Below are 54,161 nucleotides of genomic sequence, written 5' to 3'. Positions count from 1 at the left end.
TCGCGCGCGCGCTGGTCCAGAATCCGGAAATCATCTTGGCCGATGAGCCGATCGCCTCGCTCGATCCGCGCAACACCAAGATCGTCATGGACGCGCTGCTGCGCATCAACAAGCATTTCGGCATCACCGTGATCTGCAATCTGCACTCGCTCGATCTGGCGCGCAGCTATTGCGACCGATTGATCGGAATGGCGAATGGTCGGGTCGTGTTCGACGATCTGCCGGCGGCGCTCACCGGCCAGATCGCGCGCGAGCTGTACGATCTGGAGGCCGACGAGGTGATGCCGCCGGCAATGCCCAAAGCTCCCGAATCCGTTCCGGCTGTCGGCAAAGTTGCCGTCGCCTGATTGCCTGCGTGCTGCGGGCGCATCTGTCGTGTCAATCCTGACATCGTCCCCTGAAACTTGAAGGACGTTCCATGATCAATCGTCGTCTCATTCTGGCCGGTTTGGCCGCTCTGTCGTTCGCTTCGTCCGCCTCGGCCGAGGACTGGCGAACCAAATATCCGGAGATCACCTTTGCCGCGATCCCGGCCGAAAACGGCTCGGGTGTCGTCGAGCGTTACACGCCGTTCGTGAACTATCTTTCCAAGGAGCTCGGCGTCAAGGTGACGCTGCGCGTCGCCAATGACTACGCCGCGGTCATCGAGGGCCAGCGCGCCGGCAACATTCACATCGGCTATTACGGTCCGGCCTCCTTCGCCCGCGCGCGCGTGACGGGCGTCAAGACGGACGCTTTCGTGATCGACGTCAACTCGGACGGGTCGAAGGGCTATTATTCCGTGTTCTACGTGCTCGCCAAGAGCCCGTACCAAAAGCTCGAGGATCTGAAGGGCAAGAATCTCGGCCTGGTGGACCCGAACTCGACCTCTGGCAACAACATGCCGCGCTTCAAGATGAGCCAGATGGGCATCGACCCCGACACCTATTTCTCCCAGGTCATCTTTACGGGCAGCCACGAGAACGCCGTGCTGGCCCTGGCGCAGGGAACCGTCGACGTCGCCGCAAACTGGTGGAACAACGGAGATGACTCCAACCTGACCCGCATGCTCACCAAGAACATGGTGAAGTCGGCCGACGGCACGCCGCTGAAGAAGGAAGATTTCCGCATCATCGGCAAGTCGGACATGATCATCAACTCGCCGTACGCCTATCTCAGCGACCTGCCCACCGACATGAAGGCCGCAATCAAGCAGGCCTTCCTCGACGCGGCGAAGAAGGATCCGGAAGCCTTCGCCAAGCTGTCCGACGGCAAGAACAAGCCGTGGGAGGCGATCTCGACGGAGGACTACAACAAGACTGTCGAGCTGATCAAATTCGTTGACTCTCTCCGCAAGAAGGGCTCGTAAGCGTTGCACCGGGCCGGCGGGGGACCGCGTCATCGAAGCCCCGCCGGCCTATTTGCGCTTTGCACCGACAAACATGTCGTCAGCCGTCGCCATCCTGCCTGAACAGCAGCTCGAACCTTTGCAGCGCGCCTACCGCAAAGCGGTGGCGCGCAAGCGTCTGCGTGCCGTCGTCGTGCTGGTTGCGTCCGGCCTCGTGCTGTTCGTTTCAGCCATCGGTTCGGAGGTCAATCTCCGAACGCTCGTCACCTATCTCGGCAACTTCCTCAGCTATTTCGACCGGCTCTTCACGCTCGACGACGGACACCGCGTGTGGACCAACCTGCCGGAATGGCTCTGGGGCCTGCGCAAATGGACGCGGCTTCTCGGTGAGACGATCCTGATCAGCTATGTCGGAACCATGCTCGGCGCCGTCCTGGCGTTTGCATTGAATTTCCTCGCGGCCGAGAACACCTCTCCTGCATCCTGGCTGCGCTTCGCGGTCCGGCGCCTGCTCGAGTTTGCCCGCACGGTGCCGGGCATCGTGTTCGCTCTGATTTTTGTCATGGCCTTCGGATTGGGGCCAATGGCCGGCGTATTCGCCATCGCGATCCACTCCTGCGGTGCGCTCGGCAAGCTGTTTTCGGAGGTCGTCGAAAACGTCGACATGAAGCCGGTCGAGGGAGTCCGCGCGACCGGTGCCGGCTGGCTGTCCTGCATGCGCTTTGCCGTCCTGCCACAGGTCGTCGCAGGCTACACGAGCTACACGTTGCTGCGGTTCGAGATCAACGTCCGCGAGGCGTCGGTGATGGGCTTCGTCGGTGCGGGTGGCATCGGCCAGGAGCTCGTCGTCGCGATCCGCAAGTTCTACTATTCCGACGTCAGCGCGATCCTCGTTCTGATCATCTTGACGGTGTTTGTCATCGACATTGGCACGGGGCTGCTGCGCAGCCGTCTCTTCGGCAGCGAAGGCCGGGCATGATGCGAAAGCTGGACGAGATCGATACCGCCGCGCTGCGATCGCGATACCCAGGCGTGTTCGAGCGGCCAGCGTCCGCCCGTCTGGCGACGCCGCTGGTGGCGGTTGCCGCGATGGGGATCTTCGTGTTCGGCCTCGTCGAGCTCGGCTTCTCGCCGACGAGGCTGTTGACGGGCATCAGTCAACTCGGTTGGATCACCCTGATGATGCTGCCGCCGGATCCCGGCGCGTCGCTTCCGACCTATCTGAAATCGATGGGAGAGACGCTGTCGATTGCCATGCTCGGCACGATGCTCGCGGCCGTGCTCGCGCTGCCCGTCAGCCTGCTCGCGGCGCGCAATATCGTCCCGTCCGCAATCTTCCGCTTTCCGGTACGGCGGCTGTTCGACAGCATCCGCGGCGTCGATACGCTGATCTGGGCGCTGGTCTGGATCAACGTCGTTGGACTCGGTCCATTCGCCGGTGTGCTCGCGATTGCCGTGTCCGACTTCGGCGCGTTGGGCAAGCTGTTCTCGGAGGCGATCGAGGGGGCCGACCGGCGCCAGGTCGAGGGCGTTCGTGCAGCCGGCGGCAGCGCGCTGCATGAGATCCGCTTCGGCCTCCTGCCGCAGGTTCTTCCCGTGATTGCCGGCCAGGTGCTCTACTTCATCGAATCCAACACGCGCTCGGCGACGATCATCGGCATCGTCGGCGCCGGCGGGATCGGGCTGCAACTCGCCGAGCAGATCCGCGTGCTGGAATGGCAGAAGGTGTCGTTCCTGATCCTGATGATCCTTGTGGCGGTGGCTGCGATCGACTGGATCTCGGGCAAGCTGCGGTTTGCGATCATCGGCCGCCGCGCCATCGCTTGAAGGGCGTGGCATCCGAAGGTTGCGATCGTTTGCCTACGAACGATCAGGGTGCGGCGTCCGCTGTGTGTGCTGCACCCGGTGTCGCAAATCCTTCATGTGCCGCCTTTAGGGGAAGCTCCGGAACTGGCCGTGATGCCAGGAATACGGAGTCTATCTTCATGAAGCTCACCCGCCTCGTTCTCGCGCTGCTCGCGCTGTGCGTCGCCGCATCGTGGCAGCCGGCCAAGGCTGCGGACGTCATCTGCTACAACTGCCCGCCGGAATGGGCCGACTGGGCCTCGATGCTCAAGGCGATCAAGACCGATCTCGGCTACGACATTCCGCACGACAACAAGAACTCCGGCCAGGCGCTGGCGCAGATCCTTGCCGAGAAGAGCAACCCAGTCGGCGACATCGGCTATTTCGGAGTCACCTTCGGAATGAAGGCGAAGACGCAGGACGCGCTCGAGGCCTACAAGCCGGCGAACTGGGATCAGGTCCCCGCCGGCTTGAAGGATGCGGATGGCTACTGGACCACGATCCACTCCGGTACGCTCGGCCTGTTCGTGAACAAGGATGCGCTTGGCGGCAAGCCGGTCCCGGCCTGCTGGAAGGATCTGCTCAAGCCGGACTACAAGGGCATGGTCGGCTATCTCGACCCGAGCTCGGCTGCCGTCGGCTATGTCGGCGCCGTCGCCGTCAATCTCGCGCTCGGCGGTTCGCAAGCGAATTTCGAACCTGCCGTCACGTTCTTCAAGGACCTGCGCAAGAACGATCCGATCGTGCCAAAGCAGACGTCCTACGCGCGTGTCGTCTCGGGCGAGATCCCGATCCTGTTCGACTACGATTTCAACGCCTACCGCGCGAAATATACCGAGAAGGGCAATTTCGAGTTCGTGATTCCCTGCGAAGGCTCGGTGGTCTTCCCCTACGTCGTCGGCCTGGTGAAGAACGCACCCGACAAGGACAAGGCGAAGAAGGTGATCGACTATCTGCTCTCCGACAAGGGCCAGGCGATCTGGACCAATGCCTATCTGCGCCCGGCGCGCCCGATCGAGCTGCCGGACGCGGTGAAGAACAAGTTCCTGCCGGACAGCGACTACGCCCGCGCCAAGAGCGTGAACTGGGGCGATATGGAAGCCGCGCAAAAGGGCTTCGTCGATCGCTATCTGTCCGAAGTCCGCTGAAGGAGCACCGCGCCTCCGCCGGAGAGGATCCGGCGGAGGCGCACTTGATCACATGTCGCACAGTTCATTCGTCCGGCTCTGCCTGCTGCCATTGGCAGCCGTCACCGCGGCCTTCTTCCTGCTTCCGATGGCGAGGCTGCTCGTCACCGGCGCCGAGGGACCGCACGGTCTGGCCGAATATCTCGCGATCATCATCGAGCCGCGCTACCGCACGACACTTCTCAACACGCTGGCGCTGGCGGCGGCCACCACGATCGCGACCCTGGTCATCGCGACGATCGCCGGCCTGTTCCTGCAGCGTCACCGGTTTCCGGGCCGCGCGCTCCTGGTCGCGATCCTGACGTTTCCGCTCGCGTTCCCGGGCGTCGTGGTGGGCTTCATGATCATCCTTCTGGCTGGCCGCCAGGGGCTGATCGGCGAGATCTCGTCCCGGCTCACCGGCGACAGGCTCGTATTCGCCTATTCGATCTACGGGCTGTTCCTCGGCTATCTCTATTTCTCGATTCCGCGGGTGATCCTCACGATCATGGCTGCCGCGCAGAAATTGGATCCGGGGCTGGAGGAGGCCGCGCGCTCGCTCGGCGCCGGCCCCTGGGCCGTGCTGCGCGACGTGATCCTGCCGGCCCTGACGCCGGCGCTGATCGCGTCCGGCGCGATCGCATTCGCGACGGCGATGGGCGCGTTCGGAACGGCATTCACCTTGGCCACGAACATCGACGTGTTGCCGATGCTGATCTACACGGAGTTCACGCTGGCCGGAAACCTTGCCACCTCGGCGGCGCTCTCGGTCGGGCTTGGCCTGATGACCTGGCTGATGCTGGCACTGGCGCGCTCCTTCGCCGGCAGCTCCGTGGCAGCGGCAGGGTAGGCACGTGCGCGACAGAGCCATCTTCATCCTTCAACTGCTGTTCACATTGCTGGTCGCTGCCTTCCTGGCCGTGCCGGCCGGCCTTTCGATCGTGGCGGGCGTGACCGTCAACTACTTCCGCGGCATTCAGTCCGGCGTGACCTTGCAGTGGGTGGCCCAGGTCTGGGAGCTCTACGCGGGCACGATCATGGCGTCGATCCTGATCGCGGTGGGCACGCTGGCGGTCACGCTCGTGGTCGGTGTTCCCGCGGCCTACGCGCTGTACGTTCGCGGCGGACGGCTGGCGCGGCTGGTCGAGGAGATCATCACCTTGCCGCTCGCGATTCCCGGGCTCGCCATCGCGCTGGCGCTGTTGCTCACCTATGGCGGGGCCGGAAGCTTCCGTCGCTCATGGCTGTTCATCCTCGTCGGCCATGTGATCTTCACGATGCCGTTCATGGTGCGGTCCGTCATGGCGGTGTTCTCGACGATCGACGTGACATCGCTCGACGAAGGCGCCGCATCGGTCGGAGCCGCGCCATGGCGCCGCTTCATCGACGTCATCGTTCCCAACGCCGCGCCCGGCATCCTGGCGGGTAGCCTCATGGTGGTGACGCTATCTCTTGGAGAGTTCAACCTGACCTGGATGTTGCATACGCCGTTGACCAAGACACTGCCGGTCGGTCTCGCCGACAGCTATGCGTCGATGCGTCTCGAGGTCGCGTCCGCCTACACGCTGATCTTCTTCGTCATGATCATCCCGCTGCTGGTGGCCATGCAATGGGTCGGCGAGAGAGGAAGCCTGCGGTGAGCACGATGACCCGGCATGGAGCCGCCCTCAAGGTGGAGAATTGCGGCAAGACCTTTGCCGACGGGACGTGCGCACTCGCGCCGGCCACGCTCGACATCGCACAGAGCGAGACGCTGGTGCTGCTGGGGCCGTCCGGTTGCGGCAAGACCACGCTGCTGCGGATCGTGGCCGGGCTCGAAACGCCCGATGCGGGGGGGCGCGTGCTGTTCGACGGCAAGGATCTGACGCGACAGCCGATCGAGAAGCGCAATGTCGGCATGGTGTTCCAGTCCTACGCGCTGTTCCCCAACATGACGGTTGCGGACAATATCGGCTACGGGCTCAAGATCCGCCGCGTGGCCAAGCCGGAGCGCGCCGCGCGCGTCGCCGAGCTGGTCGCGCTGACCAATCTGGGCGGTCTTGAAGACCGGCGCATCGATCAGCTCTCGGGCGGTCAGCGTCAGCGCGTCGCGCTGGCGCGCGCAGTCGCCATCCGCCCGAGCGTGCTGCTGCTCGACGAGCCGCTCACCGCACTCGATGCCGCCTTGCGGGAGCGCCTGCGCGGCGAGCTCAACGGCCTGTTGCGCACGCTCGGCATCACGGCGATCTACGTCACGCATGATCAGGCTGAAGCCATGGAGCTCGGCGACCGCATCGTCGTGATGCGCAAGGGCGCGATCGCCCAGATCGGGACGCCGCAAGAGGTCTATTTTGCGCCGGCCGATCGTTTCGTCGCGGAGTTCGTCGGCGCGGCCAACATCATCGAGGCGCCGCTCGACGGCGGCCAGCTCGTTCTGCCGGGAGGCCGGCAGCCGATCGCCGATCCCGGTCCGCGCAGCCAAGCGGTGGCGATGGTTCGGCCGGAAACGATCGCGATCGTCGACCCCGCGGCATCGAGCCTGAGCGGCGTCGTCGACAGCGTCCGCTTTGCCGGCGACCGGCAGCGGATCATCGTCCGCGATGCCGCCTCGATCGCACTGACCGTGGACGCGCCGAATACGATCAGGGTCGCTGCGGGCGAGCGGATCGGCCTGCGGATTGCGCCCGAGTCCATTCGTCTGCTGCCGGAGAAGGGTTGATCAGCCGATGACCAAGAGCCCCGTCACCATTGCCCAGATCTCCGACCTGCACATCAAGGCGCCCGGCCGGCTCGCCTACCGCCGCGTCGATACGGCGCGTGCGCTGGCCCGTTGCATCATGGAGCTCAACCGGTTCGCGCCGAAGCTCGATCTGGTGGTGATCTCGGGCGATCTCGCCGATACGCCGTCGCCGGCCGAGTACGATCATCTGAAAGATCTTCTTGCCGGCCTCGAGATTCCATTCGCCGCCGTACCAGGCAATCACGATTCCCGCGAACTGATGCGCGCGGCGTTTCCCGGCGCTGCTCATGAGCAGTCGGCGCCACTGAACCAGCATGTGGAACTGGCCGGTCTCGATCTGCTTCTGCTCGATTCCAGCGTGCCCGGCCATCCGCATGGCGAATTGGACGAGGCGAGTCTACAATGGCTCGATGCCAGGCTGTCCACCTCCAGCGAAAGGCCGGCCCTGCTGTTCCTGCACCACCCGCCATTCACCACCGGCATCTGGCACATGGACCGGCAGAACCTGCGCAATGCCGACGATCTCGCGGCGATCCTCGCGCGCCATCCGCGGGTGCAACTGATCGGATGCGGTCACGTTCATCGCGCGACGCTGACCCGGTTTGCAGGCATTCCCTGCACGATCTGTCCAGCGCCGAACCATGCCGTCGCGCTCGATCTGGCCGAGCTGCGCCCGCCATCCTTCCGGGTCGAGCCGCCGGCCTTTCACCTTCATGCCTGGTTTCCAGGACCGGGATTCGGAACGGTCGTCACCCATCAGGTGCCGATCGGCGATTTCGACGGGCCGCATCCGTTCTTCAATCAGGACGGCTCGCTCATCGACTGAGCGCGCACGGGGGAGTAGCGGACGTCTGGTCTAGCTCTCCACCTCGAACGTCACGCGCTCCGCGGCGAAACGCGAGCGCTTGCTGACGAGCGGCGTCCCGTCGGCATCGACATCGGTGCTGTCGACCACCAGCACCGGACGGCCCAGCGCGAGGTCGAGCCGCGCGGCGTCGCTCGCGTCGGCGATTGCCGCCGTGATCCTGGTCGCGCCGCGGCGATAGTCGCGAATGCCGTAATGGGCGAGCAAGGCGGTCATCGAGCGCACCGACGCGAAGATGTGGCCGGCCTCGGGGAAACGCTCGGCCGACAGCCAGGATGTGCTCGCGCAGATCGGCGTCTTGTCGGCGAGACGCAGCGCCTCGATCCGCACCAATGGTGCGCCCGTCTTCAATCGCAGCTCGCGCGCGAGCTCGCGCGTCGCGGGCTCTTCGGACGCTGCGATCAGCTGTCCACGCGGCTCGCGCCCGCCGGCCCCCACGATCTCGGAGAACCTGGTGCGCGATCTCAGAGGATATGACAGACGAGGCGCTTCGACATAGGTGCCGCTGCCGCGCTCGGCGCGCACGAGGCCGCGCTCCGCCAAGGTCGCGAGCGCGCGACGCACCGTATGACGGTTGACGCGATAGGTTTCGGCGATTTCGGTCTCGCCGGGCAGGCGCGTTCCGGCCGCGAAGCGGCCGTCGGCGATGTCGCGCTCGATGCCGTCGGCCACCCGCCGCCACAGCGCCACGCCCGAATCGGCGCCTTGCATGCTCATCCACGGCTCTCCGCTGTCTGGCCTGAAATCACGCCCATGTCATCAAACAGTCATGGCGCTTCGCTACGAAGTTGTCTATTAACATAGACAACTTCGAGACGGCAAGATCGGGATGACGATGGACGGCGAGACCACGATTCAGGACCGGCGCAGGGCGGCGATGCGGGTATTGGCGCATGCCTCGCATGCGGACATCCGCGCCAGGCTGAATGACCTCGCGGTGCCTGAGTATCGCGATCTTCGTCCGGCGGAGAATGGCCTGGTGATGCTGCGGGGACGGATCGGCGGCGACGGTGCGCCGTTCAATGTCGGCGAGGCGACGGTGTCGCGCGCCGCGGTGCGGCTCGAGAGCGGCGAGGTCGGGTTCGGCTATGTGCTGGGACGCGACGCCGGCAAGGCGCGCCTGATCGCGCTGTGTGACGCGATGATCCAGTCATCAAGCCATGTGCGATCGATCGAGACGCAGGTGGTCGCACCGCTGCAGGCGCAGATGCGTGCATCGCGGGCCCACCGCGCGGAGCAGGCTGCGGCCACGCGTGTCGATTTCTATACGATGGTGCGAGGAGAAGGCTGATGGGTGCCGCCGCTTCCGATCTGCAGCCCGGCTTCGCCGACAATGTGCTGTCCGCGCAATCCACCTTCCGTATCGTCATGGAGGCCATGGCGCGTCCGGGAAGTCTGCGACAGGTCGAGGGCAATGTAGGCCGGCCGTCGTCGTTGATGCCAGGTGCCGCCGCGATCGCGTTGACCCTGTTCGATCACGATACGCCGATCTGGCTTGATGCGCCGCTCGCCGGCACGTCCGAGGTCGGCGCCTGGCTCAAGTTTCATACGGGGGCGCCGATCGTCGCCGACGCGGCGCTCGCCTGCTTTGCGGTCGCGGCGGACCCGGAAACGCTTCCCGATCTGACTTCATTCGCGCTCGGCAGTGCCGAATATCCCGATCGCTCGACGACGCTGGTCCTGCAGGTGCCGAGCTTGTCCAGAGGTCCGGCGTTCGAGCTGCGTGGTCCGGGCATCGACCGGACGACATCGTTCCGTGCGACGGTCGCGCCGACTGACCTGTTCGAGCGGCTGTCGATCAATGAGAGGCTGTTTCCGCGTGGTGTCGACGTCGTGCTGGTCGATGGCTCGTCCATCGTCGCCATCCCGCGAACGACCCGGCTCGTTTCCGCAGGAGAGTGAGGCATGTATGTTGCCGTCAAGGGTGGCGAGCGCGCCATCGAGAACGCGCACCGGCTGCTGGCGCATGAGCGCCGGGGTGATCGCGATGTGCCGGAGCTGTCGCTGGCGCAGGTCTCCGAGCAGTTGGGGCTCGCCGTCGATCGCGTGATGAGCGAAGGCTCGCTGTACGATCGCGAGCTCGCGGCGCTGGCGATCAAGCAGGCGCGCGGTGATCTGATCGAGGCGATCTTTCTGGTGCGCGCCTTTCGCGCAACGCTGCCGCGCTTCGGCGCGAGCGAGCCGGTCGATACCGGCGCAATGCGGGTGCAGCGGCGTGTCTCGTCGACCTTCAAGGACATTCCCGGCGGCCAGGTGCTCGGGCCGACCTTCGACTATACGCATCGGCTGCTCGATCCGCAGTTGGCGGCCGGCGTCGAGCCGGAGCTGCCGGCCCGCGCCGAGGCGCCGAATGCGCCGACGCCGCGCGTCACCGACATTCTCGGACAGGACGGGCTGATCGAGCCGTCGCCGCAAGCCGAGGTTGGCGCGCCGGTCGGCGATCTCACCCGTGATCCCCTGAGCTTTCCCGCCGACCGCGATCTGCGGCTGCAGAACCTGGCCCGTGGCGATGAGGGCTTTCTGCTCGCGCTCGGCTACTCGACCCAGCGCGGCTATGGCCGCAACCATCCCTTTGCCGGCGAGATCCGCTTCGGCGAAGTCGAGGTCGAGTTCTTGGCCGAGGAGGTCGGCTTCGCGGTGCCGCTCGGATCGGTCGAGCTGACCGAATGTCAGATGGTGAACCAGTTCAAGGGCTCGGCGACCGAGCCGCCGTGCTTCACCCGCGGTTATGGCCTCGCCTTCGGGCAGAGCGAGCGCAAGACGATGTCGATGGCCCTGGTCGACCGTGCCCTGCGCGCGCGCGAGCTCGGCGAAGACATGGTTGCACCGGCGCAGGACGAGGAGTTCGTGATGTCGCACTCCGACAATGTGCAGGCGACCGGGTTCGTCGAGCATCTGAAGCTGCCGCATTATGTCGACTTCCAGTCCGAGCTCGGCCTGCTGCGCAAGCTGCGCCAGGAGTTCGCCGAGGCCGATGCCGCTCCCGAATTGAAGGAAGCTGCGGAATGAACGCACCGACCTACAACTTCGCCTATCTCGACGAGCAGACCAAGCGGATGATCCGCCGCGCCATCCTGAAGGCGATCGCGATTCCCGGCTATCAGGTGCCGTTCGCGAGCCGCGAGATGCCGATGCCCTATGGCTGGGGCACCGGCGGCGTGCAGGTCACTGCGGCCATTCTCGGTCCCGACGACGTACTCAAGGTCATCGACCAGGGCTCGGACGATACAACCAATGCGATCTCGATCCGCAAATTCTTCGCCAAGACCGCGGGTGTCGCCACCACGACCTCGACGGAAGCGGCGAGCGTCATCCAGACCCGGCATCGCATTCCCGAGGCGCCGCTTCACGAGGGGCAGGTGCTGGTCTATCAGGTGCCGATCCCGGAGCCGCTGCGCTTTCTCGAGCCGCGCGAGACCGAGACCCGCCGCATGCATGCGCTGGCCGAGTATGGCCTGATGCACGTCAAGCTCTATGAGGACATCGCGCGCTTCGGTCACATCGCGACCTCCTACGCCTATCCGGTCAAGGTCAATGCGCGCTACGTGATGGATCCGTCGCCGACGCCGAAGTTCGACAATCCCAAGATGGACAATTGCCCGGCGCTGCAATTGTTCGGCGCGGGACGCGAGAAGCGAATCTATGCCATTCCGCCGTATACGTCGGTCGTCTCGCTGGATTTCGAGGACCATCCGTTCACGCGTTACAAGTTCGACGCGCCCTGCGCGCTGTGCGGCGCGGAGGAGTCCTATCTGGACGAGATCGTGACCGACGACAAGGGCAGCCGCATGTTCGTTTGCTCCGACACCGACTATTGCGAGGGCCGCCAGGCATCCGGACATCGTGGCGCGCAGAGCGTCCCCCCGCACAAGGAGAGCGCCCATGGCTGAGATGATCAGCGCATCCGATCAGCCGCTGCTCGTCGCGGAAGGGCTTGCGAAGAGCTACGGCCGGCTGGCAGCCTGCCGCGATGTCTCCTTCGTGCTCTATCCCGGCGAGGTGCTCGCCATCGTCGGCGAGTCCGGCTCGGGCAAATCGACACTCTTGCAGATGCTGTCGGCGCAAATGGCGCCGACGTTGGGCCGCGTGTCCTACCGCATGCGCGACGGCGTGCTGCGCGATCTTGCCGGGCTTGGCGAGGCGGAGCGCCGCTTTCTGTTCCGAACCGATTGGGGCTATGTCCATCAGGACCCGGCGCAGGGCCTGCGCATGGCGGTCTCCGCCGGCGCCAACGTCGGTGAGCGGCTGATGGCGGTCGGCTGGAACAACTATGGTCGGATCAGGCAGACCGCCTCGTCCTGGCTCGAGCGCGTGGAAATCGATGTCGCCCGCATCGACGATGCGCCGCGGACCTATTCCGGCGGCATGCGGCAGCGGCTGCAGATCGCGCGCAATCTGGTGACCGAGCCCCGGCTCGTGTTCATGGATGAGCCGACCGGAGGGCTCGATGTCTCGGTGCAGGCGCGTCTGCTCGACCTGATGCGCAGCCTCGTCAATGAGCTCGGCCTCGCCGCCATCGTCGTGACCCACGATCTGGCCGTGGCGCGGTTGCTGTCTCATCGTGTGATGGTCATGAAGGAGGGGCGGGTGATCGAGACCGGCCTCACCGACCAGGTGCTCGACGATCCGCGCGAGCCGTACACACAGCTCCTCGTGTCCTCGATCCTGCCGCCATGATGCAAGAGCCCAATGCGATGACCGTGATGATCGATGTCGAGAATGCAGAGAAGACCTTCACCATGCATCTGCAGGGCGGCATCTCGCTGCCCGTGGTGCGCGGCGTGTCGTTCCAGGTCAAGGCCGGCGAATGCGTCGTGTTGTCGGGACCGTCGGGCGCTGGCAAGTCGTCGATCCTGAAGATGATCTTCGGCAATTACCGCTGCGATGGCGGACGCATCGGCGTCCGGCACGTGGGCGCGATGACCGATCTCGCCGGCGCCGAGCCGCGCCTGGTCCTGAATGCGAGGCGGCAGACCATCGGCTATGTCAGCCAATTCCTGCGCGCGCTGCCGCGGGTCCCTGCACTCGATGTCGTCGCCGAGCCGCTGCTCGCGGCCGGCGTGCCGCGCGAAGACGCCCGGGGGCGGGCAGGCGCGCTGCTGCGGCGGTTGAACATTCCCGAGCGGCTGTGGTCGCTGCCGCCATCGACCTTCTCGGGCGGCGAGCAGCAGCGGGTCAATATCGCCCGCGGCTTCATCTCCGACCTTCCGGTGCTGCTGCTGGACGAGCCGACCGCGTCGCTCGACGCGGCCAACCGTGCGGTCGTGGTCGACCTGATCGCGGCAAAGAAGAAGGATGGAGTGGCCATGCTCGCGATCGTCCATGATGACGAGATCCGCGCGCAGATTGCGGATCGCACGGTCGACGTCACGACATTCGCCGCGGCGGCATAGAGGTAGACATTGCAGATGAGCGCGAACATGTCCGATATCGTGATAGGCAATGCCAGGCTGGTCCTCGCCGACCGCGTCGTCGAGCAGGGCTGGGTGGCGATCGCCGGAGGCCGGATCGCGGAATTGGGCGAAGGGGCCGCGCCGGCCGGCAGCCTGGATGCCGGCGGCGACCTGCTGATGCCCGGACTGGTCGAACTGCATACCGATCACCTCGAAGCGCATTTCGTGCCGCGCCCGAAGGTCTATTGGGACCCCGTCGCTGCGGTCATTTCCTATGACGGGCAGCTTGCGACCGCGGGCATCACGACGGTGCTGGATTCGCTGCGCGTGTGGAGCGAGGAAGGCGCCGAGGGCGTCGACGGTCAAGCCAATGTGCTCGCGGAGGCGATCGCGACGGCGCGCGACGGCGGCCTGCTGCGGTCCGATCACTTCCTGCATCTGCGCTGCGAAGTGCCGATGCCGACCGTGGTCGAGGAGGCGCGGCAACTGGCGGGGCGTCCGGATGTGCGGCTGATGTCGCTGATGGATCATACGCCCGGGCAGCGCCAGTTTCGCGACGAAGGCAAGCTGCGCGACTACTATCGCGGCAAGAGCGGCGGCAAGACCGATGCCGAGCTCGACGTGATGTTCGCGCGCCGCTTCGCCTATCAGCAGGCCTACGCGGCGCCGAACATGCGCGACATCATTGCGCTGGCAAAGACCCATGACGTGCCGCTGGCCAGCCACGATGACACGACGGAGGAGAACGTCGCCGACGCAATCAAGGACGGCATCGCGGTCGCGGAGTTTCCGACCACGATGGAGGCCGCGCGGGGCCTTCACCAGGCGGGCATCAGCATCCTGATGGGCGCGCCGAACGTCGTGCGCGGCGGGTCTCACTCCGGCAATATCGCAGCCGTGGACCTCGCGCGCGAGGGCCTGCTCGACATTCTGTCGTCGGACTATGTGCCGTCGAGTCTGCTGATGGGCGCGTTGCAATTGCCGCAGCGGGTGCCGTCCATCGAGCTTGCCGCCGCCGTCCGCACCGTCACCAAGGCGCCTGCGGACGCCGTCGGCCTGCATGATCGCGGCGAGATCGCCGTGGGCAAGCGTGCGGACCTGATCCGCGTTCATGTCGCGGGCCAGTTGTCGGTCGTGCGCAGCGTCTGGCGGGAAGGATTGCGGGTGGCATGAGCGGAATCGAGCCTGCCTCAGCGACGACATCCGAGAAGCTTGGTCCGGGACGCCTGATCCTGGTGGTCGGGCCGAGCGGCGCGGGCAAGGACACCTTGCTCAACGTGGCGCGTCGCGAATGCGCCGGCGATGACCGGGTCGTCTTTCCGCGGCGGATCGTCACGCGCGAAGCCTCGGCCTTCGAGGACAATCTCGAGATGAGCGTGTCCGCCTTTCGTCAGGCGCTCAGTGCTGGAGAGTTCGCGCTGCATTGGGAGGCCCATGGTCATGACTACGGCGTGCCGCGCGCGATCAAGGATGACATCCTGGCCGGCTGCACCGTCGTCGTGAACGTCTCGCGAACGATCATTCCCGCCGCGCGCCGGGATTATGCCAACGTCATCGTCGTCGCCATCACCGCGCCCGCCGATGTTCTCGCCGCACGGCTCGGCAAGCGGCACCGTCCGAGTGACGGCGACATCGGCGAGCGTCTCCACCGCGCGGTGACCGAAGACGCCGTAGCGGATGTCACGATCGTCAATGTCGGAGACCCCGAGCCGCACGGTCACCGGCTTGCGGACATCATCAAGCGGCCGATTGACGCAGAACCGATCGGATCAAACGGAGGCAGCGGCCATGTCGATCGTCACCACGATTGAACAGCTCGAGGCGATCTATGGCGAGACGGGGCTGGCCTCGACGGCGAAGGTGGCCGATCGCGTGACGCCGCACTACCGGATCATGATCGAGCAGTCGCCGTTCGTGGCGCTCGCGACATGTGGTCCCGAAGGTCTCGATTGCTCGCCGCGCGGCGATCTCCCCGGATTCATCCGCATCCACGACGACAAGACGCTGATGATGCCGGACCGCCGCGGCAACAATCGCGTGGATTCGTTGCGCAACATCGTGCGCGACCCGCGGATCGCTCTGCTGTTCCTGATTCCGGGATCAGGCAACACGCTGCGTGTGAACGGGCACGGTCAGCTGTCGACGGCCCCCGATCTGTTGGAGTCGTTCCGGATGGAAGGCAAGCTGCCGCGCTCCGTCCTCATCATGACGGTGGAAGAGATCTACTTCCAATGTGCCCGCGCGATCGTTCGTGCCGATCTCTGGAACCCGGATAGACGTGTCGATCCGCAGCAACTGCCGACGCCGGGGCAGATTCTCGCGGCGATGACGGCCAACGACATCGACGGCGCGGCGTACGATCGCGAGTGGCCCGAGCGTGCGCGGAAATCCATGTGGTGAGTTCGGCGCGCAGCGCTTCGAAGGGCGGGCCGCGCTCCGAAACATCAGGCTGCGACATCGAGCAGGCGTGAGGATCCCCTGACGAGCACCTTGCGGCCGGCCATCGTGAGTGTCGCCGCGCCATTGTCCATAGAGACGAGTCCAAATGCAGTGAGCTCGTCGACAATCATGCCGTTCAGCCTGCGGCGTTCACGCGCGGGAATGCGAAGCGCCTTCAGCGTCTCCCATTGGTCCGGCGTGAGCTCGTGTTCGAATTCCGCGTTCATGCTGCCTCGAATGTTGGCGTCCCGCACCCGTCTTAGAAAGTCCGCGTGACGAAGATGCGACCTTCATGCATCCGTACTGATACGGTCCACGTCATTACGCTCGAACCCGTCCGCGATTAATTCAAATTTGAATGATCGCAAATGTGGTGCTGCATTGCAGCTCGCCGTGTTGGTAGCGGTGAACGATCGTCCGTCGTTAACAAATAATTAAGGCACGTGGGCAGCGCACAATGGTAACGCCGCTGTCACATCGGTGTGTCACACGGCGCCATCGTCCTGCTCGAATCGGCCGACGCGGGCTTGAAGCGAAAACACGTTGAATGGCTGACCTGATCGACGTTCCGCCGCTGCCGTCGAACCGCAGAATCTGGTGGCGCAGCCTGGGCGGACTGGCCTTGAGCCTGTCGATCGCGGCTGTGGCCGTGTACGTCCTCACACGCGCCGTCAAGAAGCTCGACTTTGCCCATGTCCTGTCGATCGTCGAGGCCACCGACCGTCATCTGATCGCGGCGGCGCTGGCATTCGTCCTCCTCTCCTACGCCAGCCTCACGCTCTACGACCTGTTCGCATTGCGGACGATCGGCCGCCGCGACATTCCCTATCGCGCGGCCGCGCTTGGCAGCTTCACGAGCTATCCGATCGCGCACGGCATCGGCGCGGTCGCGTTGATCTCGCCGCTGGTTCGATACCGGATCTACACGCCGTACCGGCTCGGGGCGATCGACATCGCCAATATCAGCTTCCTGACCGGGCTGACCTTCTGGCTCGGCAATCTCACCGCCCTCGGCCTGAGCTTGATGATCGATCCGGACGCCTTCGGCTGGGTGGAGTATTGGCCGCCGGCACTCAACCGGGTCGTTGCGGCCGCGCTGCTCTGCGCCGTCACCGCCTTCGTGGTGTGGAGCTGGCCGGGGCGGCGAAGCAGACGATGGCCGGTGCGGCTGCCGTCCGGGCCCGCCGTGCTGCTGCAGATCGCGGTCGGGCTGTTCGAGCTCAGCACCGCGGCGCTGGCAATGTATGTGCTCATGCCGGCCGAGCTCGGCATCGACCTCGCGCGGCTGATGGCGGTCTTCATCGCCGCGACCTTGCTTGGATTCGCCAGCCATGCCCCGGCCGGCATCGGTTTGTTCGATGCAACGATCCTGCTGGGTCTGGGCGGCGTTGATCAGGAGCGGCTGCTCGCGGCGCTGCTGATCTTCCGTGCGCTCTATCACCTGGTGCCGTTCGTGATCGCCCTCATCGTATTCGGCAGCGTCGAGCTGTCACGATCCTGCCGGAGGCCGTCGACGGTGTCAGACCGGCGAGTTCAGCTTCAGCCCGATCATGCCGGTGATGATCAGCGTGAGGCAGAACAGCCGCGTCGGATCCGCCGGCTCGCTGTAGAGGACCATGCCGGCGAGGATGCTCCCGGCCGCGCCGATCCCGGTCCATACCGCATAGGCGGTGCCAAACGGCAGTGAGCGCAGCGCAAGCGACATCATCGCGAAGCTGAGCAGGATCGCGGTCACGGTCGCGACGCTGGGCCAGAAGCGTGTCAAGCCGTCGGAATGCTTCAGGCCGAGCGCCCAGATGATCTCGAGCATTCCAGCCGCAAACAGAGCAAGCCAGCCGTTCATGACGGCCGTGCGTTCAGGCGCGCGACAACGCCCGCGGCTCCGAAGCCTGCTTCGCGAAGCCGCGGATCGCTTGCACCGATCAGTCCGGCCATCTGGTCGTCTCCGCGCCGGTCGAACCTGATCTCCATCTGCATGGTTTGCGCGACGCGCTGATGACATTGCGGGCGCCCATGCAGCCATCGGCGCGCGGCTTTCTATCTCTCCTCCATCATCGTGAACACGAAGCCCGTCATCGTCGCGCCGACGGCAAATGACAGCGTCAACACACCGACGAAGATCACGAACGTCACGTGCGGATCGACACTGTGGGCGATCAGGGTCGCGATGCCGAACGCATCCAGTTGGGTCAGCCCGAAGGCGAAGCCGAGCCCCATGGCGACGCCCATCAAGGTGTGGCAGGCCAGCTCGATCAGGAGGGCCGGATTGACTACTGCGCTGCGTCGCTTGGGCGGCATGGGCTCGGACTCCACGCTATGGCCGATGAACGCTGGAACGGTGATCGTTGTTCCTGTGCCGGCTGGCAAAGCCGATTGCCAAACCCAGCCGACTGCGGCTACGGAAGACCGAGGTTCGGTCGCGGAGAAGCACAGGCTCGAACGGCCCGCAAGGGGCCGGCGCGCGACCGGGCGGCGCGGCGTCGCGCAATCCGAACAGGGAGGATGACAACCCATGACAAACGCCATTCGTTTCCACAAGACCGGCGGTCCCGAGGTTCTCACCTGGGAGCAGATCGAGGTCGGCAAGCCCGGCCCCGGCGAGGCGCGCATCCGCCACACGGCGGTCGGGCTCAACTTCATCGACATCTACAATCGCTCCGGGCTCTATCCGGTCCAGCTTCCGAGCGGGCTTGGCAGCGAGGGCGCCGGTGTGATCGAGGAACTGGGCGAAGGGGTGACGGACCTGAAGGTGGGCGACCGCGTCGCCTACGGCTCGTCGCCGCTCGGCGCCTATTCCGAGGCGCGGCTGATGCCGGCCGCGCTGCTGTTGAAGCTGCCCGACGAGATCGACGACAAGACCGCCGCCGCGATGATGCTCAAGGGCCTGACCGCCCAGTACCTGATCCGGCAGACCTACCGCGTCAAGGCGGGCGAGACCATCCTGCTGCATGCCGCGGCCGGCGGCGTGGGCCTCATCCTCAGCCAGTGGGCCAAGCATCTCGGCGTTCACGTCATCGGCACCGTATCCAGCGACGACAAGGCGCAACTCGCCAAGGCCCACGGCTGCGAGCACACCATCATCTATACGCGCGAGGACTTCGTCGCACGCGTCGGCGAGATCACCGGCGGCAAGAAGGTGCCGGTGGTCTATGATTCCGTCGGCAAGGACACGTTCCTCAAGTCGCTCGATTGCCTCGCGCCGCTCGGCTACGCCGTGCTGTTCGGCCAGTCCTCCGGCACGGTCGATCCGCTCAATCTCGGGCTGCTCGCCCAGAAGGGATCGCTGTTCGTGACCCGGCCGACGCTGTTCACCTACGCCGCCAGGCGCGAGAGCCTGGTCGCGATGGCCAACGAGCTGTTCGACGTGGTCAAATCGGGCGCGGTGAAGATCGAGGTCAACCAGACCTATCCGCTCAAGGAGGCGGCCCGGGCCCACGCCGATCTCGCGGCACGCAAGACGACCGGTTCGACCGTCTTTCTGGTCTGATCTGGCGCAGCCGGATCAAACCTGCTCGTGCTTGCGCAGGTCGTGGAGGTGATCGAACCGGACGGCCTGCAGGTCGGCGTCCCGCCCATCGATCTCGGGCAGGGCGGCTTCGGACATGATGTCGGCGGTGACGTCGGCAACCGATCGGTCGACGATCTCGTGGATGAAGCTGACGTTCGAATATTCGCCCGACGCGATGCGCGCCACGACGTCGCGCCGGGTCATCTCAGGATCGACCACGGCCTCGCGTCCGCGCCGGCCGTAGTCGATCATCACGACGAAATACTGCATGGAGCGCCGGTTCGCCTTCGGCTGACTGTGATGCTCCATTATTTCTTTAAATCAGAATTTTGTCAAGACTGATTCGGTCCACCCTCGCCTCACCGACTCCATCCCAGCCTGCGCGGCCATCACCAAACCGGCATCAGCCGCGGAAATAGTCCAGGCGATGTAGCGTGGCGTCCGGAAGCATGTTCCCGCACGCCATGAAGACCGCGTCATCGCCCGTTACTGCACGTTGAACGTCGCGCCGGGACATTCGGTGGTCACGCTGATCGGGATCGCCTGCGCCGCCGCCGCGGTCGGCTTCGGCTTCGCAACCACCTTCCAGCGGCCGGGCTTGTTCAGCCAATATCTGTGCCTCGATGTCGCAATGCGGCGCTCGGTATAGGTCGTGCCCTTCCAGATCAAGGGGCCCTTCGGCTTCGGTGCCGCGACCTCATGCCATGGTCCGAACTCGCCGAAGTCCATGAACCACAGATGCCATTCGAGCTTCTGATATTCATGGTGGGACGCGACCACCTCGACGATGGGGCGGCCGTTCAGCCACGACACCTCGTCCTCGAGCGGCTTGATCTGCTGGCAACGGGTATGCAACGGCTCCTGAACGCGAAGCAGATCGTCTCGCTGGCTTTGCGTGAGCATCGCCGAGGTGACGGGCAGTCCCACGTTCGGATCATCGGCCGGATATGAGCAGATCGGCACCGTTGGCGGCCCCTGGCCCGTCCAGGGATTGTTGCTGCAGTAGACTCGCCTCGTCACCGACGAAATGCCGGTGGTCGCCGTTTCCTCCGCCTTTCCGGTTTCCCGGTCCCAGACACCGCTGAACGTCGTCTTTTGATTCGGCGGACAGGCCACGGTCTTGTGGGCCGTCCACCAGTGCGAAACCTCGAATTCATAGTACGAGTAGCGCGGCTCCGGATACAGCACGGCTCTGACGCTGGTCAGCGCGTGATGCGCTTCGCACGCCGTTCCATAGGTATCCAGCCAGCACACGAGGTGGAAGTTTTCGTTCGGCCAGCATCCCGCACGCGCCGACGACGTGAAGCCGAGTGCGGCGATCACCAAGCCAAAGGCAAGAAGATATCTCCGCATGGCGTTTCCCATGATGGCGTTTCCCCATGTCCTGCCTGTGCAGCCACAGGTTAATGGTGAGTTTGCTCTGGCGCGGCGTCTGGTCCTTGATCGGGATCAATCCGCTTGCGCGACGTCGTCGACCTCGGCCGGATATCGGCGATGACGCGACGGCGCAGCAGGTCCGGCTCGCTGTCGGGCGCGTGTATCGTCGGGGCGGGCCACCGCTTGGAGCCGAGATAGCGCAAGACCAGCCTGTCCCACCAGTCGCTCTGCCTCGTATCGAGGATTGCAGCGTTCAGGCGCTTTCGAATTGGGCTGCCTTCCGCGAGAGATGGCGAGGAGCTGCGGGTCGAGGACTGATCCGGGCGCCAGGCGCGGCTGGTGGCAAGGCGTCACGCCCGTCGGGCGAATCAGGGGCGATGCGCCCGCACGATGGTCCGTTTCATGGCCTTCGATCGCCTGCAGACGACGTGTGCGGAAACGCTTGTTTTGGGCGAGGCTTCAACGCATTGCCCCGATCCGGCCCGCCGGGCCGAAAAATTCTTCTTTCTCTTTTTCAGAATTCGTGATTGTCTAGGCGCATCCCGCCTCATGGAGAGGGCGTATCGCGGTCGTCACGACACGTGGAGGCGGGGAGTGATGGGCGGGCCGGTTTGCAGCGTGGTCATTCGCGCGGACGAACAACATCGGCCCGCACGGTCAAGTCGCGTGGTCCTGATACTCCGATGCCAGTATCAAGCCTGCGCTGGCGCCAATGGCGCGGCGCGGGTGACGGTGACCAGACAGCCCGGCGCACCGGGGAGAACGCGAAGCAGCCGTGAAAACCATCGCGCAGGGAGGGTCGGATCGTTCCGGCTGGACCTGTGGTACCTGCCGCCTGCATTTTTTGAGCAGGCGGGCCACGGGCCTCAGTCGAGGTCCGGCCTTCCCTGCACCCTCTCGTTTGAAGAGGGTGAGACCACTGTATCACTCGGACGCCTGGGGCGCCGCGAGACCATGGACGCACATCCCCATATGTCGCTCAGAATTGTCGATCACGACGGCGCAACAGGCGCGGTGCCCACCCTCCACTGGAGGGAGGGGATGCAGGGGGAGCGCCTCGGCGTCCCCTGCATCCGGCCTCGAGTCTTACTTGTTTGCCGCGCGGGCGCGCGACTTGGCGGCCGCCTTGGCGCGGATCCGCGAGATCTGGCCGCGCGGCAGGGTGACGAAGATCTCGCCGATCCAGTCCAGCTTGACCCCCACGATCGGCTTGGCGTTGAAGCTCTTCAGATTGACCACGGACGGCGATTTGCCCCGTTCGATCGTCTTCAGGTAACGCTCGCCGGACTTGAGGCGCACCACCGCCTCCTCGCCGTAGAAGCTCGACAGCGGGTGGCGCTGCTCGCGGTAGACCACGATCACATCGCCGTTCTCGTATTTCGGCAGCATCGAATCGCCCGTTACCTCGAAGGCGATGGTCTCCTCGGAGATCGGGAAGGGCAGGGCGACCTCGCCGAGGCCCTCGACGGGCACCTGCTCGTAATCGGGCTCGATCACCGAGCCGGCGCCGACCCGGCCCATGATGGGGACGGAATTGAGCTCGAGATACTCCGTAATGAGCGGAATCTCGGCCGCCTTGATCAGGCGCTGGCCGCCGAGGATCTCGGAGACCGCGCCCGGCCGCACGCCCATGGCGCGGGCCAACCCTCCTTTCGTCTTTCCTGGCTTCTCGAGTGCACGCTCGATCATGGCAACGTCCAACATGGCTTTGACCTCTTTTGCGAATCTCGGAAGACATTATATGTTTCGAATAATCAGAACTCAAGCTTGACTTTTTCTTCGGAATATCGGAAGATTTGGCCGTCGGGTGAGCCGGCGGGTCCGGCGGCCCCGACCCAGAAGGAAGAGGCGAGAATGCAATCCACAGATTGGCCAGACCAGCATTCCAAGATGCTGTGCGAGCTTCATGCCCAGGGGCGGTCCTATGCCGAGATCGCGCGCGCGCTCAATGCGCAGTTCGGAACCGCCTATACCCGGAACGCGACGCTTGGCCGCGGCAAGCGGATCGGGCTGGCCGCGCCGGGCGGGCCGAAAGCCGCGCGATCCACGCCCCGGCCGATGTCCGCGGCGTCCCGAACCGGACGGCGGAGCCCGGACGCGGCGGCCCGGCCGATGCCATCCGCGGCGAAACCCGCGGCGGCCGTCAAGCTGCGTTGCGTCGGCATCAGCCCGCGCCTGCTGTCCCTCGACCAGCTCGAGCGCAACGATTGCCGCTACCCCTATGGCGGCGACCGGGACGACGATCCCATCACTTTTTGCGGTCATCCGCGCCAGCCCGGCTCCTGCTACTGCACGCCGCATTACCATCTCACGCGGCTTCCGCCCGAGGAAACCGCTTCGCGTCCCGCCGGCCGTTTGATCCTGCGGCTGGTCGCGGCCGCGTAGAGCGCGGCAAGCCCGACCCGAACCGACCCCATTCATTTTCCGGAGACGAGACATGGCGCGCCCCCGACGCAGCAAGCCCCATCGCATGTCCAAGACCCACGACCGCAGAGCTCACAACCTGCCGCGAAATGCAGACGTGATTCCCGTAGAGATCGACGACCCGCTGGCGCTTGAGCCCGGCGAAAAGATCGTCGCGTTGCGATCGGTCCGCAGCGACCCGCTCGGCCGGCTGCACGCGCACAAGCAGCTCGATGACGCCCAATACCGGGCCGGACGGGCGTTCCAGAACGATTGGGAGCGGGCCGAGCGAGGCCCGCAGGCGATCGATCCCTCGCGCGAGCACGTTGACGGCGCCCGCGGGCGCGAGCCGGTCACCGAAGGCCAGAGGCGGGCGGTGCTGCGGCTCAACCGCGCCGAGCGCGAGCTCGGCGCCGACGGCGCGGCGATTACCCATGACATCCTGGTGCACGGCCTGACCATGGAGCAGGTCGGACACAAGCGGGGGCTCGCCAGCCAGCGCTGGAACGACTATTTCGCCCGCCGCTTCAAGGAGTGCCTGGACCGGCTGGCCGTGGTCTACGGGTTTTCCACCGACAGGGTCCCCAGGACATGCGATGGGGCCGTGCGATCGGGCCATCGGGGCGAGAGCTAACGGCTGGTCCGACCGGCCTCGTTCCGTCGTCGACGGTACGAGCGCCGGTCGGACAATCGTTTGGTTCAGGGATGGGGCGCCACGACATAAGTGGTGCTGTAGGGCTCGACGCGCAGCGAGGCATGCGACAGCAGAGCAATCTTGGCCGAAGGTGCCATCTGCAGCTCGCCGTTCGGGCCGCGATGAACGTTGTACTGCCAGGCTGCGAGGTCGCCTTTCTGCGCCAATGCGCGCGCAACGGCGCTGGCATCGTTCCCGCCGATCGTAGCCAGCTCTTCGCTATTGAGACCGATGACGATCTCATCCTTGACGGTCACCACCTTGAACAGCGAGGTCGCGCTGTCGCCGGCGCTCGCCATCGAAGCGGTGAGCGCCAGCGTGGCGACGGCGCTGAAGAATGGGCGTGTCAGTCTGGAAGGCATGAGGACTCCTGTTGCCGACGGCATGATGGACGGCGTCGGTGTGCAGCCATTGGTTCCCGACGGGCGGCCATCGGTTCGCAGAAATCGATGCGGCGGTGGGCTGAACCAGGGGGCGTGACGTCGCGTCTAAGCACGATTGCGGGATGCGTACGTGCCGCCGGACGGCTGGTTCGTCCTGAGTTGACACAGGTCAAGCTGCACGCCCGGCCATGTTGTATTCGGGAATGAGTGAAGTGAAGGGTGATGCCATGTTCAGCGGGAAATATCGATCTCCTTCGGCCGGTGGAAAAATCGCGATTGCGGCCGTCGCGGCCATCGCCGTGGTGGCAAGCGCGCCGGCGCCGGCCCATGCGCGGGTGGCGGGTCCGGCCAACAAGCCGGCGGTCGCGACGGCGACAGCCGGCGATTTGACCGATCTCAGCGCTCGCCGGCGCTACCGCCGCGTCTACAGGGGCAATCCAGCCGCCGGCTTGGCCATCATGGGTGCAATGATCGGCACCTTCGGCGCAATCGCCGCGCATCAGAACGATGACTATTATTACTATGGGCCCGGCTATTATCCCGGCCCCGGCTATTACGGGCCGCCGCGGGTGTACTACGCACCGCGGCCCTACTATGTTCGCCCGTATTACGGTCACCCGTATTACGGCCCGCGCGGTTACTATTATCCGTACTGACGCGACGCTCCGTCGACGTTGCAGCGTTGGCTCAGAAGCCACCGGCGCTGAAACGAAGCGGCTGCACGACGTCATACGCCGCCTTGCTGATCGGGACCGCGTAGTCGACGGTAAGCGGTCCGAACGGCGATGCCCAGGTCATGCCGACGCCGACCGAGGACCGCAGCACGTTCCTGTTCGCCACCTGGACATTCTGGGTCGGGCCGCGATAGCCGAACACGGTCCCCGCGTCGACGAAGGCCGATGCACGCAGGCCGTATTCCTGCGGCAATCCGGGAATGTTGCCCTGCAGCTCCGCCGTGGTCGCCCAGAACAGGCTGCCGCCCACATTGTCCATCGTCGATCCCGGCGTCAGATCGCGCGGTCCGAAGCCGCCCGGCGCGAAGCCGCGCACCATGGTAGGACCGCCGAAGAAGCTGTTGAGCAGCGGCGCCTGCTGGCCGCCCCATCCGGTGATATAGCCGCCCTGCGCGCGCACCATGCCGGTCAGGTCGCTGTTGATCGATCGATAATAGCGGACGTCGCCTGTGGTCCGTAAGAAGCGAACGTCGCCTCCGAGGCCGGCGAGATCCTGCGTCAACTGTGAGCGGATGCCGCTGGTCGGCACCTTGTTGTTGTCGAGGGTGCTGTAGGTGACGGTATTGCCGAGCGAGGACACCGTCTGCCGCCCGGCTGCGACCGCTTGGCGAACCGGCAGGGACACCGCCGCCGGCGAGATCCCCGGTGCGAGCACCACCCTCTGGTCGTAGAGGGAATAGCGCCACAGCATGGCAGTCTGCTCGCTGACCGGCATGCCGAGGGTAAGGGCGCCGCCATAGGTGTTGCTGCCGAACGATTGGAACGTGCTGACCATGCTCTGTCGCGCGAACAGCTCCATGCCAGGTGTCGTTCGACCGAGGGCGTAGGGCGAGGTGAACGACAGGCTGGCGCCTCGCGCGAACTGGCCGTAGGTGAAAGTGGCCTGCGCAGTGTTGCCGGTGCCGAGCACGTTGCGGTCACCGATCTTGACCTCGGCGAGCAATCCGTCCGTGGACGAATAGCCGCCCGAGACGTTGAAGTCGCCGGTCGCCTGATCGATGGCCTCGACGTCCAGCACCACGCGATCGCTGGCCGAGCCAGGCCGCGTCGAGATCTTGACGGTCTTGAAGTAGTTGAGGTTGCGCAGGCGACGTTCGGCGCGGTCGATCAGCGTCCTGTTGTAGGCATCGCCCTCGCTGACGTCGAACTCGCGTCGAATCACGTCATCATGCGTGCGCGTGTTGCCGTGGATCTCGATGCGCTCGACATAGCTGCGCCGTCCCTGCTCGATCTGGAAGATGACGTCGGCCAGCCGATCCTGCGCATGGCGCGTGATCCTGGGCTCGACCTGCGCAAACGGAAGGCCGAGCTTGCCAAGCTCGGCCGTCAGGACCTCGGAGGTCTTGTCGATCTTGCTCTGGTCGAACGTGTCGCCCTGCTGCGCCAGCACCAGCGGACGCAGGCGCTCGCACGTCAGCCCCTGCACGTTACAGGAGATGTCGACCACCGCAAGCCTATAGAGGACGCCTTCCTCGATCGCAAAGGTGAGGTTGTAGCCGCCATTTGCCGCGTCATAGTCGACGCTCACGTTCGTGACCTCGGCATCGGCGTAGCCGTGGTTACGATAGTATTGCCGCAGCAGTTCGCGGTCCTCGTTGACGCGATCGGCGTCGTAGACATTGCCGCCGGTCACGAAGCTCAGCACGTTGGTGGCCGAGGTCTTGATCACCGCGTGCAATTGCCGTGCGCCGTAGGCCCGGTTGCCCGTGAAGCTGATCGCCCTGACCGGCGTCTTCCTGCCTTCGGTGATCGTGAAGACGAGATCGACGCGGTCGTTGCCGCGATCGATGATCTCCGGGACCACGCGGACGTCGTCGCGTCCCACACGATGATACGCCTGGATGATGCGGGCGACGTCGCCCTGGACAGTTGCGCGCTGGAGGCCGGCTCGCGGCTTTGATAGCACCGCGCCCGTGAGCTCCGCATCCTTCACCTTCTTGTTACCTTCGAAGGCGACGCGATCGAGCACTTTTGCTTCCGAGACGCGGACCACGGTCCGTCCATCGGCGCGGCTGATCTTCACGTCGTCGAACAGTCCGCTCCCAACCAGCGCCTTCAAGCCGGCGTCGAGCGCGGCGGCGTCGTATCGCCCGTTGACGTCAGCGTGAAAATAGGATCGCACGGTGTCGGCATCGACGCGCCGATTGCCCTGTACTGCAAGGGCTTCGCCCGCTACGGCCGGCGGCGCAGACGTCAGCACCGACAGTGTCGCAACGATCAATGCGACGTGTCGCGATCTGCTGTCTCCGCGGTGACGGCTGTTCCGGGCGGTCAACATGCACGCATCTGCCTGCTCGTCATGCCCAGATGCAAGAGCCGGTGGACGGCCAAATCATGTCGAGGCCGTGGAGACTTGGCGGCCTGCGATCACGCCTGCGAAGGGTGACCGGCAGGGAACCGAGCACGGCCGCAGATTCGACGCAGAGTCGATTCAAACGGCGTGCAGCATCGTCCTCATCCGTACGCGCCAGCAGATGCTGATGCGGCGAACGTTTGTCGGGAGCAGACCATGCGCGCGATCGCCTTGGCCCTCATCGCTTGCACTTTCGTTCAATCAGCTCTTGCTGCTGCGGTCGTCCCGGAGATCGACCCACGCGCGTCGCTCGGTGTCGTCCAGAACTGGATCTACAACTATCGCACCAAACCCGACTACGCCCATGTGCCGGCGGCGGTCCGGGTGCTATTCCATTCACAGACGTTCAAGGAGCCGGAGAACGCGGGCATTTATCTCGGATTCATCGCGGGGGCGATCGGCTCCAATCCCGCCAAGGCCGAACAACTTGTCAACAGCTTCTTTCCCGTGCCTCCCGAGGAGGAGTGGGTGGTCGTGCGAGCCATCGCTTATTCAGGTCTGCCGGACTGGCGCAATCTCATGCGCAGGGTGGCGCCGAAGATGCCGGGCCGCCGCGTGATGATCGACGGCTATCTCAGCGGCGCACAGCCGACCTTGATGGACATCCCATTGGAGGAAACGAAGCCTGGCGTGATGGACAAGCTGCGTGGCGCATTGACGCAGAATCCGTTCAAGAAGGAGGAACGCAAGCTCGACACGCGGCTCAGCTACGCGACCCACCAGGATCTGCTCGACATCCTCTGGGGCTATTACTTCGCAACCGGCTCGCGCGTACCGATCCAGCGTATCGTCCAGATGCTGCCTTGGTCGAAGAGCCGCGACACGGTCGACAAGCTGACGATCGGCAGCATGGCGCGCTATACGCTTGCCAGCTACTCGGTGCGCGATGCCAGCCTGCGCGACTATCTCCGGGAGGAACTGGCGCGGCAGTCGGGACCGGTCAAGGAGCCGCTCAGGGAGGTGGTCGAGGCCGCCGATACGGTGCAGCTCGGCGCCGTCCGCAAGGATGCCGTCGCCGCCGTCGAGGAGCTGAAGACCAAGGGCTCGGATGCCCGGCGCAACATGGATTTCTGGGGACAGCTCGGCGTCGGCGCCCTTGCGCTCGGTTGTGTCTCGGCCGCCGCGCTGGGGCAGGTCGCCGTCGGCATCCCGTGCGTGATCGGCGGTTCGGCCTCCCAGGGCCTGCTCTCGTTTTGGGAGAAGCAGCAATAGGCCCTCGGTGGTGCAGCGGCGGCGTGCGTTGGCGGCCGAGGAAAGGAGAGAGCCGGTCGAGTGGATCGGCGGGGCGTCTGGCACTCAGGGGGCTCTTGATGCCGAAGCGGCCCGGACCGCGCGTCCGATATGCACACTCAAGAGTTGTCTTGCTTTTCGTGCCCTCTACGAAAAGTAGAAAAAGCAGTCAGCGCGCAGTCACTGCTGGCACGCCTATGAAAAAATCAGGACAGGCTGGCTTTCACTGCAGCCGGATAAACCGGCTCGCGGTGAACCTCCGCGCCAGATTCGTCGACGACGACGATGGACAGCCTGCGGTCGGTGATGCGCGGGTCGTGCCGGAGGCGCCGGGCCAAATCCCGGCTGTGCTCGATCGCCCCTGCACTCGTCGCAAATTCCAGGCCGGTCCGGTCTCTGGTCGGAATGCCATCCTTCATATCGAAATAATAAGTGCGCATGGTCTTCCTGCAGCCGCTGTGTCGCGGGAGTGGGCACGGATCCCGGACAGGATCCGCAACCCATTCTTCCCCCAAGCAAACTATAGAAGACCTCTAATGTGGAGGACAAGCTTACCGCTTCCGTAATCCCCCCGCCTCGTTCGGTAAACGACCGTTTCCACTGGTATCGTCAGCCAGAAACTGCCAGAAGGCTCAAATTGTGACGCCGAAATCAACCAACCGGTCAGTTCGGCTTGCTGCGAGAGTTGTTCGCTGGCATACTTTCAACCTCTTCGGGTTCCGCACGGTCGATTTCCAGGCGGGCCATCCTGAGGATCAGGGTCGCAGTCGTCAGACCAAGACTTTCAGCCTCGATTGCTGCAGTATCTACCTTGCGTGCAAGGCCTTCACGTTTGCTAAGGACTGGCATTACTGTTTCCTGCCAAAGGTGCGAGATGAAGAATTCAACATTCATCGCGGAGCTGCACACGAAGCTCGGAGCCCCATCGAGCGAAGCCGTGGAAAGCCTTCGTCTGCTGAAGGCATTCCTGAAGCTGGCTCCGGGCCAGCGCATCGAGGTGATCGAGATGGTTGAGCGGTTGACCGCGGAGTCCCTTTCGGAGACCGATCGCCCTCTGTCCTGAGCTCATCCCTCCCGATTGCATGCAATGGTTGCGGGCGGTCGCGTCGCGATCGCGTAGATTGCATCATCCAGCGCTTCCGATTCGTGCAGCGTCCCGGCCGGCAGCAGAATCTTGTCGCCGGCCGTGCAGATGCGCTCGCCGCCTTCCCAACGAAACGTGAGCCGTCCCCGGATCACGACGAGGATTTCGTCGACCGGGTGGGTATGAAAGGCGTGAACCTTGCCGGCCGCATCGTGCTGCAGCTCGATGCAGCCCTGCGTCGGCAACAGCGCCAGGATGTCGGGATCGATCGCAAAGCTGGTCTTCGTTCCAGCGATGATCTGGGTCATGCGGCCTGCTCCTTGTCTGCGATGGACGATGGCTTGGTCTGCGCCAGCTTGTGGAAGGGACAGGCCGGCGGCGGCTGGTTGTCGTCGTAGAGGAAATACTGCTTGAACTCCCGGCCCTCCGGATTGCCGTAGCGTCCGAGCTGGGGCGACGGCGCCGTCGTGTCGAACGGGACCAGCCGTTTGCGCACCTCGCCGAAGGCCTTGGCGGCGGCCTCATCGGTGCCGAGCATCCGTTCGAACACCCAGCGCGGTTGGAAGGTCAGCATGAATGCGCTCGAGCGACGGCTTTGCCGCATCACATGCGCGGGTGTGCTGCAGACCACGAAGATCGGCTCTCCGGCAAACGAGAACTCCCACATCGGATGATCGACGGTCTCGGGAATTTCGGCCGGCCACGGCTGGCTGTCGACGCGGGCCAACTGATCGAGGATCTTCCAGAACTTCTTGTAGTAGGAGTCGATGGTCTGAACCGGGCGCGGGCGGGTGAACAGGACCAGCGAGGTGTTGGGCCCGTGCGAGCGGCTCTCGGAGACGAACAAGGCGAGCTGCTGGCCGAGCACATCGATGTCGATGGGGTCGAGAAACAGATAGCGAAGCTGATCGTGACGATAGCCCGCGACGCCGTATACGCACGGAAAGGGTCTTGCTTCGCTGCTCATCTGAGCCTCGAATTCCGAAAACAGGACGCTCTGCCAGCTTCCGGCCTGATGGCCGGATCGGACTTCGTCCCTTCTCAAATACAAACGCGACATACTGACCCTCTCTGTTTTTTATGCTTAAGTACGAAGTATCAATTTGCGCCTCATCATCAGCGGCCCAAGCAGTCCAGGAAGCGACATCAGGAGAAGAATCTCGATCAGGGCTGCGTAGCCGGAATCGCTGGCAGCACTGCGCAGGCTTGATCCGATGTCGGGGTTGAGGCCGCTCGCACTCACCATGGCAAAGGCGATCACCGGCTGAGCCAGTCCGGCAAAAATGCCGGCGGCCGTCGTATTGATCGATGCGCCGACGCCGATGCGCTCCGCCGTGTAGAGATGCTTGGTGCTTTTCAGGATCAGCGGCACGGTGCCCCCGGCCACCAGGCCGAGCAGGGCGAACACCGCGCCGACATAGAAGAAGCCGAAGCTGTGCGCCAGTGCCGGCAACAGCATCACGACGAGCAGCATGCGCAGGAAGGTGATGGAGATCAGAGCTGCATTGAGCGACTGCATCCGGTCCGCGGCATGGCCGAGAAAGATCGATCCGATGGCGTTGCCGACCATGAAGGCGAGCAGGGGGCCGCCGGCCGCCGACGGCGAGATGCCGAAATAATGCGCGACCATCGGGATGCCCCATACGCCGGCGAGCGTGGTCACGACCGCGAAATGCGCAGCGAAGCTCATGGCGCATCCCCAGGTCGCGGCCGACCCGAGCGCATGCCAGCTCGTGATCAGGACGCTCTTCAGCGTCCTACTGGTGTAGTTCGCCGGTGCGGATTTCAGGGTCGCCGACGCGCAGGCGAAGTTCACGACGCCGACGCAGGCAATGAAGAGAAAACAGGCGCGCCAGCCGAAGCCGCTGACCGCAGCAGCGAGCGGAGTCGTGGCGAGGACGCCGCCGACATAGCCCGATACCTGGGAGACGCCGGACATCAGGCCGAAACGCTGGTCGGAAAAGCTCTGCGCGACGAGCTTCAGCAGCGCCGTGAACACCAGCGCGTCGCCGCAGGCCACGACCACCCGCGCGATGAAGACGTCGAGCAGGGTGGGCGACAGGGCGAAGGCGGCGCTGCCGAGCACGGATGCCGTCATGCTGCACAGCACGACGCGCTTCACACCGTAGCGGTCGACCAGCACGCCCGCGGGGATTTGCATCAATGTGTAGCCCCAGAAGTAGCTGGAGGCGAGCATCGCGACGCCGGAGGCGTCGGTGCCGAAGTCCCGCATGAAGTCGAGGCCCACGGTCTGCGGCGACATCCGCTGCAGGAAGGCGATGGCGTAGGCGAACGCGACCGTTCCCCACGCGACATAGGCGCGATCGAAGAACCGGAGCGGAGAGGACGCGACCGCCTGTTGTCCAAGCGCCGCCATCACACCCTCGCGTAGCCGACGGAGAACAGGGCGTCGGCGGAATCCGGGATGATCCGCGACATCGCGGTCTCAACCAGCGAGGCCCTGCCGTGATAGTCCTGCCTGATGTGCTGGATGTGTCCATAGGCGCCACGCATGATCATGTGGGGCACCTCGAGCTGCTTGCCCGGATAGATGGTCGCACACATCTCGACGCAGGCGGCCTGCAGCTCGGCATCCGCGGACTCGTCGAGCAGCGACGGCGCGACTCTCTCGCAAATCTTGGCGTTGGCCGCCCACACGATCGGGTTGCGCGTTCGCCATCCGTACAGAATTTCCTCGCCGGGCGTGGCCGACCCAGGATGCTTGAGGATCTGCGACGTAAAGAACCCATACAGGCCACGGCCCTGATGTGCGGGTAGTACTTCGGTCCCACTGCGGTAGATGGCCAGCCGCTGCGCGATCGTCATCACGCGATAGACCGAGAACGCGACCAGTCCGATGTGATCGTAGACCAGAACGAGGCTGTATTTGCTGTCGAATGGCGACGAGGTCGCGGTCCAGTGGGGTTCGATTGCTTTCCAGTTAATGGCAATGATCGAATTCATCGCATCCATGATCGGCTGCCGATCAGGCTGCTGGATCTCCGACGCATCGGAGAAGCTGTAGACGGTGTAGTCGTCCCAGGGCGAGGCGACCGTCTTGTATCGGCCGTCCAGGTTGCGCGACATCGCGTGAACTCCAGCACTGCAAGGTCGAGCTATACAGGCGGGGCTCCGATGGCTTAAAGGACAATATGCCCTCGAATTCTGCCAACTCTCCCCGGCGTGCTGCGGTGCGTCGAGATGGTGCCGAAAGGCGGCTGGCGATCTTCGCCTTTCCTGGAGTGACACTGCTCGACGTCTCCGGCCCGGCACAGGTGTTTGCCGAGCTCAGCGAGATCGAGCTGCCGGCGCCGGGCTATGTGCTGAGCTACGTGTCCAAGGAAGGCGGGCTTGTGCCGACCGATGTCGGCCTGATGATCGACACTGCGCCACTCTCATCCCTGAAGCCTGAGGAGGTCGATACGCTGCTGATTCCGGGGGGGCCCGGCATCTGGAAGCTGCGGCAGGACGAGACGGTGATGCAGTGGATCGGCCAGGTGCTTCCCGGCGCCCGCCGCATCGCGTCCGTCTGCCTCGGCGCCTTTGCGCTGGCCTGGGTCGGAGCGCTGGAGGGCAGGCGGGCCGCGACACATTGGCGCTATTGTCCGCGCCTGCAGGACAGCTTTCCGAACGTGAAGGTCGAGCCCGACGCCATCTTTGTGCAGGACGGCCGGGTCTGGTCATCCGCAGGCGTGAGCGCCGGCATCGATCTCGCGCTGGCGATGATCGAGGAGGATTTCGGTCATACGATCGCACTCGACGTGGCGCGACGGCTCGTCGTCTTTCTGAAACGTCCTGGCGGCCAGAGTCAGTTTTCGACCGTGCTGGCGGCGCAAGCGTCCGACGTCGAGGGTCGGTTCAGTGCGCTGCATGCCTGGATCATCGAGAACATCGCCAGCGATCTGCGGGTCGAGGCGCTGGCCGCGCGAGCCGGCATGACGCCGCGTACCTTTGCCCGCACCTATGTCAGCCGTACCGGGATGACACCGGCACAGGGAGTCGAGGCGCTCAGGGTCGAGACGGCGCGCCTCCTGCTCGAAAGCCGCCAGGTCGAAAACGTGGTCGAAATCGCCAAACGGGCTGGTTTTGGCGACGACGAGCGCATGCGGCGGGCGTTCCTGCGGCATCTCGGTGTGTCGCCGTCGGAGTATCGGCGTCGCTTTTCGGGCTGATCGGCGCTTGCCGCGACCGCGGCTGACACTTTTCGCCGGAGTCGAGGCCGCTCCCTTTGCCTTCAAGTTAATCCCGTCGCTCGCGTTGCGGCCAGGGCGGCCATGAAGTGTGCGATCGCTCTAAGGCTTCCGTAAAATGCCACGGGTAAAACGCTGAAAATTCGATGCAGATCCGCCCCTGCAGAGCAGTGGGGAAAGGCCAATGACCAACATCGTTCCCTTTCGCACGAGAGTACTCTTGCCTCACGCCGCCTTTGCAAGGGCGCAAGCGAAGGCCGCGGTTGTGGTGGCCGGTGCCGTCCACACGGACAACGTGCGAGCCGGTGCATTCGGCGTCAGGGAAGATGTGAGAAGAACTGTCCTCCTCCTCGATCTTGCCCTGCAGCATGCGCGAGAACTCTCAGGTTTCGTTTCGGACGAGCGCGCGCGGCTGACCTATGATCGTCATCTCGCTTCGATCGAGCACGCGCTGCAGATCGCGCGCCAACGTCTGGCCGCGCTCTGACAGGCGCTTGCCGGCTTCTTCCCGCATCCATTTGCACGGCGACGCAGGGAGTCGGATGTGGTAGTTGGATCTGTCGTGGAGGACGCAACGATGACCCAAACCAAACTCGAAGTGCCCGCTGAACTGCGGGACCTGGCCGAAAAGACCATCTCGCAGGCGGAAAAGGCGTTCGAGATGTTCTTCGACGCAGCCGGCAAGTCGATCGGCACGGTTCCGGGCCCTGCCGCGGACATGTCCAAGCAGGCGCTCACTCTCACCGAGCAGAACATCAAGACGGCTTTCGAGCACGCGCGAAAGCTCGTTCACGCCACCGAGCTCGAGGAGGCGATGCGGATCCAGTCCGAGTTCCTGCGCAGCCAGTTCACCAACGCCGGTGAACACATGAAGACGATCACGGCGAGCATCATGTCCGCCGCGAGCAAGGTGACCGAGCCCAAGAGCTGAACCGCGAGCCTTGCCGTCGCAGGAGCGACGGTCTGCATGGACGGAGCTCGGCGGCAGCGCTGCCGCCGAATGGGCGCGGGCGGACCAGACGGGCGAAGGAGCCCAGCCCTATTTTCGCAGGCTGCCGATATAGGCGGCGATGTCGGCTGCCTCCAGCCGGTTGAGCGGAAAGCTTGGCATCTTCGGATGCGGGTCGAGCAGGAAAAACGCGATCTTCTCTGGCGTGAAATCCGTCTTCTTAGCAATCTGGGCGAAGGAGGGAACGTCCGCGCTGGCCTGCTTCTGCGTCCCTTCGATGAGGTGGCATGAGGCGCACCAGCGACGGGCCAGATCTCCGCCGTGATCCGGATCGGCGGCCCAGGCCGGTGTCGAAGCCGCAGCCGCGATCGCGATCGCGATAACTCTCATCACCGAGGCGTGCATCAAGAAACTCCTGATCTTTGTCTGTTGGGTGGTGGCGCACCTCGCCCAAGTGGCGGCGAGCGGCTCATGAAGGAATGTTTCGCCCCTGGAGAGGGGCGATCTTGGCCGTTCCGCCGCGCAGGCACGCGGCGCGTCGATGAATCTCGACGTCAATTACAGCACGATTTGGGAAAGTGGGACAGGTCGATCCGGCTGACGATCGCCTTCAGGAGCGCGGTCGCACGGCGCAGCCAAGACATATCGGTCGGGCGAGACACGTCGGGCGAGGCGGTGATCGTCAACTCTTCCGCAACGTAGGACATGTCGAGCCCTCCCTGTCGCTCAGCATCTTTCCGCTCAGCCTGTTGACGAGGTGCGTACCGCCACATGCGGGGCATGCGGCCGCCTCATAGGCGTCGAACTGGTCGGCAAGAGCCGGTGTGGCCAAGCCGATCTGCACGTTCGATCCCGTCTGGGAGCAGCGAAAAACGAGAGTTTCCATAGTCTGAACATGACAAATGCCGGCATCGATGCCTTGATCTGTCTCAACAGACGATGAGCCGACCGGCGCTCGCCGGACTGCCAGGGAACAGAATGTCAGGTCAGGCTATGCGATACAGCCTTCGCCCTGTCGATCCGTTCGGCGACGTTCACCGTGGACACGGAACCCGTCTGGGCCGCACGGAGGGCCGCATCGATCTTCGACTTCACGCGCCGCGCCGCGAGCGCGGCGAGTCTGGTCTGGGTGCGTCCGGTCTTGATCTGATCGCCAAACTCGTACCGCCATTCCCAAATGTCCGGTTCAGCAGTCGCCACGACCGTATATTGGACACCTCGGTGGATCACGGAACCCCCCTGTCAACACTTCCACTCAAAGTCAACGTCTAACCAATCTACAATCAATCCGGGCAAATACGGGACTGGAACAATTGCCAGCTCCGCGGTTGGTGAGATGGTTAACACCACCATGCCGACAATGTTCCGCAGGTACCCGGCTTCCGTGCACACTTTTCCAGTGCGGATATCGGCTGTGCACAATCGGCAAATCGCGCGGGGCAACCTGAAGACGCAGACGGGGGGCGCGTTCGAGGGCCCGAAATCTGCCAGAAGGGCGGACGACGCGTGTTTCGGATTCGAGTTCCGATCGATGACCGGCAGGAGATATTAAGGCACGACATGCCGGAGTCGATGTTGGTCCGCCATCCCGAGACGAGGTCCATCTTGTTTGCCGATGATCAAGAGCTGGCGAAGACAGATAGCGTGGCAGCCGGCAACGGGAACGGCAACGGACGGCGTGACCTCCGGGTCGACGCGTGCCGGGGTCTCGCCCTCTGGTTCATCTTCATCGATCATGTTCCAGACAACTCGCTGGCGTGGCTGACGCTGCGCAATTACGGTTTCAGCGACACCTCCGAGGTGTTCGTCTTCATCTCCGGCTACACCTGCATGCTGGCCTATGGCGGAGCGCTGCGGGACCAGGGCTGGGCGACCACGGTGGTGCGGGCGTTGCGGCGTGCCTGGGAGATCTATGCGGCGTTCCTGGTCCTGCTGCTCGCCTATGCGGCGCTGGTCTGGGTGATCGGCGGCGGCACGCGCTTCGTCGACGAGACCAACACCGGCTTCTTCTTCCGCGAGCCCGGGCCGACGCTGGTGCACGTGGCGCTGCTGCAATTCGCGCCGGTCAACACCGACATCCTGCTGACGTTCGCAATCCTGCACTTCTGCTTTCCCGTCGTGCTGTGGCTGATGATGACCAGCGCGACGCTGACGCTGGTGCTTTCATTCCTGCTCTACATGATGGTTCAGCTGTTCAGCTGGCAGGTGCCGGCGTGGCCGAGCGGCGAGCTGTATTTCAATCCGTTCGCCTGGCAGTTCCTGTTCGTGATCGGCGCCTGGTACAGCTATGCCGGCACCACGCGGCTGCGCCGGCTCCTCGACTCGCCGATGCTGCTGGTCGTGGCGATCGGCTATCTCGTCTTCAGTCTGCTGATGGCGCTCAGCTGGGAGTTCAAGAGTCTCGAGAGCCTGATCCCGTCCGGCATCAGCGGCCTGATCTATCCGATCTACAAGAGCCACCTTGCGCCGGTGCGGCTGTTGCATTTCCTGGCGCTTGCCTTCGTGGTGTCACGGCTGGCGCCGCCGCAATGGAAGGGGCCGATCCGTCCGCTGACGACGGCCATGATCAGGTGCGGTGAGAGCTCGCTCTCGATCTATTGCGTGGGTGTGCTGCTGGCCTTTCTCGGCCAGGTCGTGCTGACCGATGTGGCGAGCGGGTTCGCGATGCAAATTCTGATCAGTGTCGCGGGGATCGCGATCATGATCATGGTCGCCACGCTCCTGACCTGGGAGTCGCAGCTCGACCGGCGTGGACCGCGGCTGTTCTGAGCGCCGCCCTTCAGCGCCGGCGCGCGACCGCGACCCCGAACAGGAAGGCGACGAACAGGCTCGCGAGCGGCGCCTCGCGGGTGATCGCGCTGACGGTCGACAGAGCGGTCCCGGGCCGCCGCGCGTCCCTTGCCGCTTCGCTGAGCCGGTCGACGGCCGCACTCAAGGTGCCGACCATCTCCCCGAGTGTGCGCGACATGTCGGTCGCGGTGTCGAGCGCGCGTTCGGCGACGCCCGGCTGTGGAGGAGTTTCGAACGTTTCGCTGCTCACTTTGGTCGCCTTCCTGCCGCGGCTCGTCGGATTGGCCCCCCGTGCCGACGCGATTCGGCCGAGGGCGGATGTGACGTTCCTGAAAATGCCGTCTGATGCGATTGGTTCCCATGGACCGAGACGCATCGCCGGCGAAGCACGCGGTGCAAAATCGCGCTACGCTGGGCGGCCGGCCGTCGATGAAAGGATTCCGTCTTGGCTTCTCCAGACCTTACAGCGCCACATCGCATTGCCGTCCTTGGTGCGCCGATCGATCTCGGCGCGTCGGTCCGCGGCACGCTGATGGGGCCGGCTGCGCTGCGCACCGCAGGTCTCATCAACGTGCTGGAAAGCCTAGGGCTCGACGTTACCGACTACGGCGATGTCGGCATCGCCGACATGACGGAGTCTGCAGACGAGCCGCCGGCGAGGGCCAAGCACTATCGCCAGATCCAGCGCTGGTCGCGGGTGCTGGCGCGCCGCAGCCATGACCTGGCCCGGACCGGCGCCATTCTGGTGTTTCTCGGCGGCGACCATTCGCTATCGATGGGGTCGGTGAACGGGGTCGCGCGCCATTGCCGCGAGATCGGGCGGGAGCTGTTCGTGCTGTGGCTCGACGCACATGCCGACTACAACACGCCGGACACCACGATCACGGCGAACATGCACGGCATGTCCGCCGCGTTCTTGTGCGGCGAGCCGGGTCTCGACGGCCTGCTCGGCGACGAGGCACGCGCGTCCATCCCCCCGGATCAGCTGGAGCTGTTCGGCATCCGCTCGATCGACAGGGCGGAAAAGGAGCTGCTGCGTCTCCGGCGTATCAGCATCGCCGACATGCGCGCCATCGACGAATTCGGCGTCGGCGTGCTGATGCGCCGGATCCTCGACAGGGTTCGTGCGCGGAACGGCGTCCTGCATGTGAGCTTCGATGTCGACTTCCTCGATCCCGAGGTGGCCCCCGGCGTCGGCACGACCGTACCTGGCGGCGCGACCTATCGCGAGGCGCATCTCATCATGGAGATGCTGCACGATTCCGGCCTGGTCCGTTCGGTCGACATCGTCGAGCTCAACCCGTTCCTCGACGAGCGCGGCAAGACTGCGCGCGTCGCGGTCGAACTGATCGCGAGCCTGTTCGGTCAGCAGATCACGGACCGGCCGACGCCGACCAATGCGATCGTTCCGGATCAATAGAGCGGATGCCTCCTCGCTCGACCTCGGTGAGCCCGAGGCATCCGCGATCTCGGGCTCAGTAGCGGGCGTCGTACATCTTCGACTCGACGAAGCCGAGCAAATCGTTCGGCGCGGGGCCCGTGGCGAGCCCGTTCTGATAGGCAACGCCGGCCACCGCGGCGCCGATATGGGCAGACACCTCGCGGATGCGCGGCAGCGCCGGGTAGAGGCTGCCCTGCTCGAGATCGGCGCCGGTGACGCAGTTCGCCAGGGTATGCGCGGCGGCCATGAACATCTCGTCGGTCACCAGCCGCGCGCCGCTGGCGATGGCGCCGAGGCCGACGCCGGGGAAGATGTAGGAGTTGTTGCCCTGACGCGGCACGAAGGTCTTGCCGTCGAGCTTGACCGGATCGTAGGGGCTGCCGCAGGCGAACAGCGCGCGGCCCTGGGTATAGCGATAGGCCGACTCCGCCGAGCATTCCGCCTTCGAGGTCGGGTTGGAGAGCGCAAAGATGATGGGGCGCTCGTTCAGCTCGGCCATGGCCTGCAGCACTTCCGGCGTGAAGGCGCCGCCGACGGCCGCCACGCCGATGATCGCGGTCGGCTTCAGCGTCCTGATCGCGGTCAGGAAGTCCGCGATCGGCGCCTGGTCGTGCGCATAGCGCAGCTTGTGGCCGTGCAGGTTCTCCCGCCCCTTGATGACGAGGCCGCGCGAGTCCGTCAGCCAGTTGCGCCGCAGCGACTCTGCTTCGGACAGGCCCTCGGCCATCATGGCGGAGACGACGAGATCCGCGATGCCGGTGGCCGCCTCGCCGGCGCCGAGGAACAGCACCGTCTGGTCGCGGAGCTTGCCGCCGGTGATGCGCAGCGCCGAAAACAAGCCGGCGAGCGCCACCGCCGCGGTGCCCTGGATGTCGTCGTTGAAGACGCAGGCGTCGTCGCGATATTTGTGCAGCAGCTTGAACGCGGCGTGGTTGGCGAAATCCTCGAACTGGATCAGCACGCCCGGGAAGGCGGCGCGGGCCGCGGTCATGAACTCGTCGACGAAGGCGTCATAGGCTTCGCCAGTAAGGCGCTTCTGGCGCAGCCCGATGTAGTAGGGGTCGGCCAGAAGCTCTTCGTTGTTGGTGCCGACATCGAGCATGACGGGCAGGCACTCTTCCGGATGGATGCCGGCGCAGGCCGAGTACAGCGACAGCTTGCCGACCGGAATGCCCATGCCGTTGGCGCCGAGATCGCCGAGACCCAGGATGCGCTCGCCGTCGGTGACGACGATCAGCCTGGCGCGATACGGCCAGTTGGCGAGGATCTCCGCGATCCGGCCGCGGTCGTTGGCCGAGATGAACAGGCCGCGCGGACGCTGGAAGATCAGACCGTATTTCTGGCAGGCGAGGCCGACGGTCGGCGTGTAGATCAGCGGCTGGATCTCGTCGATGTTGTCGCAGACCACCCGGAAGAACAGCGCTTCGTTGCGGTCATGCAGCGCATTCAGTGCCACGTACTTCTCGAGGTCGTTGGACAGGCTGCGAAGATTGACCAGGATCCGCTCGGCCTGGGCCGGCATCGACATGACCCCGGCGGGCAGGAAGCCGCGCAGGCCGAGCGCATCGCGCTCCTGCTCGGTGAAGCCGGTGCCCTTGTTGAGCAGCGGATCGCGCAGCAGCGCGAGTCCGCGCGGAGAATAGGGGGGGAGCGTCGATGCGCTCATGCGTTGCGGCTGGGTCAAGGCAGTCTCCGAGGTCCTTTGTTCGAGCACCGCCATACCGGCGCGCGCCCGGCGTTGATCGGCATCAATCGCGGCGGGATGGCGGGAACGGACTGTTAACACAGTTTACGTTCCGCGTTGCACCAATGACGTTGTGCAACTGCGTTGCAGCCGACGCAGAGGGACATGCGATGGCCGCTAGGCGCGGCCCGTGACGAATGACCACAGCAGCGCCAGCACGGCGATGGCCATGATGCCAGTCCCCATCCATCCCAGGGCGATCAGCCAGGACCGTCCGCGGAAGCGGCCCATCAGCCCGGCATTGGACACGATCACCATCATCATCGCCATGATCGGCACGGCGGCGATGCCGTTGAGCACGGCGCTCCACACCAGCATGTGGATCGGGTCGATGCCGGTGAAGCCAAGCCCGAAGCCGATGATCGTCGCGGCAGCAATGATGCTGTAGAAGCCGACCGCCTCGTCCGGCTTGGCCTCCAGGGTCGCGTGCCAGCCGAAGATCTCGGCGACGGCGTACGCGGCCGAGCCCGCCAGCACCGGAATCGCCAGCATGCCGGTCCCGATGATGCCGAGCGCGAACAACAGGAAGGTGAAGTCGCCCGCGAGCGGGCGCAGGGCTTCGGCCGCCTGCGTCGCCGAGTCGATTTTGGTGATGCCATGCGCGTGCAGCACCGTGGCGGTCGTCACGATGATGAAGAACGCGATCGCGTTCGAGAAGATCATGCCGATCGTTGTGTCGATCCTGATCCGTCGGAGGTCGGGGTGGTCCTTCTTCGACAGCTCGCGCAAGGGACGGTCGACCTTGCCCTGGTTCATCTCCTCGACCTCCTGCGAGGCCTGCCAGAAGAACAGGTAGGGGCTGATGGTGGTGCCGAGCACAGCCACCACCGTCAGCAGATAGTCGGCCTCCGTCGAGAGGCTGGGCCAGACCGCCGCGAGCAGCGCCGTGCTCCAGGGCACTTTGACCATCAAGGCGGTCGCGACGTAGGCGAACAGGCTGAGGGTCAGCACCTTGATGAAAGGTGCGTAGCGGCGGTAGGGCAGGAATACCTGGAGCAGCGTCGACCCGGCGGCGAAGATCAGCGCGTGCTCATGATTGAGACCGCCGATCACCAGCGACAGCGACTCCGCCATCGCCGCGATGTCGGCTGCGATGTTGAAGGTGTTGGCGCCGACCAGCAGCGCGACGAGGCCGAAGACGATCCCGCGTGGCGCAAGCGCGGTGATGTTGGCCGCCAGCCCTTTGCCGGTGACACGGCCGATGCGCGCGCTCACCAGCTGGATCGCGATCATGAAAGGCGCTGTCAGAAAGACCGTCCACAACAGCCCGTAACCGAACTGCGCGCCGGCCTGGGAGTAGGTCGCTATTCCCGACGGATCGTCGTCGGCGGCACCGGTCACGAGACCTGGACCCAACAGCCGGAATACGCTCCAGGGCGACCGTTTCGGTTTGTTCGGTTCAGATGCAACGGTCGTGGCCATGGCAGCGCTCCCCCGGCGGTGTATGTCTCTCGAAGTCGCACGACCCCTTTTTGTTCCCGGCTCCGGAACCGGAGGAGAGTACCTGCGTTCCAGATCACGTCGGATTTCGACCAGGGGGAGCGCGTGCCGGACGAGCGGCAAACAGGGCATGATCAGGAGCTCGGCATGGCCGAGCGCGAGAGGCTTTTTTCCGGAGGCAGTGAGCTGGCCGGACTGATGTTGCGGTTCGATTGGGAGGGCACCTCGATCGGACCGCCGGAGCATTGGCCGCAGAGCCTGAAGACGGCCGTCAGGATCATGCTGACATCCCAACAGCCGATCTGGATCGGTTGGGGAAGGGAGCTGATCTATCTCTACAACGATGCTTACAAGACCATCATCGGCGGCAAACATCCGTGGGCACTCGGCCGACCGATCTCTGCAGTCTGGCACGAGATCTGGGAGGACATCGGTCCGTTGCTGGCCAAGGCCGGCGGCGGTGACCAGGGCACCTATGTCGAGGCGCAACTCCTGATCATGGAGCGCAACGGCTTTCCCGAGGAGACCTACTACACGTTCTCCTACAGTCCCATTCCGGACGACGATGGATCACCTGGAGGAATCTTCTGCGCCAACACCGATGACACTCAGCGCGTGATCAGCGAGCGCCAGCTCTCGTTGCTGCGCGAACTCGCAAATGCCGGGGCCGGGGCCCGCAGCATCGATCAGGCCTGCGCAAGCTGCGCGGACGCGTTGGCGCGGGAGGCGCGCGACCTTCCGTTCGCGATGATCTACATGACCGACCCGGACGGCGAGGCGGCGCGACTGCAGGCCTTGACCGGCATCGACCGCGATCATCCCGCTGCTCAGCCGAGGCTGAGAATTCAGCCGGAAGCAACGTGGCCTCTGGCCGAAGCGCTGAAGCTGCAGGATGCGGTGCTGGTTCGTGACCTTCCGCGGCGGTTCGGTCTCAGCTTTCCGACCGGCGGATGGCGTCAGCCGCCACAGCACGCCGTTGTGCTTCCGCTGCCCGCGTCGGGGGAAGCCGGACGGGGCGGCTTCCTCGTCGCAGGTCTCAATCCGTTCCGCCTCTACGACGAGAGCTATGCCCGCTTCCTGAACCTCGTCGCGGGGCAGATTGCAGCGGCCGTCAGCAATGGCGGGGCCTATCAGGCAGAGCGGCGCCGGGCGGAAGCGCTGGCCGAAATCGACCGCGCCAAGACGACGTTCTTTTCCAACATCAGCCACGAGTTTCGTACGCCACTGACGCTGATGTTGAGCCCGCTGGAAGACCTGCTCGGCCGCGCCGAGGCCCAACTCACCCCCGAGGCGCGATCCGCCCTCAGCCTGATCCACCGCAACGGCATTCGTCTGCTGAAGCTCGTGAACACGCTGCTCGACTTTTCGCGCATCGAGGCCGGCCGCATGACCGCGCATTTCGAGCCGATCGATCTTGCGGGTTTCACTGCCGAGCTCGTGTCCAACTTCCGCTCGGCGACGGATCCTGCCGGCCTGCGTCTCACCATCGACCGCACGCCCCTGTCCGAGCCGGTGTATGTCGACCGCGACTTGTGGGAGAAGATCGTTCTCAATCTGGTGTCGAATGCGTTCAAGTTCACCCTCGAAGGTGAAATCGCGGTGTCGATCGGCTTGTCCACTGACGGCGATCATGCCGAGCTCGAGGTTCGCGACACCGGCACCGGCATCCCGCCCGGCGAGCTGCCGCATTTGTTCGAACGCTTTCGTCGCATTGATGGCGCGCGCGGCCGATCCTTCGAGGGTAGCGGCATCGGTCTCGCTCTCGTTCAGGAACTGGTGAGGCTTCATGGCGGGGAGATCGCCGTAGACAGCGAACTCGGCCGCGGAACGGTTTTCACCGTGCGAATTCCGCTAGGCTCGGCGCATCTGCCGGCGGGCCAGATCGGACCTTCCCGTGTCCTGGCCGTTACCAACGTCCGTGCCGAAGCCTACATCGAGGAGGCGCTCGGGTGGCTGAACGGCGGTGGGCCGTTCGAGCCTCCTCACCCGTCATCATCCGATGACCTCGGTGTTCGCTCCGCGACGGCATCGGCCCGTGATCGCGTGGTGCTCGCGGACGACAATCCCGATATGCGCGACTACGTCCGCCGTCTGCTTGCCGAGGACTATGACGTGGAGGCGGTCGGCGATGGCGTCGCGGCCCTCGAGGCCGTCCGACGGCGCCGCCCCGATCTGGTGCTGACCGACGTCATGATGCCGGGGCTCGATGGCTTCGGCCTGCTGAGAGCGCTGCGCGGCGATGCGCAGCTTCGCGACATTCCCGTGGTCATGCTGTCGGCGCGCGCCGGCGAGGAGGCCAAGGTCGAGGGACTCGATGCCGGGGCGAACGACTATCTCACCAAGCCGTTCAGCGCGCGCGAGCTGCTGGCGCGGGTGCGCGCCAACATCGATCTGTCGCGGGTGCGGCACGAGGCCGAGATCACGCTGCGTGAGCTGAACGAGCGTCTGGAGACGCAGGTCTCCGAGCGTACCGCGGAGCTGCAGGCCAAGGAGGCGCGCCTGCGGACGATCTTCGAGGCGAGCTACACGTTCCAAGCGCTGCTCTCGTCCGATGGGACGCTTCTGGACGCCAATGCGACCTCGCTCGAAGCGATCGCTGCGCCGCTGCACGAGGTCGCAGGGCTGCCCTTCTGGGAGACGCCGTGGTTTGCGGGTACGCCCGGCATGCCCGAGGTGATCAGATCGCTGGTTGACGCCGTCGCTCGCGGCGACGAGGCCCGCCAGGAGCTGCAGCTCGAACTGCCGGTCGGAGGCTCACGCTGGTTCGACTTCCAGATGCGGCCGGTGCGGGATGAGAACGGACAGGTGACGGCCATCGTGCCCGAGGCGGTCGAGCTGACCGAACGGCGCCAGGCGGAGGAGGCGTTCCGCCAGGCCCAGAAGATGGAGGCGATCGGCCAGCTCACCGGCGGCGTTGCGCACGACTTCAACAATCTGCTGACCGTGATCCGGTCGTCGGCGGACCTGTTGCGCCGGCGGGAGCTGTCCCCGGAGCGCATGCGGCGCTACGTGGATGCGATCTCGGACACGGCGGATCGCGCCGCCAAGCTCACCGGACAGTTGCTCGCCTTCGCGCGGCGAACGCCGATGGAGCGCCGCGTCTTCGATGCCGCTGTTCATATCGAGCGGATCGAGGAGATGCTGCAGACCGTGCTCGGCGCACCGGCTGTGATCAAGCTCGATCTCGCTTTGCGCCCGCTTCCGGTCGACGTCGACATCAATCAGTTCGAGACGGCGCTCGTGAACCTCGTCGCCAATGCGCGCGATGCGATGGAGGGCCGGGGCGTCCTGACCATTCGCGGCGAGATCGTCCGGGAGGACGGTCGGTCCGGGCAGCCGTCGTTCGTCTCCATTGCGGTCAGCGACACCGGATCCGGCATCCCTCCAGATCAGATCGACCGGATCTTCGAGCCGTTTTTCACCACCAAGGGTGTTGGGCGCGGCACCGGTCTCGGCCTGTCCCAGGTGTACGGCTTCGTGCATCAGTCCGGCGGACGGGTGCTGGTCGATAGCGAGCTCGGCAGGGGCACGACGCTGACATTGTTGCTTCCGCTGACGGACAAACCACTGGGACCGCGCGAGCGGAGCGAGCAGGATGCCGAACAGCTCGCTGCGCGCTGGAGCGTGCTGGTCGTCGAGGACAACCCGGAGATCGGCGAATTTTCCACGCAATTGCTCGAGGACCTCGGCTACCGGACGGTGCTTGCGCGCAGCGGAACGGATGCACTGCGGATGATCGACGAGAATCCCGAGAGCTTCGATCTCGTGCTCAGCGACGTCGTGATGCCCGGCATGGACGGGGTGACGCTCGGCCAGGAAATCCGCCGGCGGTTGCCGATGATCCCGATCGTGCTCAACAGCGGTTACAGTCATGTCCTCGCTGACGGTGACCGCCACGGTTTCAGCCTGATCCAGAAGCCTTACTCGGTCGACGAGCTGTCGCGCGTGCTGCGCCATGTCATGGCCACGCGAGCGGCAGGCGCGAAGCCGGCGCCGTCGGCATGAGACGCGCGGCAGCTTTCCCCTGACCCCGGTCGGCTTCGCGCGATCAGCACTTGAAGGATCGCGCTTGACCGGCGTATTTTCGGTGCTGGGGGAAGTCTCATGGCACACGAGGAATGGCGGCTGCGCGGCGGTCGGACGCAGCGGCAGATATCTGCTCTTGTCGCGGGCGCGGCACTGGTCATGAGCGGCAGTGCCCTTGCCAAGGACGATGAGGCGGATGAGCCGGCGGGTCTTGCCAACGTCTATATCGATTTCCGCACGAACTACGCCTATCTGCCCGGCGGGGCGTTGTCGACGGGCCTCGGCGACACCTCGCTGTTCGGAACGCTGTCGCAGCTCGCAACCTTGCGCAAGCTGCTCGACCGGCCAACCTTGCCGGGGCGCCCGCAGCTCTCGGCCCCGACCAACCAGGGCGTCGGCGTCGACGTTCCGCTCACGGCGGATCTCGGCGACGCGCTCTCGCTCTATGGCGGCTTCACCGGCAGCGCGTCCTACAACGGCCTGTCCGGTTGGTCTGACGTCGCGGTGACGAGCTGGTTCCTCGGCTTCCAGGCCGATGTCTATCAGCAGAACGGTGGCGCATTCCCGACCTTGACGCTGCAGTCGACGCTGACGCGGTCGGTGCCGGACTCGCCGTTGGCGACAACGTCGTTCAATACGGTGGTCGAGGCGAAATACGCGCTCGACCCCGACGAGATGCGCGGCTGGCTGGCGGGCATCCAATATGCTCACACGGAGATCGACACCGTTCTGGCGCGGATCGGCGACACCACCGCCGGCTATGTCGGCGGCTTCTATCAGTGGGACAACAACTGGAAGGTCTCCGCGCGGGTCGGGCTGCAGTCGTTCGGCGGTGCGCAGCTGCTCGCCCTCGCGCCGATCGCGGCCTACACGCAGCCACTGGTCAGGCTCGATCTCGATCGCATGGATGACGACGACAATCGCCTGTTCGGCATCACGGCGCAGATCGCATGGGCGCCGAAGCCGGTCTATCAGCTGACCGTGCGAACGCCGCTCTACGCGATCAAGAACTGATCGTCGACGCTGCTATCGCATGCTGACAAACTTGCCCCAGAGGCCCGCAAGCAGCGCACCCGTCATCATGTAGTGCGGCTTATCGCAGAACAGGCTGCCGTAGCTGCAGACGTCGGCACCGACCGATCCGAGCTGATGCTGCGCGGCCGCGTAGAACAGCGCGGACAAGGCGGCCAGAACGACTGCGACGACATACATCAAGAAACCTCCTTCCGGCTCAGCCCGACGAGCTGCGAAATGAACTGACGATCGGCGCGCATTTGGGCGCTTGACACGTCGGGCAAATCAGGCGCATTTTGCCAACGTCGAAAAAATCATAGAGCCCGCGCCGATCAGTCGGCAGCGGGCTTTTTATGTTTCAGGAAAGGAATTCGCGCGGCGGTTATCGAAATCGGAAAACCCGATCGCCGCATTTCGATCAAATTTGACACGTCGGGCAAATCACTGACAAAATGTCAGCATCGAAATTTCCGAAATTGCGGTGGCCGCAGCCCGCCAACAGCGGTGGGCTCCTGTTCGGGGATGCTGGCGCGACTGCTTCCGGATCACCTCATTTTGCCGTTCGGCAGCGTGTGCTCTCATAGTCATCCGGATGTTGACCGTCCCGCGCGAACGGGGTGGTCGCGGGCACGATGATCGTCGTCGTGCCCGCAGCGGTCCCTCACGCGAGGGATAAGGTTCGCGCCCGAAGCGATCGCGTTGGCCGCGATCCGCCGCGCCTTTCTGTTTTCAACCGATCGGGACAGGACGATGACCGTCTATCTGATTTCGCTCGCCCTGGTAAGGCTCGTCGCGATCGCCGCCGGCGATGCGCTGTCGTGACCACGTTCCAAATCCACTTTGCAAGATTCCGGAAGCGACCATGTCGAAGACGATCACTGAAATGAGAGCCGATTTCCAGCACCTGCGGCGCTGGCGCAAGAGCGTGGAGCAGGCTCAGAGCTACACGTTCAAGGCCGTCATCACGGTCATCGCGACAGGTCTGATCGGCGCGATCTGGCTCGGCATCAAAGTCGTGCTCGGAAGGTAATGCCGTGCCAGCCAGGACCTTACGGCGAGACCGCCGCTTCCGCATCAGGGAGGTCGACGCTTGCGAGCCTGACGTTCTCGACACCTTGAAGGAGCTCCATGCGCGCACATTCCTCGATTGCGCGCCTCTGCCTGATTTCGAGAGCGGACAATGGTGGATATCGACCGAGCTCGGACGGCCCGTTGCCTTCGCCGGAATGACGCCGTCATCCCTCGGCAAAGGCATCGCCTACCTTTCGAGGGTTGGTGTTCTCCAAGAGCGGTGTGGTTACGGCCTGCAGCGGCGGCTGATGCGTGCGATCGAGCTGCGCGCGCGCCGCTCGGGACTGGATTGCATCGTTTCGGACACGACCTGCAACATCGTTTCCGCGAACAATTTCATTCGGTGCGGATATGTGTTGTTCCAACCGGGCCGGCCCTGGGCCTGGGGGAACTCGCTTTATTGGCGCAAGATGATCCGGCGGTGAGCTGTCGACCGACGCCTTATGCAGATTGCATTGCGCTGCAGCAGAACTAGCCCGGCTCGACAGCTCCGAGCCAGGCTTTTTTTGCGGCTGCCGTTGAGCTAACCATGCGTTGTCGGGATGTTGGAGACAAGCTGCGCCCGGCAGTGAATGGAAGATCGCTTCAGACGATCAAAGCAACGGGAAGGACTCTGGGATGCCGGCCGAGGTCACCCTGCCAGAGCGTGCGCCACGGCCGCCTGACGCGCCGACCGCGCTGGCTGGTCTGCTGGTGATCGACTTCACACGTGTCGTCGCAGGGCCCGCGTGCACACAGACGCTGGCCGATTTCGGCGCCGAGGTGATCAAGATCGAGCAGCCGCTCACGGGGGACGATACCCGGGCATACGAGCACGCCGAGCTCGGCGGAGAGAGCGCTGCGTTCCTCAGCCTCAATCGGAACAAGCGCGGCATGGTGTTGGATCTCACGATCCCGCAGGCCAGAGACGTCGCGCGTGCGCTGATCGCCAAGGCCGACATCGTCGTGGAGAATTTCTCGTCGTCCGTCATGGAGAAGTTCGGGCTGGACTATCAGGCATTGTCCAGCACCAATCCCGGGCTGATCTATTGCTCGATCTCGGCTTACGGACGCTCCGGTCCATTCGCGTGGCGATCAGGGTTCGATCCGATCACCCAGGCCGAAAGCGGGTTCATGTCCCTCAACGGTTTCGCCGACGGTCCGCCGGTGCGGACCGGTCCTCCGATCGTTGATCTGGCCACCGGCATGTCCGCCTGCAATGCCATCCTGTTGGCACTTGCCGCCCGGCAGCGGCTCGGTCGCGGGCAGCACGTCGAGGTGGCGCTGTTCGACATCGCGTTGGCGATGACAGGCTTCTCCGGAATGGCGTATTTGATGAATGGCGTGAACCCCACGCGAACGGGAAATTCGCCGAACGACTCTCCGACGGTCGGCGTCTTTGAAGCGTCAGATGGCCCGCTCTACATCGCATGTGCCAACGATCGGCTCTACCGCCGGCTGTCGACTGAGGTGCTTGGTCGTCCGGATCTCCTGAGCGATCCTCGCTTTGCCACGCGAAGGGCGCGATGGGTCAACCGTACGCAACTGCGCGGCCTCATCGCCGACATCCTTGCCACGGAACGGATGGATGTCTGGATATCCCGGATGAACCAGGCTGGAGTTCCGGTTGGACGCGTTCGAACGGTCGAGCAGGCGTTCAACGCGGCCGAGGTCCGGATGCGCGACCGCACCTGTCGTATTCCGCACCCGACAGCAGGCTCGATACCCAACGTCGAGCCTGCAATCACCATGAAGCTCACACCAACCGTCGAGCCGACGGCGGCGCCGCGGCTCGGTGAGCATACGGCCGCAATCCTGCGCCACAGGCTTGGGTACACCGAGCAGGAGATCGAAGCCCTGCGTCGGGTAGGGACGTTCGGACGCAATAATCCGGGAGCTTGAGGGCATCGTCACTGTTGCCGGACACGGAGGAGCGGCAGCGTCCTCAGCAGCCATCAGCCGGCTTTGGCCATCTCATCGTCTTCCGGTGAGTTCAGGTACATGCCCGACATGGTGTCGACCCAGCACAGATGATCATGCACCTTCTTGACGCCAGAGATGTTCTCGGTGGCAACGATTGCCGCCTGCCGCGACCGCTCCTCGGTAATGACGCCGCTCAGATGAACGATGCCGTCCTTAACGATGACGGACAATCCGAACGGGCACCAGTCGTTCTTCTCGAGGGCGTCGATCACGCGGTTGCGGATGTGATCGTCGTCGGCCGTTGGATCCGGAACCTGCCGCCCGAGCGCGGCGACCGCTTGCAGCAGGTTCGCCCGTGACACGATGCCGATCACTCGGTCTCCCTTGACCACGGGCAACCGTTTCACGTGGTTCTTTTCCATCAGTTCCACGATCTCAGCCAGCGCGGCGTCCTCGGTGATCGTCAAGGGAGACTTGGTCATCACCTCTGACACTTTGCGACCATGCTCGTGGACGAAGTCGGCCGCCGACTTTCCGGGCCCGAGAATGAATCGCAGCCAACGGCCGCGCTTTCGCCCGGTGCCGATCTCCGTTCGGCGGATGAAATCGCCTTCCGAGACGACGCCCACCAGCTTTCCGCCGGGATCGACCACTGGAAGGCCGCTGACGTGCCGTTGAAGCATGATATTTGCCGCATCCACGATGGAAGTGTCAGGGGTGACGGTGATGACGGGGCGGGTCATGATCTGATGGGCGCGCATGGCGAACTCCAATGTCAAAAGCTAAGAAAAAGTAACCCGCTGCCACGGTCTTGAATTGACGCAGGTCAAAGCAGGTGCCGCCGCCGTCATTGACGCAGCTCAAGGTCTTGGCTTTGAATTGCAGCTATACGGCCTTGTGATCCAGCGAGAGGAGAGGTGCCCATGTCCGAGTTCTCCGGGACCAAGATCCTGGCCGACGAAACGGCCGAACTGTCCGAACGTGTCGCTCTCTCCAACAAGCACGCACTTGAGCTGCTCGTTGGCTCCCAGCAGATCATCATGGAGGAGATTCTGTTTGCCAGCAACGAAGTGCTGGATCGCGCGCGTACGGAGACGCATCTGCTGGCCGAGTTCGTGTCGAAGCTGGCCGGCGTGCATTCCGTGACGGGAATCCAGGCGATGGTTCAGGAATGTGGACGGCATCAGATTGATTTCGTCAGGCGTGATTGCGATCGACTTTTCAAGCACGGGCAGCGCCTGATTGATGCCAGCGTGAATCTTATGGGGCAACGGTGGCGAAACTGAAGAGTGCGGGTGTGTCGCGTCCCGAACGGGAACGCGAAGGAACGACCGACAACGACCGAAGCAGTGCCGTTGTCTCTGCAGGGACCTCTTTGAAGCCGGCTGCTGCGCTCGCCGCATCCGACGCAAAGTTGCTCTCCCGCGAAGCCGACGCGAGTTCCGGCGAGCTTCGACGCGAGGATCACGAGCTGGACAAGGCCTTCAGCGCGATGCTGGCTCGGCTCACCGGCGGAATTTCCCCGGCCGCTCTATCAATGGCGTATCTGGATTGGGCTTGTCATCTGGCCACTGCACCTCAGCGCCAGATCGAAATCGTTCGAGATGCCTGGTACGGCGCAAAGCACGTCGCTGAACGGTCCCTGCATTTTGCAGACCCGAATCGTGGTCCTTGGGACCTAATCAAACCGCAGGCGAACGATCATCGCTTTTCCACGCCGCAATGGGCGACGTACCCGTTCAACTTGTTCGCCCAGGCGTTCCTGCTCGGGGAAGATTGGTGGCACAAGGCGACGACCGGCATTCGTGGTGTCGACCCCGCCAACGAAGCCGTCGTCGACTTTTCAATTCGTCAACTGCTCGACATCTTCGCACCATCGAACTTTGCCGCGACCAACCCGGAAGTCTTGGAAAAGACGTTTCAAAGCGGTGGAGAGAACCTGATCTTCGGCTGGCAGAACTGGCTCGCCGATATCATGCAGGTAATGCAGCCCGGAAAGATATCGAGCAATGGTGAGTTCGTCGCCGGCAAGACCGTCGCGACCGCACCGGGCAAGGTTGTGCTTCGCAATCAGTTGATTGAGCTGATTCAATACCTGCCGACGACCGAGAAGGTGCGACCAGAGCCGGTCCTGATCGTACCGGCTTGGATCATGAAATATTACATCCTGGATCTATCGCCGCACAATTCGCTGGTCCGATACCTGACCGACCAAGGCTTTACGGTTTTCATGATCTCCTGGCGAAACCCCGGCGCGGAAGACCGGAATCTTGCGTTTGACGACTACCGCTCGCTGGGCGTCATGGCGGCCCTGGAGATGATCGGAACGATCATTCCGAATACGCCGGTTCATGCCGCAGGCTATTGTCTCGGCGGAACGCTTCTTTCGATCACGGCGGCGGCCATGGCACGGGACGGTGACCAGCGTCTGAAGACGATCACGCTGTTTGCGGCCCAGACCGATTTCACCGAAGCGGGAGAGCTGACGCTCTTCATCAATGAAAGCCAGGTCGCCTTTCTCGAAGACATGATGTGGGAGCGTGGATATCTCGACACCACGCAGATGGCGGGCGCATTTCAATTGCTGCGCTCCAACGATCTGATCTGGTCGCGTGTCTCGCGCGACTATCTTCTCGGTGAGCGCGCGAATCCGAGCGACTTGATGGCATGGAACGCAGATGCGACGCGGCTGCCGTATCGGATGCACTCCGAGTATCTGCGCAAGCTGTTCCTGAACAACGATCTCGCCGAGGGGCGATATCGGGTCGAGGGGAAACCCGTTTCGCTCTCGGACATCCACACGCCGATGTTCGTGGTCGGGACCCTGCGTGATCACGTTGCGCCCTGGAAGTCGACTTACAAGGTCCACTACGAAGTTGATGCCGACGTCACTTTCGTGCTTGCGAGCGGCGGCCACAATGCCGGCATCGTGGCGCCGCCGGGCGAGCAGGGGCGCTCCCATCAGATGCGGACCAAGGCAGCCGACGCGCCATATCTCGGGCCGGACGAGTGGCAGAGCACCTCGCCAAAACTGGAGGGGTCATGGTGGCCGGCGTGGACGGCGTGGCTTGGACAGCAGTCGGGTGCACCGGGCGCGCCGCCGCAACTCGGGGCAGATCGTTCAAATGATCTCGGAGACGCGCCGGGCGACTACGTGCACACGTAGTCGCCGCTTGTGGCGGTCAGGCAGCGTTATTCCACCGGACTCAGGTGCCGATCCGGAGCAATGATCGGCTTCGTTCCAGTGTCGTCTCGGCCGTGCCCGACGCATCCACCCGGAGCCAATCCAGGGCGCCGATGTCGTAGCGTTCCTGATCTTCGGCAATTCCAACCGTTGCATCGGACGCATCGTCGACTCGATGGTGGATCCGCTCCTGCCGGCTGCGCAAATCTGCGACGAGGAAGAGGCCGGCAAAGGGCACCTTCAGCCGGTTCGCGAGATCATGGATCGCCTGTCGTTCATCCGAACGTGCAAACACGGCGTCGACGATCACCGTGAAGCCTTGTGAGAGCACGCGGCCGGCCTGCGTCGTCAACTCTCGATAGACCCGTGCACTCGATGCCGGCGTATAGGCCGCAGCTGGGAGGCGTTCGGTTTCCTTCACGCCGGATAGTTGCTTGCGCAGCACGTCGCTGCGCAACACGATTGCTCCCGGTGGAGGAGCCAAGAGGGGAGCCAGAGCCCGGGCGAGCGCAGATTTTCCCGTTCCCGATAATCCGCCGACGGCGACCACCCTCGGCTCCGCCGGCCGAATGAGGCTGCGCGCAAGTTGGAAGTAGCTCTCTGCGATCCCGATGGTCGCAGAGCGGTCTGCCTCCGAGTGTTCGGCATCACTGCGGTCGAGCCTTGCAAGAAAGACTTGCGCACGGATAGCGGCCCGGATCGCCATGAACAGAGGCAGAGCAGCCAATCCACCGGTCTGGTCGGGCGCAGCGATCGAGAGGTAGCGATTCAAGAGATGGTTGGCGGCGATCGACTGCCCGAAGTGCAAGAGGTCCATCAATGGAAACGCGAGATCGTAGAGGACGTCGATCGTGGCTATCCGGTCGTCGAACTCGATGGCGTCAAACAGC

61 protein-coding genes (2 of these 61 running past the window's edge) are annotated in these 54,161 nt (G+C 64.4%); 37 read left to right on the top strand and 24 right to left on the bottom strand.

Annotation, left to right across the window (positions count from 1 at the left end; genetic code table 11):
- The 9 genes from phnC to QX128_RS26665 all read left to right on the top strand — a co-directional run.
- Window positions 1–347, top strand: the 3' end of a protein-coding gene (gene phnC / locus QX128_RS26705) for a phosphonate ABC transporter ATP-binding protein (RefSeq protein WP_316179986.1). The gene continues 463 nt to the left of window position 1, outside the view; 347 of the gene's 810 nt are visible here — the last part of the coding sequence; its start codon lies off the left edge, out of view; its stop codon occupies window positions 345–347.
- A 71-nt stretch (window positions 348–418) separates the two neighbouring features.
- Window positions 419–1,348, top strand: coding sequence for a phosphonate ABC transporter substrate-binding protein (gene phnD / locus QX128_RS26700; protein WP_315803642.1), 930 nt, complete (start codon window positions 419–421; stop codon window positions 1,346–1,348).
- A gap of 73 nt (window positions 1,349–1,421) precedes the next feature.
- Complete coding sequence (gene phnE / locus QX128_RS26695; protein WP_316216980.1) at window positions 1,422–2,306, top strand: phosphonate ABC transporter, permease protein PhnE; 885 nt, start codon at window positions 1,422–1,424, stop codon at window positions 2,304–2,306.
- Entirely contained in the window at window positions 2,306–3,154 is an 849-nt protein-coding gene (gene phnE / locus QX128_RS26690; RefSeq protein ID WP_315803797.1) for a phosphonate ABC transporter, permease protein PhnE, read from the top strand. Before phnE (QX128_RS26695) ends, phnE (QX128_RS26690) begins: the two co-directional genes overlap by 1 nt.
- A 158-nt stretch (window positions 3,155–3,312) precedes the next feature.
- Window positions 3,313–4,320, top strand: a complete 1,008-nt coding sequence (locus QX128_RS26685) for an ABC transporter substrate-binding protein (RefSeq protein WP_315803640.1) — start codon at window positions 3,313–3,315, stop codon at window positions 4,318–4,320.
- Between the two features lie 52 nt (window positions 4,321–4,372).
- A complete protein-coding gene (locus QX128_RS26680; protein WP_316238958.1) occupies window positions 4,373–5,188 on the top strand; it encodes an ABC transporter permease in 816 nt (271 codons plus the stop codon).
- A gap of 4 nt (window positions 5,189–5,192) precedes the next feature.
- The gene (locus QX128_RS26675) at window positions 5,193–5,978 is read left to right on the top strand and encodes an ABC transporter permease (RefSeq protein ID WP_316238957.1); all 786 of its coding nucleotides are present in this window, start codon (window positions 5,193–5,195) and stop codon (window positions 5,976–5,978) included.
- A 5-nt stretch (window positions 5,979–5,983) separates the two neighbouring features.
- Window positions 5,984–7,036, top strand: coding sequence for an ABC transporter ATP-binding protein (locus tag QX128_RS26670; RefSeq protein WP_315803637.1), 1,053 nt, complete (start codon window positions 5,984–5,986; stop codon window positions 7,034–7,036).
- 7 nt (window positions 7,037–7,043) lie between these two features.
- Window positions 7,044–7,883 carry a phosphodiesterase gene (locus tag QX128_RS26665; protein ID WP_315803636.1) on the top strand — a complete coding sequence of 280 codons (840 nt, stop codon included), beginning with the start codon at window positions 7,044–7,046 and terminating at the stop codon, window positions 7,881–7,883.
- Window positions 7,884–7,913: 30 nt separating this feature from the next.
- Here QX128_RS26665 and phnF read toward each other — a convergent pair whose 3' ends face one another.
- The gene (gene phnF / locus QX128_RS26660; RefSeq protein ID WP_316238956.1) at window positions 7,914–8,639 is read right to left on the bottom strand and encodes a phosphonate metabolism transcriptional regulator PhnF; all 726 of its coding nucleotides are present in this window, start codon (window positions 8,637–8,639) and stop codon (window positions 7,914–7,916) included.
- A 118-nt stretch (window positions 8,640–8,757) separates the two neighbouring features.
- Here phnF and phnG point away from each other — a divergent pair, with 118 nt between their 5' ends.
- The 9 genes from phnG to QX128_RS26615 are packed head-to-tail and all read left to right on the top strand — an operon-like array spanning window position 8,758 to window position 15,715.
- Window positions 8,758–9,213 carry a phosphonate C-P lyase system protein PhnG gene (gene phnG / locus QX128_RS26655; protein ID WP_316217071.1) on the top strand — a complete coding sequence of 152 codons (456 nt, stop codon included), beginning with the start codon at window positions 8,758–8,760 and terminating at the stop codon, window positions 9,211–9,213.
- Window positions 9,213–9,824, top strand: coding sequence for a phosphonate C-P lyase system protein PhnH (gene phnH / locus QX128_RS26650; RefSeq protein WP_316238955.1), 612 nt, complete (start codon window positions 9,213–9,215; stop codon window positions 9,822–9,824). Before phnG ends, phnH begins: the two co-directional genes overlap by 1 nt.
- Window positions 9,825–9,827: 3 nt before the next feature.
- Window positions 9,828–10,931, top strand: a complete 1,104-nt coding sequence (locus QX128_RS26645) for a carbon-phosphorus lyase complex subunit PhnI (protein WP_316238954.1) — start codon at window positions 9,828–9,830, stop codon at window positions 10,929–10,931.
- Window positions 10,928–11,812, top strand: a complete 885-nt coding sequence (locus QX128_RS26640; RefSeq protein WP_316238953.1) for an alpha-D-ribose 1-methylphosphonate 5-phosphate C-P-lyase PhnJ — start codon at window positions 10,928–10,930, stop codon at window positions 11,810–11,812. The genes QX128_RS26645 and QX128_RS26640 overlap by 4 nt, the downstream gene beginning before the upstream one ends.
- Window positions 11,805–12,599 carry a phosphonate C-P lyase system protein PhnK gene (gene phnK / locus QX128_RS26635; protein ID WP_316238952.1) on the top strand — a complete coding sequence of 265 codons (795 nt, stop codon included), beginning with the start codon at window positions 11,805–11,807 and terminating at the stop codon, window positions 12,597–12,599. Before QX128_RS26640 ends, phnK begins: the two co-directional genes overlap by 8 nt.
- Window positions 12,600–12,616: 17 nt before the next feature.
- Window positions 12,617–13,315 carry a phosphonate C-P lyase system protein PhnL gene (gene phnL / locus QX128_RS26630; RefSeq protein ID WP_316238951.1) on the top strand — a complete coding sequence of 233 codons (699 nt, stop codon included), beginning with the start codon at window positions 12,617–12,619 and terminating at the stop codon, window positions 13,313–13,315.
- 15 nt (window positions 13,316–13,330) lie between these two features.
- Window positions 13,331–14,488, top strand: a complete 1,158-nt coding sequence (locus QX128_RS26625; protein WP_316238950.1) for an alpha-D-ribose 1-methylphosphonate 5-triphosphate diphosphatase — start codon at window positions 13,331–13,333, stop codon at window positions 14,486–14,488.
- Window positions 14,485–15,126 (top strand): phosphonate metabolism protein/1,5-bisphosphokinase (PRPP-forming) PhnN, encoded by a 642-nt coding sequence (gene phnN / locus QX128_RS26620; protein ID WP_316238949.1) that lies wholly within the window; start codon window positions 14,485–14,487, stop codon window positions 15,124–15,126. Before QX128_RS26625 ends, phnN begins: the two co-directional genes overlap by 4 nt.
- The gene (locus QX128_RS26615; RefSeq protein ID WP_316238948.1) at window positions 15,104–15,715 is read left to right on the top strand and encodes a pyridoxamine 5'-phosphate oxidase family protein; all 612 of its coding nucleotides are present in this window, start codon (window positions 15,104–15,106) and stop codon (window positions 15,713–15,715) included. The genes phnN and QX128_RS26615 overlap by 23 nt, the downstream gene beginning before the upstream one ends.
- 44 nt (window positions 15,716–15,759) lie before the next feature.
- Here QX128_RS26615 and QX128_RS26610 read toward each other — a convergent pair whose 3' ends face one another.
- The 3 genes from QX128_RS26610 to QX128_RS26600 form a co-directional block, all read right to left on the bottom strand.
- A complete protein-coding gene (locus QX128_RS26610; protein ID WP_316180012.1) occupies window positions 15,760–15,981 on the bottom strand; it encodes a hypothetical protein in 222 nt (73 codons plus the stop codon).
- Window positions 15,982–17,273: 1,292 nt separating this feature from the next.
- A complete protein-coding gene (locus QX128_RS26605; protein ID WP_316180013.1) occupies window positions 17,274–17,597 on the bottom strand; it encodes a multidrug efflux SMR transporter in 324 nt (107 codons plus the stop codon).
- A 194-nt stretch (window positions 17,598–17,791) separates the two neighbouring features.
- Entirely contained in the window at window positions 17,792–18,052 is a 261-nt protein-coding gene (locus QX128_RS26600) for a hypothetical protein (protein WP_316238947.1), read from the bottom strand.
- A 214-nt stretch (window positions 18,053–18,266) separates the two neighbouring features.
- Between QX128_RS26600 and QX128_RS26595 the strand changes: the two genes are divergently transcribed.
- Window positions 18,267–19,241, top strand: coding sequence for a quinone oxidoreductase (locus QX128_RS26595; RefSeq protein ID WP_316238946.1), 975 nt, complete (start codon window positions 18,267–18,269; stop codon window positions 19,239–19,241).
- A 15-nt stretch (window positions 19,242–19,256) separates the two neighbouring features.
- On the opposite strand, the gene QX128_RS26590 is transcribed toward QX128_RS26595, so the two are convergent.
- From QX128_RS26590 to QX128_RS26580, 3 genes are all read right to left on the bottom strand, one after another.
- A complete protein-coding gene (locus tag QX128_RS26590; RefSeq protein WP_316238945.1) occupies window positions 19,257–19,532 on the bottom strand; it encodes a hypothetical protein in 276 nt (91 codons plus the stop codon).
- Window positions 19,533–19,748: 216 nt separating this feature from the next.
- Window positions 19,749–20,615 (bottom strand): hypothetical protein, encoded by an 867-nt coding sequence (locus QX128_RS26585; protein ID WP_316238944.1) that lies wholly within the window; start codon window positions 20,613–20,615, stop codon window positions 19,749–19,751.
- Window positions 20,616–21,725: 1,110 nt separating this feature from the next.
- A complete protein-coding gene (locus QX128_RS26580) occupies window positions 21,726–22,343 on the bottom strand; it encodes a helix-turn-helix transcriptional regulator (protein ID WP_315713004.1) in 618 nt (205 codons plus the stop codon).
- 150 nt (window positions 22,344–22,493) lie between these two features.
- On the opposite strand from QX128_RS26580, the gene QX128_RS26575 reads away from it, so the two are divergent.
- Together QX128_RS26575 and QX128_RS26570 are read left to right on the top strand one after the other, a co-directional pair.
- Window positions 22,494–23,024 carry a GcrA family cell cycle regulator gene (locus QX128_RS26575; protein WP_316216967.1) on the top strand — a complete coding sequence of 177 codons (531 nt, stop codon included), beginning with the start codon at window positions 22,494–22,496 and terminating at the stop codon, window positions 23,022–23,024.
- Window positions 23,025–23,076: 52 nt separating this feature from the next.
- On the top strand, window positions 23,077–23,676 hold the full coding sequence (locus tag QX128_RS26570) for a DUF6456 domain-containing protein (protein WP_316238943.1): 600 nt from the start codon (window positions 23,077–23,079) through the stop codon (window positions 23,674–23,676).
- A gap of 65 nt (window positions 23,677–23,741) precedes the next feature.
- Here QX128_RS26570 and QX128_RS26565 read toward each other — a convergent pair whose 3' ends face one another.
- The gene (locus tag QX128_RS26565; RefSeq protein WP_316180018.1) at window positions 23,742–24,098 is read right to left on the bottom strand and encodes a hypothetical protein; all 357 of its coding nucleotides are present in this window, start codon (window positions 24,096–24,098) and stop codon (window positions 23,742–23,744) included.
- 248 nt (window positions 24,099–24,346) lie between these two features.
- Between QX128_RS26565 and QX128_RS26560 the strand changes: the two genes are divergently transcribed.
- A complete protein-coding gene (locus tag QX128_RS26560) occupies window positions 24,347–24,775 on the top strand; it encodes a hypothetical protein (protein ID WP_315803619.1) in 429 nt (142 codons plus the stop codon).
- A 31-nt stretch (window positions 24,776–24,806) separates the two neighbouring features.
- Here the strand turns inward: QX128_RS26560 and bamA are convergent, their stop codons facing one another.
- Window positions 24,807–27,128, bottom strand: a complete 2,322-nt coding sequence (gene bamA / locus QX128_RS26555) for an outer membrane protein assembly factor BamA (RefSeq protein WP_410053184.1) — start codon at window positions 27,126–27,128, stop codon at window positions 24,807–24,809.
- A gap of 234 nt (window positions 27,129–27,362) precedes the next feature.
- On the opposite strand from bamA, the gene QX128_RS26550 reads away from it, so the two are divergent.
- Window positions 27,363–28,418: a hypothetical protein gene (locus tag QX128_RS26550; RefSeq protein WP_315803617.1), complete on the top strand. Its 1,056-nt coding sequence runs from the start codon at window positions 27,363–27,365 to the stop codon at window positions 28,416–28,418.
- A gap of 224 nt (window positions 28,419–28,642) precedes the next feature.
- Here the strand turns inward: QX128_RS26550 and QX128_RS26545 are convergent, their stop codons facing one another.
- Together QX128_RS26545 and QX128_RS26540 are read right to left on the bottom strand one after the other, a co-directional pair.
- A complete protein-coding gene (locus QX128_RS26545; protein WP_315712992.1) occupies window positions 28,643–28,876 on the bottom strand; it encodes a DUF6894 family protein in 234 nt (77 codons plus the stop codon).
- A 223-nt stretch (window positions 28,877–29,099) separates the two neighbouring features.
- Window positions 29,100–29,330 carry a hypothetical protein gene (locus QX128_RS26540; protein WP_316238941.1) on the bottom strand — a complete coding sequence of 77 codons (231 nt, stop codon included), beginning with the start codon at window positions 29,328–29,330 and terminating at the stop codon, window positions 29,100–29,102.
- Between QX128_RS26540 and QX128_RS26535 the strand changes: the two genes are divergently transcribed.
- On the top strand, window positions 29,311–29,499 hold the full coding sequence (locus tag QX128_RS26535; protein WP_315712988.1) for a hypothetical protein: 189 nt from the start codon (window positions 29,311–29,313) through the stop codon (window positions 29,497–29,499). The genes QX128_RS26540 and QX128_RS26535 overlap by 20 nt on opposite strands.
- A gap of 2 nt (window positions 29,500–29,501) precedes the next feature.
- Here the strand turns inward: QX128_RS26535 and QX128_RS26530 are convergent, their stop codons facing one another.
- The 4 genes from QX128_RS26530 to QX128_RS26515 form a co-directional block, all read right to left on the bottom strand.
- On the bottom strand, window positions 29,502–29,828 hold the full coding sequence (locus QX128_RS26530; RefSeq protein WP_315803615.1) for a cupin domain-containing protein: 327 nt from the start codon (window positions 29,826–29,828) through the stop codon (window positions 29,502–29,504).
- Window positions 29,825–30,487, bottom strand: a complete 663-nt coding sequence (locus tag QX128_RS26525; RefSeq protein ID WP_315803614.1) for a YqcI/YcgG family protein — start codon at window positions 30,485–30,487, stop codon at window positions 29,825–29,827. The genes QX128_RS26530 and QX128_RS26525 overlap by 4 nt, the downstream gene beginning before the upstream one ends.
- A gap of 117 nt (window positions 30,488–30,604) precedes the next feature.
- Window positions 30,605–31,897, bottom strand: coding sequence for an MFS transporter (locus tag QX128_RS26520; protein WP_316180020.1), 1,293 nt, complete (start codon window positions 31,895–31,897; stop codon window positions 30,605–30,607).
- Window positions 31,897–32,607: a hypothetical protein gene (locus QX128_RS26515; RefSeq protein WP_315803612.1), complete on the bottom strand. Its 711-nt coding sequence runs from the start codon at window positions 32,605–32,607 to the stop codon at window positions 31,897–31,899. Before QX128_RS26515 ends, QX128_RS26520 begins: the two co-directional genes overlap by 1 nt.
- A 65-nt stretch (window positions 32,608–32,672) precedes the next feature.
- On the opposite strand from QX128_RS26515, the gene QX128_RS26510 reads away from it, so the two are divergent.
- The 3 genes from QX128_RS26510 (at window position 32,673) to QX128_RS26500 (ending at window position 34,641) form a co-directional block, all read left to right on the top strand.
- Entirely contained in the window at window positions 32,673–33,692 is a 1,020-nt protein-coding gene (locus QX128_RS26510) for a GlxA family transcriptional regulator (protein WP_315803611.1), read from the top strand.
- A gap of 202 nt (window positions 33,693–33,894) precedes the next feature.
- Complete coding sequence (locus QX128_RS26505; RefSeq protein WP_315803610.1) at window positions 33,895–34,197, top strand: hypothetical protein; 303 nt, start codon at window positions 33,895–33,897, stop codon at window positions 34,195–34,197.
- A gap of 90 nt (window positions 34,198–34,287) precedes the next feature.
- The gene (locus QX128_RS26500) at window positions 34,288–34,641 is read left to right on the top strand and encodes a phasin (protein WP_316180022.1); all 354 of its coding nucleotides are present in this window, start codon (window positions 34,288–34,290) and stop codon (window positions 34,639–34,641) included.
- 108 nt (window positions 34,642–34,749) lie between these two features.
- Here the strand turns inward: QX128_RS26500 and QX128_RS26495 are convergent, their stop codons facing one another.
- From QX128_RS26495 to QX128_RS26485, 3 genes are all read right to left on the bottom strand, one after another.
- Entirely contained in the window at window positions 34,750–35,064 is a 315-nt protein-coding gene (locus QX128_RS26495) for a c-type cytochrome (RefSeq protein ID WP_316216959.1), read from the bottom strand.
- Window positions 35,065–35,213: 149 nt separating this feature from the next.
- Complete coding sequence (locus tag QX128_RS26490) at window positions 35,214–35,366, bottom strand: hypothetical protein (protein WP_315803608.1); 153 nt, start codon at window positions 35,364–35,366, stop codon at window positions 35,214–35,216.
- Between the two features lie 274 nt (window positions 35,367–35,640).
- Window positions 35,641–35,889, bottom strand: a complete 249-nt coding sequence (locus tag QX128_RS26485) for a hypothetical protein (RefSeq protein WP_315803607.1) — start codon at window positions 35,887–35,889, stop codon at window positions 35,641–35,643.
- Window positions 35,890–36,231: 342 nt separating this feature from the next.
- Here QX128_RS26485 and QX128_RS26480 point away from each other — a divergent pair, with 342 nt between their 5' ends.
- On the top strand, window positions 36,232–37,428 hold the full coding sequence (locus QX128_RS26480; protein ID WP_409997952.1) for an OpgC domain-containing protein: 1,197 nt from the start codon (window positions 36,232–36,234) through the stop codon (window positions 37,426–37,428).
- A gap of 10 nt (window positions 37,429–37,438) precedes the next feature.
- On the opposite strand, the gene QX128_RS26475 is transcribed toward QX128_RS26480, so the two are convergent.
- Window positions 37,439–37,699: a hypothetical protein gene (locus tag QX128_RS26475; protein ID WP_315803605.1), complete on the bottom strand. Its 261-nt coding sequence runs from the start codon at window positions 37,697–37,699 to the stop codon at window positions 37,439–37,441.
- 195 nt (window positions 37,700–37,894) lie between these two features.
- Here QX128_RS26475 and rocF point away from each other — a divergent pair, with 195 nt between their 5' ends.
- Window positions 37,895–38,869 (top strand): arginase, encoded by a 975-nt coding sequence (gene rocF, locus QX128_RS26470; RefSeq protein ID WP_315803604.1) that lies wholly within the window; start codon window positions 37,895–37,897, stop codon window positions 38,867–38,869.
- A gap of 55 nt (window positions 38,870–38,924) precedes the next feature.
- On the opposite strand, the gene QX128_RS26465 is transcribed toward rocF, so the two are convergent.
- The gene (locus QX128_RS26465) at window positions 38,925–40,556 is read right to left on the bottom strand and encodes an NAD-dependent malic enzyme (RefSeq protein WP_316238977.1); all 1,632 of its coding nucleotides are present in this window, start codon (window positions 40,554–40,556) and stop codon (window positions 38,925–38,927) included.
- Between the two features lie 195 nt (window positions 40,557–40,751).
- Window positions 40,752–42,056 carry a divalent metal cation transporter gene (locus QX128_RS26460; RefSeq protein ID WP_316238940.1) on the bottom strand — a complete coding sequence of 435 codons (1,305 nt, stop codon included), beginning with the start codon at window positions 42,054–42,056 and terminating at the stop codon, window positions 40,752–40,754.
- A gap of 165 nt (window positions 42,057–42,221) precedes the next feature.
- On the opposite strand from QX128_RS26460, the gene QX128_RS26455 reads away from it, so the two are divergent.
- Window positions 42,222–46,079 (top strand): ATP-binding protein, encoded by a 3,858-nt coding sequence (locus QX128_RS26455; RefSeq protein ID WP_316238939.1) that lies wholly within the window; start codon window positions 42,222–42,224, stop codon window positions 46,077–46,079.
- 99 nt (window positions 46,080–46,178) lie between these two features.
- On the top strand, window positions 46,179–47,114 hold the full coding sequence (locus QX128_RS26450) for a hypothetical protein (RefSeq protein WP_315803601.1): 936 nt from the start codon (window positions 46,179–46,181) through the stop codon (window positions 47,112–47,114).
- Window positions 47,115–47,126: 12 nt separating this feature from the next.
- Here QX128_RS26450 and QX128_RS26445 read toward each other — a convergent pair whose 3' ends face one another.
- On the bottom strand, window positions 47,127–47,312 hold the full coding sequence (locus QX128_RS26445; protein ID WP_315803600.1) for a hypothetical protein: 186 nt from the start codon (window positions 47,310–47,312) through the stop codon (window positions 47,127–47,129).
- A gap of 501 nt (window positions 47,313–47,813) precedes the next feature.
- Between QX128_RS26445 and QX128_RS26440 the strand changes: the two genes are divergently transcribed.
- From QX128_RS26440 to QX128_RS26425, 4 genes are all read left to right on the top strand, one after another.
- Window positions 47,814–47,936, top strand: coding sequence for a hypothetical protein (locus tag QX128_RS26440; protein ID WP_315803599.1), 123 nt, complete (start codon window positions 47,814–47,816; stop codon window positions 47,934–47,936).
- A 40-nt stretch (window positions 47,937–47,976) separates the two neighbouring features.
- Window positions 47,977–48,144: a hypothetical protein gene (locus QX128_RS26435; protein WP_315713663.1), complete on the top strand. Its 168-nt coding sequence runs from the start codon at window positions 47,977–47,979 to the stop codon at window positions 48,142–48,144.
- 4 nt (window positions 48,145–48,148) lie between these two features.
- Complete coding sequence (locus QX128_RS26430; protein ID WP_316180036.1) at window positions 48,149–48,610, top strand: GNAT family N-acetyltransferase; 462 nt, start codon at window positions 48,149–48,151, stop codon at window positions 48,608–48,610.
- Window positions 48,611–48,803: 193 nt separating this feature from the next.
- Window positions 48,804–50,066 (top strand): CoA transferase, encoded by a 1,263-nt coding sequence (locus QX128_RS26425; RefSeq protein ID WP_316238938.1) that lies wholly within the window; start codon window positions 48,804–48,806, stop codon window positions 50,064–50,066.
- A 53-nt stretch (window positions 50,067–50,119) separates the two neighbouring features.
- Here the strand turns inward: QX128_RS26425 and QX128_RS26420 are convergent, their stop codons facing one another.
- Window positions 50,120–50,848, bottom strand: a complete 729-nt coding sequence (locus QX128_RS26420) for a CBS domain-containing protein (protein ID WP_315753506.1) — start codon at window positions 50,846–50,848, stop codon at window positions 50,120–50,122.
- 162 nt (window positions 50,849–51,010) lie between these two features.
- On the opposite strand from QX128_RS26420, the gene QX128_RS26415 reads away from it, so the two are divergent.
- Window positions 51,011–51,373: a hypothetical protein gene (locus QX128_RS26415; RefSeq protein WP_315803596.1), complete on the top strand. Its 363-nt coding sequence runs from the start codon at window positions 51,011–51,013 to the stop codon at window positions 51,371–51,373.
- 206 nt (window positions 51,374–51,579) lie between these two features.
- Window positions 51,580–53,253 carry a PHA/PHB synthase family protein gene (locus QX128_RS26410; RefSeq protein WP_410053183.1) on the top strand — a complete coding sequence of 558 codons (1,674 nt, stop codon included), beginning with the start codon at window positions 51,580–51,582 and terminating at the stop codon, window positions 53,251–53,253.
- A gap of 40 nt (window positions 53,254–53,293) precedes the next feature.
- Here QX128_RS26410 and QX128_RS26405 read toward each other — a convergent pair whose 3' ends face one another.
- Window positions 53,294–54,161, bottom strand: partial view of an AAA family ATPase gene (locus QX128_RS26405; RefSeq protein ID WP_316238937.1) — the 3' portion only. The gene runs 677 nt beyond the window's last position; 868 of the gene's 1,545 nt are visible here — the last part of the coding sequence; the start codon falls outside the window, past its right edge; it ends in the stop codon at window positions 53,294–53,296.

This window comes from Bradyrhizobium sp. SZCCHNR1015 (assembly GCF_032489875.1).
GTDB lineage: Bacteria > Pseudomonadota > Alphaproteobacteria > Rhizobiales > Xanthobacteraceae > Bradyrhizobium.
Note: the sequence above shows the minus strand (reverse complement) of the source record. Positions and strands in the feature narration are given on the sequence as shown.

Coding starts and splice junctions, on each gene's coding strand:
- phnN (WP_316238949.1), top strand. CDS start 14,485: ATGAGCGGAATCGAGCCTGCCTCAGCGACGACATCCGAGAAGCTTGGT.
- phnH (WP_316238955.1), top strand. CDS start 9,213: ATGGGTGCCGCCGCTTCCGATCTGCAGCCCGGCTTCGCCGACAATGTG.
- QX128_RS26665 (WP_315803636.1), top strand. CDS start 7,044: ATGACCAAGAGCCCCGTCACCATTGCCCAGATCTCCGACCTGCACATC.
- QX128_RS26550 (WP_315803617.1), top strand. CDS start 27,363: ATGCGCGCGATCGCCTTGGCCCTCATCGCTTGCACTTTCGTTCAATCA.
- QX128_RS26525 (WP_315803614.1), bottom strand. CDS start 30,487: ATGAGCAGCGAAGCAAGACCCTTTCCGTGCGTATACGGCGTCGCGGGC.
- QX128_RS26610 (WP_316180012.1), bottom strand. CDS start 15,981: ATGAACGCGGAATTCGAACACGAGCTCACGCCGGACCAATGGGAGACG.
- QX128_RS26670 (WP_315803637.1), top strand. CDS start 5,984: ATGACCCGGCATGGAGCCGCCCTCAAGGTGGAGAATTGCGGCAAGACC.
- phnD (WP_315803642.1), top strand. CDS start 419: ATGATCAATCGTCGTCTCATTCTGGCCGGTTTGGCCGCTCTGTCGTTC.
- QX128_RS26545 (WP_315712992.1), bottom strand. CDS start 28,876: ATGCGCACTTATTATTTCGATATGAAGGATGGCATTCCGACCAGAGAC.
- QX128_RS26425 (WP_316238938.1), top strand. CDS start 48,804: ATGCCGGCCGAGGTCACCCTGCCAGAGCGTGCGCCACGGCCGCCTGAC.
- phnL (WP_316238951.1), top strand. CDS start 12,617: ATGACCGTGATGATCGATGTCGAGAATGCAGAGAAGACCTTCACCATG.
- QX128_RS26640 (WP_316238953.1), top strand. CDS start 10,928: ATGAACGCACCGACCTACAACTTCGCCTATCTCGACGAGCAGACCAAG.
- QX128_RS26505 (WP_315803610.1), top strand. CDS start 33,895: ATGACCAACATCGTTCCCTTTCGCACGAGAGTACTCTTGCCTCACGCC.
- QX128_RS26565 (WP_316180018.1), bottom strand. CDS start 24,098: ATGCCTTCCAGACTGACACGCCCATTCTTCAGCGCCGTCGCCACGCTG.
- QX128_RS26495 (WP_316216959.1), bottom strand. CDS start 35,064: ATGCACGCCTCGGTGATGAGAGTTATCGCGATCGCGATCGCGGCTGCG.
- QX128_RS26520 (WP_316180020.1), bottom strand. CDS start 31,897: ATGGCGGCGCTTGGACAACAGGCGGTCGCGTCCTCTCCGCTCCGGTTC.
- QX128_RS26540 (WP_316238941.1), bottom strand. CDS start 29,330: ATGAATGTTGAATTCTTCATCTCGCACCTTTGGCAGGAAACAGTAATG.
- QX128_RS26560 (WP_315803619.1), top strand. CDS start 24,347: ATGTTCAGCGGGAAATATCGATCTCCTTCGGCCGGTGGAAAAATCGCG.
- QX128_RS26415 (WP_315803596.1), top strand. CDS start 51,011: ATGTCCGAGTTCTCCGGGACCAAGATCCTGGCCGACGAAACGGCCGAA.
- phnE (WP_315803797.1), top strand. CDS start 2,306: ATGCGAAAGCTGGACGAGATCGATACCGCCGCGCTGCGATCGCGATAC.
- phnG (WP_316217071.1), top strand. CDS start 8,758: ATGGACGGCGAGACCACGATTCAGGACCGGCGCAGGGCGGCGATGCGG.
- QX128_RS26445 (WP_315803600.1), bottom strand. CDS start 47,312: ATGTATGTCGTCGCAGTCGTTCTGGCCGCCTTGTCCGCGCTGTTCTAC.
- QX128_RS26490 (WP_315803608.1), bottom strand. CDS start 35,366: ATGTCCTACGTTGCGGAAGAGTTGACGATCACCGCCTCGCCCGACGTG.
- QX128_RS26480 (WP_409997952.1), top strand. CDS start 36,232: ATGTTGGTCCGCCATCCCGAGACGAGGTCCATCTTGTTTGCCGATGAT.
- QX128_RS26435 (WP_315713663.1), top strand. CDS start 47,977: ATGTCGAAGACGATCACTGAAATGAGAGCCGATTTCCAGCACCTGCGG.
- QX128_RS26625 (WP_316238950.1), top strand. CDS start 13,331: ATGAGCGCGAACATGTCCGATATCGTGATAGGCAATGCCAGGCTGGTC.
- QX128_RS26530 (WP_315803615.1), bottom strand. CDS start 29,828: ATGACCCAGATCATCGCTGGAACGAAGACCAGCTTTGCGATCGATCCC.
- QX128_RS26515 (WP_315803612.1), bottom strand. CDS start 32,607: ATGTCGCGCAACCTGGACGGCCGATACAAGACGGTCGCCTCGCCCTGG.
- QX128_RS26590 (WP_316238945.1), bottom strand. CDS start 19,532: ATGCAGTATTTCGTCGTGATGATCGACTACGGCCGGCGCGGACGCGAG.
- phnK (WP_316238952.1), top strand. CDS start 11,805: ATGGCTGAGATGATCAGCGCATCCGATCAGCCGCTGCTCGTCGCGGAA.
- QX128_RS26570 (WP_316238943.1), top strand. CDS start 23,077: ATGGCGCGCCCCCGACGCAGCAAGCCCCATCGCATGTCCAAGACCCAC.
- QX128_RS26680 (WP_316238958.1), top strand. CDS start 4,373: ATGTCGCACAGTTCATTCGTCCGGCTCTGCCTGCTGCCATTGGCAGCC.
- QX128_RS26455 (WP_316238939.1), top strand. CDS start 42,222: ATGGCCGAGCGCGAGAGGCTTTTTTCCGGAGGCAGTGAGCTGGCCGGA.
- QX128_RS26605 (WP_316180013.1), bottom strand. CDS start 17,597: ATGAACGGCTGGCTTGCTCTGTTTGCGGCTGGAATGCTCGAGATCATC.
- QX128_RS26645 (WP_316238954.1), top strand. CDS start 9,828: ATGTATGTTGCCGTCAAGGGTGGCGAGCGCGCCATCGAGAACGCGCAC.
- QX128_RS26450 (WP_315803601.1), top strand. CDS start 46,179: ATGGCACACGAGGAATGGCGGCTGCGCGGCGGTCGGACGCAGCGGCAG.
- QX128_RS26575 (WP_316216967.1), top strand. CDS start 22,494: ATGCAATCCACAGATTGGCCAGACCAGCATTCCAAGATGCTGTGCGAG.
- QX128_RS26595 (WP_316238946.1), top strand. CDS start 18,267: ATGACAAACGCCATTCGTTTCCACAAGACCGGCGGTCCCGAGGTTCTC.
- QX128_RS26535 (WP_315712988.1), top strand. CDS start 29,311: ATGAAGAATTCAACATTCATCGCGGAGCTGCACACGAAGCTCGGAGCC.
- QX128_RS26585 (WP_316238944.1), bottom strand. CDS start 20,615: ATGCGGAGATATCTTCTTGCCTTTGGCTTGGTGATCGCCGCACTCGGC.
- QX128_RS26615 (WP_316238948.1), top strand. CDS start 15,104: ATGTCGATCGTCACCACGATTGAACAGCTCGAGGCGATCTATGGCGAG.
- QX128_RS26460 (WP_316238940.1), bottom strand. CDS start 42,056: ATGGCCACGACCGTTGCATCTGAACCGAACAAACCGAAACGGTCGCCC.
- QX128_RS26600 (WP_316238947.1), bottom strand. CDS start 18,052: ATGCCGCCCAAGCGACGCAGCGCAGTAGTCAATCCGGCCCTCCTGATC.
- QX128_RS26500 (WP_316180022.1), top strand. CDS start 34,288: ATGACCCAAACCAAACTCGAAGTGCCCGCTGAACTGCGGGACCTGGCC.
- QX128_RS26420 (WP_315753506.1), bottom strand. CDS start 50,848: ATGCGCGCCCATCAGATCATGACCCGCCCCGTCATCACCGTCACCCCT.
- QX128_RS26410 (WP_410053183.1), top strand. CDS start 51,580: ATGCTGGCTCGGCTCACCGGCGGAATTTCCCCGGCCGCTCTATCAATG.
- QX128_RS26580 (WP_315713004.1), bottom strand. CDS start 22,343: ATGTTGGACGTTGCCATGATCGAGCGTGCACTCGAGAAGCCAGGAAAG.
- QX128_RS26465 (WP_316238977.1), bottom strand. CDS start 40,556: ATGAGCGCATCGACGCTCCCCCCCTATTCTCCGCGCGGACTCGCGCTG.
- QX128_RS26510 (WP_315803611.1), top strand. CDS start 32,673: ATGCCCTCGAATTCTGCCAACTCTCCCCGGCGTGCTGCGGTGCGTCGA.
- phnF (WP_316238956.1), bottom strand. CDS start 8,639: ATGAGCATGCAAGGCGCCGATTCGGGCGTGGCGCTGTGGCGGCGGGTG.
- QX128_RS26685 (WP_315803640.1), top strand. CDS start 3,313: ATGAAGCTCACCCGCCTCGTTCTCGCGCTGCTCGCGCTGTGCGTCGCC.
- phnE (WP_316216980.1), top strand. CDS start 1,422: ATGTCGTCAGCCGTCGCCATCCTGCCTGAACAGCAGCTCGAACCTTTG.